A 57,671-nucleotide genomic window follows, 5' to 3' on the forward strand; every position below is an offset into this window, starting at 1 on the left:
CGCCGCCGGGTGGAAGGCGCGAATGCTTTTTCCTCACGCGAAGGCGCGAAGGCGCGAAGAAGAATGGCGGCCTTCCTTGCCGCTGCGCGGCCAGCCACGCCGCCGGTAAAAAGTCGCGAGAGACGGCAGGGGGAGCGGCTAAAATAAGTAGCCGCACGGCATGCCGTGCGGCTACGAGGAGCGCTATGCGAGAACTGTGCGGTTACGGAGCCGTTTATGGCACGGTGCTGGTTGGGTTGAGGATGACCTTTTTGCTCAGGCCTAGGAGGCGGACCATTTCGACATGGCCGTCAACGAAGAGGACATTGACTTGTTCGTTGTGCGACCAGTCAATGCGCTTGCCAACGGTGGTGATAATTGGATCAAGGACGCCTAGGGAGTAGGCCAGGACGTGGAAGCCTTCGGATGCCACCATGCACAGGGTGGGGGAAGGAATATTTGACAGGTGGTACTTGCGGTTGTTGGTGTAGCCGAACATGGGCTCACTATGAATGACGCTGCTGCCGTAGGTGGTTAGCTCGGTGTGGCCGTCGAAATTTTTGAAGTTCCAGAAGTCGTAGGTTTTGGGTGTTGGGTCGCTGGGGCAGATGAAGCTTTTGTAATTGCCGCCGATGTAATCCCAGAACAGCACCTGTGGTGGCTTGTTGAGGGTGTTTGAGCCGGTGAAGCCACCGGCCCAGTCAGCGGGGAGTGAAAAGCATGATGGCATGTGACCATCGGCGTCATCGACATACATGGTGAAGGCGGTGCCGATCTGCTTAAAGTTGCTGGTGCAGGAGATGGCCCGGGCCTTTTCCCGCGCTTTGGCCAGTGCCGGCAGGAGCATGGCTGCAAGGATAGCGATAATCGCAATGACGACCAGGAGTTCAATCAAGGTGAACAGGTTTCTGCTTTTCATTTGCGCCTCGCTTGTTTGAGAATTGGATGTCATGGAAGCCATGCAAACACGTGACGCCATAATTATACAAAAAGGCGTGAGAAAAACAAGGGGCGGGCGAAAATTGGGGGCACGGGAAAAATAAATAGCCGCACAGCATGCCGTGCGGCTACGAGGTGGTGGCGGTTTATGGCGGTTGGGGGGAGGTCGGGTGGCTGAAGCGGCTTATGGCACGGAATTGGTGGGGTGGAGGATGACCTTTTTGCTGATGCCGAGGAGGCGGACCATTTCCACATGGCCGTCAACGAAGAGCACATTGACCTGCTCGTTGTGCGACCAGTCGATGCGCTTGCCGGTGGTGGTGGCTATGGGGTCTAGGACGCCGAGGGTGTAGGCGCCGACGTGGAAGCCCTCGGAAGCCACCATGCACAGGGTTGGCGACGGGGTGCTGGACAGGTGGTATTTGCGGTTGTTGGTCCAGGCAAACATCGGTTCGTTATGGATGACGCTGCTGCCGTTGGTGCTTAATTCGGTGTGGCCGTCAAAATTGCGGAATTCCCAAAAGTCGTAGGTTTTGGGTGTGGGGTCGCTGGGGCAGATAAAGCTCTTGTAGTTGCCGCCGATATAGTCCCAGAACAGGATTTGCGGTGGTTTGTTCATTGACGGCGAGCCGGTGCGGGGCGCGCCGGCCCAGTCGTTGGGCATGGCGAAGCATGATGGCATACTGCCGTCGGCGTCATCGACATACATGGTGAAGGCGGTGCCGATCTGCTTGAAGTTGCTGGTGCAGGAGATGGCCCGGGCCTTTTCGCGCGCTTTGGCCAGTGCGGGGAGGAGCATCGCTGCAAGGATAGCGATAATGGCAATCACGACCAGGAGCTCAATCAAGGTGAAATACACGGTTTTTTTCATCTGTGCCTCAATATGGGTGTTTCGTGGTGGGACGGATGGGGTGGATACGAGGTTGTATAAGTATACGAAAAAACATCGGGGAAAACAAGAGTAAATAGCGAAAAACTGTCAGAATTCTGCAATCTTGGCGCTGGCATGCGAGTTGTGCGGCGTTTTTGGGTGAGGGAATAGTGCCGCGCCAGAGCAGACGCTCGTTGCCGGGGCTGGTTTTTCGAGGACGCGTCGCGGTCGGCCGGTTAGATCAGCGCAGGTGCTCGAGTCGCGACTCGCCTTTTGGGGGGATGACGCAGCGCCAGAGTTGCCAGTTACCGGGCCACTGTTTTTCGAGGAATAGCCATGGCCGGCCATTGGCATGGAGGTCTGCTAGCAGCGAGTGGGCGAGGGGGTAGAAATAACCGTCGGGGGGCGGCACGAGAATGTGTAGCTGTTCGTCTTTGGCCTGGTCGAGGAAAGCTTGTTCCTGGTAATCCAGGCGGGCGATGAAGCGTTTTTCGGCGGGGTCCGAATAGAGCGCCGGTAGTCGCAGGCCGTAGAGGGCGGTGCGTGAGTCGGGCCAGAACTGATCAATGTAGGCGAGGATCTCTTCGCGCGCTGGCGCGCTGTCGGCGCGCGTGTCTGGTGGGAATGCCTGCTTGCTGTGGATGGCATAGACGGCGCAGCAGGCCGCCGCCATGATGGCGCAGCCGCGCGGCACGCGGTGTCCGAAGCCGGCGATGGCTACCAACGTGAAGACCGCCAGCGCCGCGACGGCGCTCAATGGCAGCAATGATGCCGGGTTCGCGCCGAGCGCCGCCGAGATCACGCTGGCCGCCGGTAGGATGAACAGCGTCGGCAATAGACAACGGGCGATGACCCGCAGGTCGGATTTTAGCACGAGTATGAGCATGGGCGCCAGGCAGAAGAGCAGGAGTGGAATGGCGCTGTCAAGGTGTTGTTGGAGTTGCTCGGGGCGGACATTGTCCGCCCGCAGCCAGAGATCGCGCAGGCCGAAGAGCATGTCGTCCATTACCAGCCAGTTCCAGAGGAGCCACAGGGCGATGCAGTAGAGGATGGGCGCCCAGAGCAATGGGGCGATGCCGTCGCGTGCGCTGCTGTCCATGGACGTCGTACTGCGGCGCTGCTCGGCGCTGAGGACGGCGACGACGACCAGGCCGGTGATGAGTGGCCCGGGTCCGCAGAAGGCCAGGAAGCCGCCGTTGACGCCGGCGAGGACGAGGTCGCGCAGGCCTTTGTTGGCGTGCCAGCAGACGAGGTGGAAGAACATTGCGGCGAAAGGCACGGCGGCGATCCAGCCGGGATCAAGGGTGAGGGCGGCGTTGCGCAGCTGGGGGAGGGCAAAGAGCAGCAGCGGCGGGATGAGTGCTGTGAACCAGCTGTGCTGATAGTAGGCCGCGCGGACGAAGTAGCAGAGGGTCCAGGCTAGTACGATGGCCTGCAGGAGTCGGACGCCGTCAAGACGGGCGAAGCTGCCGATGACCGTGCTGATGAGCAGGGCCAAGCTGGGCAGTACGGGGTAGTCGATGCTGCCGATGAGGGCCTGGCGGCCCCAGTTGTTGCTGGCCAGCAGGGCGTCGACGATGCTCTGGTGCACGGTCAGTGCCGTTGATGGCCGCATGGGCAGGTGATAGATGACGAGCGCAAAGACGGCAAAGAGCGCCAGAGCGGCTTTGCTGTTCAGCTGTTGCGGGGTGCTTTGTGGTGAATCCATGGCGGTGTTTTCCGGCGCGGGCCTGGCGTCAGGTGACGCTGGTGTTGGCGAAGTGCTTGGTTTTTTCCCAATGGTGCGGTTTGGTGATGAGCTGTAGGAAGCCCTTCCAGGCGCCGAGGCTCATCATCAGCCAGTACGCCGGCATGATCAGGCCGTATTTGGCCAGATGGCCGACATTTTGCCGGACGCAGGCGATGGCGCTGGTGTAGGCGAAAATGAAATTGCCCGCGAAGAGGCAGAACGCGCCCATGGCGAAGACCAGTGGCGGGAAATACTGGTCGATGCCGGCTGGGCGCACAAAGAGCCACAGGATGGTCATCAACCAGTAGAAGGGATTGATGAGCTGGCTGACGAAGGTGCCGCCGATGAGCAGGTGGAACTGCACGCTGTTCCAGAAGCCCAGTTTGCGATGCAGGCCGACGAAGTCCCGCGTGTGGATCAGGTAGGTTTGGATGTAGCCCTTGACCCAGCGCGAGCGTTGCTTGACCCAGAAGGGCAGGCTCGGGCAGGCCTGCTCCCAGGTCTTGGAGTCCAGCACACGAGTGCGCCAACCGGCGGTGAAGAGGCGCAAGCCGAGATCGCAGTCTTCGGTGACATTGAATTCGTCCCAGCCGCCGACTTGGCGGAGTACGCTCATGCGGAAGTGGTTGGAGGTGCCACCGAGGGGAATGGGCGCCTGCAGGCAGTCCAGCCCGGGCAGACAGAGACCGAACCAGGTCGCGTATTCGGCGGTGAAACAGCGGGTTAGCAGATTCCAGTCCCAGTTGTAATAGGCCAGTTTGGCCTGGATGCAGGCGACATTCGGTGGGCAGCGCGAAAAGGCGACGACGGCCTTCTTGAGCTGGTCTTTCTCGGGCTGGTCTTCGGCGTCGTAGATGACCAGATAGTCGGCTTCGCCGGTTTCGATGGCGACATTGCAGGCTTTGGGCTTGGTGCGCGGGTAGGATTTGGGGATGGGCGTGATGACGAAGGGCGGCTGCAGGTTCATGCTTTTGGCGACGGGCATGGTCTCGTCGTCGTCTTCTTCGATGAGCAGGCGAATTTCGAGGCGGTCCTTCGGGTAGTCGAGCTTGCTGAGGGATTCGATGAGGCCGGGGAGGACTTCCGCTTCGTGGTACATGGGCAGGATGACCATGTAGCGCGGCCACTGTTTGCCGTTGGGCGGTTGCGCCATCTCATCCGGGCTGACCTGGATGTCTCGGGGCTTGCGCAGGGCCAAGTCGATGATCAGCATGCGATAGAGCGTCGACGCCAGGTAGAACACGGTCAGCGCGGTGTTGATGACCAGCAGTTCGTGGTGGATGGCGGTGAAGCCCCAGGCGATGAGCAGGACGATAGCGCCGGCAAGCGCCCATTTCTGCCAGCGGCAGAGGGTGAGTGTGGCTTGGGGAAAACCGCGCGGGCCGAGGGGATCGGTGCTGATGTGGGTGGTGAGATCGCAGATTTTGTCTGGCATGGCTGGTCGCTTAGGGTTGGCCGGGCTGGCGGTCGTCGTCGGCACTGGCGTGGTAGGTGAAGATGGCCGGATAATGTCGCTGCAGCGCATGCGCGCAGGTCATGCTGAGCCACTGTCGGGCTGCGTCGTGCGGCGTCGGCAGGTCAAGGCCAGCGTGCTGGTACCAGGTGGCGGAGTCGACCTGGTTCAGCCGCTGGCGCGAATAGAGATCGGCGACGGCTACGCCTAGCGACAGCCCGAGCTCCTTGGTGAGCAGCGCGGCGTTGCGGCCGATGCCGGAGGGCAGGCCGGGCAATTCGGGCAGTGCGACCAGGATGGGGTCAATGCCGGCAGCCTGGCAGGCCTGCGCCAGAAACAGCAGCGTTTGGCACCAATCAGCTGGCGTCTGGCCGGCACGCAGTGGTGCGGCGCCGACGCTGAGGAGGGCGAAATCCGGCCGGCTGGCGATGAGTTGCGGTAGGGCGCTGATGGCGGCCAGCATGGGTGACGATCCCGTGCGTGGCGCCGCGTTGACCCGGCTGCAGCTCAGTGGTCTCGGGCCGCCGAGCATGGCAGCCAGATCTTGTTCGGGCAATACCGTGGCAGCGTAGGAGTTGGTGTCGGCGATAAGGTCGTCCAAGATGGCCAGGCGCAGGGGCTGGGCCGGCCAGTGACGCAGGGTGAGGCGGCCATCGCCGGGTGGCGGCAGGGCATCGCAGACCATCATCGCGCGCGTGTTTTGGCGGGTGTACAGGGCGTTGCCTTGTGCGACCAGCGGCAGCATGGCGTCCAGCGGGTGGATCAGGCGTAGGGGCAGGGCGGGGAAGAGGTCTTCGCCGGCGAGCGTGCAGCGGATGGTCAGGCTGCGGCTCTCGGCCAGCAAGGTGATGGCGGCGCGACAGTGGTCCTTGCCGGTAAGCGGTAGCGGGTCGCTCTGTAGGACTGTGCCGTCGGCAGAACGTTGTTCGCAGAGCAGGCGGGCGTTTTCGCGCAGTGCTGGGGGAAGGGACTCGGGCCAAGTCACGCGGATGGCCAGCGGCAGAGCCTGGTGCCGGGCTAGCACGGCTGGGAGATCGCTGAAGGACATGCGGCCGTCATGGATCATGCCGGGCAGCCAGAGTGCGAAGGCGGGGATGGTCAGTGTTTGTTCGCCGGTGGTGATGCGGAAGCCGGGGATGCATTCAGCTGCGCTGAATAGCTGGCCGTTGCTGCTGCTGCAGGTGATGGCCTGGCCGTTCAGGTCTAGCCACTGCGGGGCACTTTGCGCTGGAGTATCGCCCGTTGGGGTAGCGTAGTGGGCGACGCGCCGGTCGGTTTGGAGAAAATGGCCGACGTCCGCCAGCTGGAGCAGGGCGGAGGCGTTGCGCTCGGGTTGGTCGGCGAATTCGATGCCCCAGAAGTCTGGTTGTGGGGCGGGTACGAGCCCGGCAGGGGCTGCGCCTGGGCCGTCTTCGCCGGCGGGTCGCACCAGGCAACGGGGAATGATTTCGCCCTGGCGTTGTATGGCGAGCAGCTGCAGGCTGTAGATGCCGGGCTTGAGGGTGATGGCTGGTCCGAAGGCGCCGCCGCCGGGGCGTTTGGCCTCAGAGCTCCAGTCAGCAACGGGCTTGCCATCGAGGAGCACGACCCACGCGGTGTGATTCTGGTCGGCGCCAAAGGCCAGCGTGCGTTCATCGGGGACGATCATGCGCGCGTCCCAGCGGAGCATCGCGTTGGCCAGGCGTTGCGTGTCGGGCGGCTGTTGCCAGGTGTCGCGGTCGGGAATGGCGCCAAGGGCTGGTACGGCTACCACAAAGACCGGGCGCTTTTTTTCCGGCGTATTGAAGAGCCGAAGCATTTCGGCGGCGGAGTGGGCTCGCGTGGTCAGCGGCCTAATGCTGCGTTCGAGGGCGACGACGCGGGCGCTGTCGCCCAGAAAGGGTGTGGTGCCTTCGTGGGGCTCGGCATGGAGATAGACGCTGATGCTGGGCGTCGGTGGTGCCTCGGCGTCGTCGCGCTGGCGGTTGATGCCGCGGCAGTACAGGGCCACGCCGGCCAGGCGACCACCGACCAGCACTGGCGATGCCGGTATGTCGCTGCCATCATCGGCGACCGCACTGACGTGCAGGATATCGGGGGGGAGTTCGAGGGGCACTGGCACGAAAAGCGATGGGTGCCGGCGGGGCTGGACGCTGACGCGCAGGCGCAGGGGCGCGGTCGCGATCTTCCAGGTAACAGCGGGCGCCGGCGGCGCCGCGGTGGCGTCGTCGGCAATGCTGGCGGTGGGGACCAGCAGAAGCATGAGAATGAAGAGGTATTTAAGTATGGTCACGGGTGATTTCTCCGTGGCTAGTTTGGACAACTTTGCCATGGCGGCGGCATTTTCGCCAATGGCCGGGCTGCGCGGGGCGTTACTTTTTCTGTCAAGAGAGCCTGATCTGCGGGCGTTCTGGTGCGGACGCTCCATCGCCGCGCACGGCTCTCAAACGCCTGGAATCATGGGTAAATTGGACTAAGGGAGTAAGAGATGAAGAAACTTCTGCTGGCGATGGCGGTTGCGGCATTGTTGGTCACGGGCTGCGGCCAGTCTGAGAAAAAGAACGCCGATGGCGCGGCGCCGGCGGTACTGACCTTTTGGCATATCATGAATTACGCCGGCCCGCGGGAGATACTGGCAGCTGCGGCGCGGCGTTTTGAGGCTGATCATCCTGGTTTTCGGGTGGACATACAGAGTTTTGAGAATGACGCTTACAAGACCAAATTGGCTGTCGAGATGGCCAGCGGCAATCCCCCGGACATACTCTTTACCTGGGGTGGTGGACCGCTGGCCGATTACGCGAAAGCCGGGAAGGTGCTTGACCTCACGGCCGTCGTGTCTGAGAACGGCTGGCGCGAGCGTTTTATTGACCAGGCGCTGGCCCTCTGCAGCAGCGATGGGCGGGTCTATGCGCTGCCCCTGGACTTATCGGTCGTGCTGTTGTGGTGCAACCGCGAGCTCTTCGCGACGCATGGGCTGGAGTATCCGGAGGACGTTCAGGACATGCTGACGCTGGGCGCGGCTTTCCGCGCTAAGGGCGTTGACGCCTGCGCTCTCGGCAATATGAAACAGTGGCCCGGCGCCTTTTACTACGCCTATTTGGCGAACCGCTGTGGCGGCACCGATCTGTTCATGGCCGCCGCGCAGGACCGCGCGCGTTTTGCGGACCCGGCATTTGTGCGCGCCGGCGAGCTACTCAAGCAGCTGATTGGCGCCGGCGTTTTTCCGGTGGGTTTCAATGGGCTGGACGACGGGCCGGCGCGGGCGCGTTTCTTGCGCGAGAAGTCTGCGATGCTGCTTATGGGCAGTTGGGTGGTCGCCCGGATCATGGACGAACAACCGGAGTTCTTGAACAAGCTTGAAGCGCGGCCCTTTCCGCGGGTGGCCGGCGGTGCGGGCGCTGACGACGTCGTGCTTGGCGGCGTCAACTGCGGCTTCGCGGTGTCGTCGTCTTGCCGGTACCCTGAAGAGGCCATGGCTTTATTGCGTTACTTGACGGATGAGCAGGTGGTCGACGCCTGGTGTCGCATCGGGCGCATCCCGGCCCTGAAGACGACGGCGGCCCAGGAAGAGGCGTTGCCGGGGCCGACGCGGCAGGCGCTGAAAATGCTTGCCGGCGCGTCGTCGTTGCAGCCCTATTACGACCAGTATTTGACGCCGCGCCTGGCGGTCGTCCACAAGAACAGCACGCAGAATCTTTTTGCCGGTACGATGTCCGCGGCGGAGGCCGCGCAGGCCATGGCGGCAGAGGGCCGGTGACGGGCGGTTACACCGCGCTTCAGCGGCAAATAAAAACGCCTTGCCGATGGTTGTCGGCAAGGCGTTTTTGGTATTGGCATCTCCAAGGGGAGTCGAACCCCTGTTGCCGGGATGAAAACCCGGTGTCCTAGGCCACTAGACGATGGAGACCTAAATCTCTTGTTGAGGAAAGCTTGGCATCTCCAAGGGGAGTCGAACCCCTGTTGCCGGGATGAGAACCCGGTGTCCTAGGCCACTAGACGATGGAGACTCGATTCATTCCTTGTTAATGCGACCTTTAAATTACTGCCAAAGGCCCAATCTGCAAGTCGATTTTCGGAAATTTTGTGTTTATTCGGCAATCGGTCACTCATTGATAACCAAAACTGTGGTGCCTCTACGAGGCACTGCCTGTTGGCAGGCTGCGTCCCCAGGCTAAAGCCTGGGGTTAAGCATAGTTAAGCGCCTACGGCGCAAAAACATAGCCGTTGAATGATGGTGGTTTTTGCCCCGGGCCGGACGGATCACGGCGCCAGATCGGCCAAGTTCGGCCCGGAGGGCCGTACCATGAATAGCCCCGGGTGAGGCGCCCGGAGGGCGCCGCAACCCGGGGTATGATAACAAGTTAGAATTGCGCCCGGAGGGCGCCACATTGGCTTGACAAGTCACGTCTCATCGCGCCAGAGTGAGGCAGTCGGCCGACATTGTCAATGACTGACCAATCACGTTTATTCGCGGGGGACTTGTCCGGTTAGACTGGCGTAAATGACGGCAGTGTCATTCTTTGATGAGGATATGGAAAAAGGGCAGGTCGATGCCGGCCTGGATGAGCAGGCAGGCGCTGGTGACGGCGATGCCGGCGATAAGGACGCCGACGACGTTGGCGAGCATGAACTGGCGGCTGTTCATGCCGAGGGTGAAGGCGCCGGCGGCGCCGGTGTAGGCGCCCGTCAGGGGCAGCGGTATGCCGATGAACAGCGCCAGGCCCCAGAAGCCGTATTTCTCGACCTGGGGTTTGAGTTTTTTGCGGGCGCGTTCCAGGTAGCGCACGATCAGCCGTTCGCAGATGGGCAGCCGGCGAAAGAGATTCAACATGGGATTGAGCAGGAAGAAGACACCCCAGCCAATGAGGATGTTCGCGATGACGCAGATGGTCGCCACTAGTGGCCAGGGCAAACCGGCAGATACCCATTCGCCGCCGAAAATGCCTACCGGGATTGACGCGCGCAACTCCAGACCCGGAATCAGGGTCACGAGGAAGAGGATGACGATGGTTCTGAACATGGAAAAGGGGGGCCTTTCGGGCTGTGGTCGGAGGGGGTGGGGAGTGTGGCGCCCTCCGGGCGCAATTCTAAGTTATTGTCATACCCCGGGTTGCGGCGCCCTCCGGGCGCCTCACCCGGGGTTATGCATGGTGCGGCCCTCCGGGCCGAATTTGGCTGATCGGCTGGTGCGTCTTTCTTGTTTTCGCGGGCGGATCGGTCTGGTCTTCTTTCGTTTTGTTTTTCGCGGACTGATCGGACGGATCGGACGGATCGGACCGATCAGGTTGTCGGATCAGTCGGATCGGTCCGATCCGTCTGATTAGTCAGGTGAGTCAGTTCAGTCAGGTGAGTCAGGTGAGTCAGGTGAGTCAGGTCAGTCAGGTCAAATTGGCCCAGCGGAGGAGTTGTGGCCAGGTCATGGTGAGGATGTCGTCGGGGATGGTGTCCGGCAGGGGATTACCGGGGTTGAGCACGAGTACCGCCGGGAAATTGCCGGCGCGGGCGGCTTGCAGGCCGATGCCGGAGTCTTCAAAGATCAGGCAGCGCGCGGGGTCGACGCCGAGGCGTTGTGCCGCGAGGAAGAACATTTGCGGGTTGGGTTTGCGTTCGCGGACGTCTTCGATAGTGACGATGGCGTCAAAGCTCTCCAGGAGGCCGATTTCCTGCAGTGCTTGGTGAACGAAGGGCCGGGGTGAGTTGCTCGCCACGGCCAGGCGTTTGTGGCCGACGTAGCGGCGCACGAACTCACAAGCGCCGGGAAAGGGCTCGGCCTTGAAAATCGCCATGGTGCACTCTGCTTTGCGGGCGGCGACTTGTTGTGGAGTGATGTGGCTGAAGCCCATGCGCGTGATGATTTTGGTGGCCAGGGCGACGCTGGTATCGCCGATGAAATCCTTCGCGTCTTGGGCCGTCATATCGTAATTGGCCAGATCGCGCATTGCCTGGGCGAAGCCGCGCACGTGGTAGGGCTCGGAAGCCATCAGCGTATTGTCCAGATCGAACACGAAGGCGTCAAAGTTGGCGGTGGTTGCGCTGTAGAGAGGGGAGAGATCGGTGCCGGCAGCCATGGCGGGGAGTCCTTCAGAGAAAGAGGTTCTTGGAGGGCACGACTGGATCGTAGGTGTAGCTGCAGCCCAGGCGGCGGAGGCCGGCTTCGTCGCCGGGACTGGGAATGTGGGTGAGGTGCATGTCGCACTGGTGAAGAGCGTTGAGGCAGGCCAGGGCCCGCTGGGCGTAGACATCGCGGCTGGCGCTGACCACCAGTGTGATCAGCGTTTCGCTCACGTCCAGACCAGCATGGCGCGTCGCCCCCAGGCCGTCCTTGAAACTGGCGACCGACTCGAGGATGTCTGGCAGCAGGAGGTGCTGGCTGTCTGGGATTGCCGCCAGAATCTTCACGGCGTTGATGATCATGCTGGATGCCGCATGCATCAGTGACGAGTTCTTGCCGGTGACGATGGTGCCGTCATGGAGCCTTAAGGCGGCGCCGCAGAAGACGCCCAGGTTGCCTTTGCCTTTGGCGCGGCAGTCGGTGGCGGCGCTGCGCGCTGCCATGACGACATCGCGTTCATTGGGATTGACATTGGCCTTGCGGATGATCTCTTCCACGCGCGACATGGTGACGTCGTCGGCGTGGCCGAGCTGGTGTTGGGCGTTGTACTGGAAGTAGCGGCGGGCGATTTCCGTGCGTGCGGCTTCGCAAACGCTGGCGTCGTCGATGATGCCGGCGGCGACGCAGTTGACGCCCATGTCGGTGGGTGACTGGTAGCCGCTGTCGGAGCCGGTAATGCGGGTGAGCATGGCGCGCAGCAGCGGAAATGCCTGCAGATCGCGGTTGTAATTGATGGCGACGCGGCCGTAGGCTTCAAAGTGGAAGGAGTCGATGGCGTTGGCGTCCTGCAGGTCGGCGGTCGCGGCCTCGTAGGCAATGTTCACCGGGTGATTCAAGGGCAGGTTCCATACTGGGAAAGTTTCAAATTTGGCATAGTGCGCGGTGCGGCCCAGTTCGTATTCGTGGTAGATCTGTGACAGACAGGTGCCCATCTTGCCGCTATTGGGACCGGGGCCGGTGACCACCACCAGCGGACGCGTCACCGGAATGTACGGATTCGCGCCAAAGCCGTCCTCGCTGACAATGAAATCAAAATTTTTGGGATAGTCGGTGATTTCGCGGTGTTGGAAGACCTTGATGCCGTATTTTTCGAGGCGCTTCTGGAAGCTGATGGCTTCCGGCTGGCCATTAAAGCGGGTGATGACCACCGCCGTGACCTCGACCTGGCGGCTGCGCAGGTCGTCGATCAGGCGCAGGGCGTCGTTGTCGTAGGTGATACCCAGGTCGGCGCGGACCTTCTTGCGTTCGATATCGCCGGCGTGGATGCAGACAATGATGTCAGCTTGGTCGCTGAGTTCCTGGAGGAGGCGGATTTTGACATTGGGGTCGAAGCCGGGCAGAACTCGGGCCGCATGATAGTCGCCGATGAGTTTGCCACCGAATTCGAGGTAGAGGCGGCGGTTGCTGTCGCCGACGCGCTGGATGATGGCTTTTTTCTGTTCGGCGAGGTACTTGTCATTGTCAAAGGCGGGCATACGGCGTTTTCCTGGCAGTGAATAGCGGTGGGATGGGGAAAAAGAAAACCGGGGTGGGCAGGTCGTGCCGACCCCGGAAATTGCATGGGCGTTAAGATAGTGTCAGATGGGGCGCTGGCAATGGCCCGGCGCGGTATTAGCCGGCGTAATAGAGGAAAAACATCAGGCCGCCGGCAAAGGCGTAGACGGCGAGCCAGAGGTAGCCGGAGCTCAGGACGCGGTTGACCAGGGATTTGCTCAGGGCGTCATTTTCGCCCAGTGGCGAGTCAACTTCGCGACCGATGACTTTCGGGAGCATCACTAGCACGCCGGCCACAAAGCCGGTGACCAGCGCCAGGAACACGAAGACGTTCGCGGGTTTGGGCAGGAGCCGCTCATAGACCGAGCAGAGCACGAAGGCTGCGAGGCTGAGTACGCTGATGGCCAGGCCGGCCAGGAAGCGCGTGCTGCGTAAATCCAGTGCGCCGGGTGACAGCGTCGCCAGAAAACGGTCGACGCGGTTCTGCTGTTTGGCGCTGTTGCGGGTCAGGGCGCTGACCAGGAAGAGGATGGCAAAGCAGGCGGGAAAGATGACAAAGGAACGGTAGGCCGGCCCCATGTGGAGACCCCAGGTGCAGAAGGCATTGACCAGCGTGCCGCCCACCAGCGTGGCGATGGCCGCCTTGTTGGTGATGCTGCGCCAGAAGAGTGCTGCGCAGACCACCACGAAAATCGGCGGCTCGAAGAAGGTCATGATCTCGTAGTTGGCGTTGATGATGCCGCCGAGTTTTTCGACGTTGAGGGCGAAAAACATGGCAATGAGCCCCACCAGGACGGTCACGCCGCGCCCGACCCAGGTGTAGTGCGTGCTGCTGCAGGCGGGCCGGGCCGGGCGGTAGATGTCGTTGGTGAACAGTGTTGCCGAGGCGTTGAGGACCGCTGCGATGGTCGAGTAGCTCGCGGCGATAAGCGCGGCGATGAAGATGCCGCCGAGGCCCGCCGGGATGATGTCCTTGAAGAGCATGGGGAGGATCTGGTCGCTATTGGCCAGGGCCTTGTCGCCGCTGTAGATGATGCGGCCGCACATGCCGGGGAGGATGTAGCAGAGGGTGAGCGGGCCGGTAAGGATGGCCGCCAACGCGAGGCCTTTGCTGGCGTCTTTGATTGAGCGGCCGCCGAAGGTCCGCTGCAGGAGGTACTGGCTGGTGCACCAGAAGGGGAAGCCCGTCAGGGTGAACATGATCAGGTCTTGCCAGTTGATGCCGTTCGTCCCGGCCTTCCAGAAGGTGAACAGCTCTGGTGGTGTTTGCGCGATGAAGGACTCGACGCCGCCGACTTGGCGCATCGCCAGAGGCAGCAGGATGACGCCGCCGATGACCATTAGGAAGGTCTGGATGATGTCCGTGTAGGCGGCGCCGAGGAGGCCCGCCGTACTGCTGTAGATGACGACGACGGGCCCGACCGTCCAGATGAGTCTTTGCACCGGCCAGTCTAACACCGTGCTCAGGCAGAGGCAGAGGGCGTAGAGGTTGTTGCCGGTGAAAAACGCATAGTAGAACAGCCACAGAATCACTGGCAGTAGCCGCACGACGCGGTTGTAGCGCGTCTCCAGGATATCGGGGACGGTGGTGATGTGGAGGCGCCGCAGTCGCGGCACGAATAGCGCGGCGCTGAAAGCGGCGAGCATGTTGCCGGTCCAGGCAATCATCAGCACTGGCACGCCGCTGTTGTAGGCGACGCCGGCTGGGCCGACCAGATAGATCGCCGCCACATTGGTGCCGATCACTGACCCGGCAACCACCCAGTGGTTGAACGCGCGGCCGCCGACAAAATAGTCGTCGGCCTTCTTGACATAGATGCTCATGAAAAGACCGAAGACAACGATCGCGACCAAATACGCGATGATCACCACCAGATTCAAGTCCATGTGCCGAGACCTTTCCTTCGTAATTGGTCAGCCATTGCTATTGGATGCACGACATGCTTCTCGTTGGCGCGGTGGGACGCGACGTACCTCGCCAATGTGGCGCCCTCCGGGCGCAATTATAAGTTTGTGTCACACCCCTGGTTGCGGCGCCCTCCGGGCGCCTCACCAGGGGTTATGCATGGTTCGGCCCTCCGGGCCGAACTTGGCCGATCAGACGACGTACTTTGTCCGATTCGGGCCGAAAACCACCATCATTCAATATCCATGTTTTTGCGCTGTAGGTGCTTAGCCATGCTTATCCCGGCTTTAGCCTGGGGGCGCAGCCTGCCAACAGAAAGTGCCTCATAGAGGCAGCACAGTTTTGGTTATCAATGACTCCTATGAAACCCGCTGCCGCAATGGTCGGCGGAAACCAAGGCCGGATGGCTGGGAGGTGGTTGGCCGTGGGTTTCCTGCAAATTGTCCCCGGTGTTTTCCCCACCGGGGTGGTTACTAACCGATTACTTTCCTTCCGCGTTTGTTTGTCCGGTACCTTGCTGTTTGGCTCGCATACTTTACATTATGCGCCTGCACTTGCCAGCAGCAGCGCGAGCTGAAAATCTACCTGGCGAGGCCCATTCCGGCGGTCGCAGTCTCCCGCCTCAACAAAACAAGGACACGAACATGAATGAATGTCTGTGGCTTGCCATGGCCGTGCTGGATTTTGGCCTGGTGCTCCTGATTTATCGCCTGTATGGCCGTCTCGGCATGTTGCTGTGGGTGCCCATTGGTACCATCCTGGCCAACCTCCAGGTGCTGAAAATCGTCGAGATATTCGGTATGACCGCCACACTGGGCAATATCGCCTACGGCAGCATTTTTCTGGCGACGGACATCCTCTCGGAAAATCACGGCAAACGCGACGCCAGGACTGCCGTCGGCATCGGCTTCATCAGCATGCTGGCGATGCTGGCCATCATGACGCTCGCCGTGCGCTTTGTGCCCACCGAGGACGATTTTGCCCACGAGCATCTCAAGGCACTCTTCGGCTTCATGCCCCGCGTGGTGGCCGGGTCGCTGCTGGCATACGTGGCCAGCCAGTACCACGATATCTGGAGCTATCACGCCTGGCGGCGGCTCCTCCCCGCGACGCGCTATCTGTGGGTGCGCAACAACCTCTCGACGCTGGTCAGCCAGGCCATTGACACACTGATCTTCACGACCGTGGCCTTCGCCGGGGTATTCGACGCCGGCGTCTTCTGGTCCATCGCAATTACCACATATCTGCTCAAGGCCATCGTTGCAATTATCGACACGCCATGCCTGTATGTCGCAAAGCACCTCTTCGACAAGGGGAAAATCCCCGACCGGGTGTAGGGGCGGCTTCAAAGTTGCAGCGGCTTCCAGCCGCTGTGCGCATGACACGTGCGTCGTGAGTGCAGGCAGGAAAACGCGCCGGGAGCTACAGCCGGGATATGAGCTCGGGACGTAATCGGGTACGTTTACGTGTGGCCGTTCGGGTGTCGTGCGAGGACCTGGCCCCATGCGACGGTGGGGGCGAGACGCCCGCACCACGGCCGGGACATACACGTGTCGCGCTGGGACGGGTAACCAAGCTGCTACTCTGGCTGTTCGCGCAACGTCTCTCAGCGTGAAGCGGGTGCTGACACCAGCAGTTTGTGGATGGCGGCTGGTGAGTCGGCGTGGAGGATTTTGTCCAGGCGATTCTTGGTCATGGCGATTTCTGCCAGGTGGGTGAGCAGGGGCAGGTGTGCGGCGGGCGCAGCAGAGGGAATGGCGATGAGGAAGAATACCCGGCAGGGCGCGAGCTGGTCTTCGTCGTACTGGAAGCCTGGTTCGGGGAGGACTGCGACCACGAGAGCGAGTCGTTTGACGACGTGCGAACTGGCGTGTGGGAAAGCGATGCCGCCGTCGGTCTGGGTGGTCATGGCGTCTTCGCGGTTTTCGACGGCGTCGAGGAAGCGCTCTTTGTCCGTCACGGTTCCCTCTTGGACGAGCATTTCGGCCATTACGGAGAGGAATTCGCGGCGGGTTTTGGCGTTAATTGAGCAAAGGACATGTTCTTTGGGTAGGAGCAGTTTTAGATCCATTGGTGTTCCTGACGTTTCGTGAGAACTGACGGCGATCGTTGCGGCTAAGAAGCCGCGTCGGGCCGAAGGATGCCTGGTAGAGCCCGTGTGCCCCAAAAAAGACCCGTGGTGCTTAGTCGCTGCTGCTGCTGAGGAGGAGGAAGCGCCCGCAGTTCGGGCAGATATGCTGCATTTCGTCTTTGCGCATGCGATTGAGGTCGCCGATGGTGATGACCATGCGGCAGCTTTGGCAGACGCCGCCAAACTCGCGCACGACGGCCATGCCGGAACGGCGGAGGCCATCAAAACGCTTGAGGTATTGTTCGGGGAGTTTTGCGCGGAGTTCCTTGATGGAGTCATCAAGGCGATTTAGCTTAACCTGGTGTTTGTCACGGTGTACGATCCGCGATTCTTCGCGGATCAGTTCAAGCTCCTGTAGCTTGAGCATGGTGAGCACGGCGTCGCGCATATCTCTCCTTGGTGAGGTGGGATGTTTTAAGACAGTACAATGACGTTGTTAATGTAAATCCGCGAACGAAAGATGCAAGAACGCGCGCCGGGGCCTGGACGCAGGGGCGGCGTTGTTTTTTGTGCTCAGGAAGGACCAAAAGAGCCGATGTTGCCCACAAAATCGATATGCATTCCCGGGACGCCGCCGGTGGACGTTGGTGCCCTGTTGCCGTTGATTGACCATCCGCATTTTCAGGCGCTTCGGCTGCGCAAGCAGCTCGGGGTGAATTACCTGGTCTTTCCTGGCGCGGTGCACAGTCGTTTTGAGCACGCGGTGGGCGTGCTGGCGCTGACGCAGCGGCTCTGTCGGCTGCACGCCTTCAGTGCTGACGACGCGCGGTTGCTGCAGGTCTTTGCGCTGTTGCACGACATCGGCCACGGGCCTTTCTCGCATCAGATTGAGCCGGTGCTTGCCGGCGAGCATCACGAGCACGGCCAGGCTCTGCTGGTGGACATGGCCGACGCGCTGGCGCAGTGCGGGGTCGCGGCGGCGGCCGTCGCCGCGATGTTGGCTGACGACGCGCAGCCGTTGGCGGCGTGGGTTCGTGATCGCAATCTCGGCACTGACAAACTCGACTATCTGATGCGCGATGCGCTGCACATCGGTTTCCACGGCACGCCAGACATTGAGCGGCTGCAGGTCTTTACGCAAATGACTGCCGATGGCCTGGCCATCGAAGAGAAGTATCTGGAAGACGCCAAACAGCTGCAGAAATTCTATTCCTATCTGCACCAACACGGCTATCTCAACAAGACGGCGCTGGCCGCGCAGCGCATGCTGCAGCGCGCCGTGCAAGAAGAGCTCAGCGATGGCCGCAATAGCGGCGCCGAGCTATGGGCTATGACCGACGACCAGCTTCTGCAATGGGCCGCCAATGCCCGCAATGCGCTGACCCGGCAACTGGTGGCTGATCTCGTCTCGCGACGCCTGTACCGCACGGTGCTGGCCCTCAAACCGGCCGGTTACGCATACGTCGAACGCCAGGCGGACAAGCCGCTGGCGGTCATGGAATGGCCGCGGCCCGAGCTGCGCGCGTTTTGCGACCGCGTCGAGGGCATTGCTGCTCTGCGCGTCCTCGAAAATGCGCTTTGCGAGGCCATGGGGCTGCCGCCGGGCGCCATGCTTTTTGCCGCCATGCCGTACTTCAAAAAGCTCGTGCCAAAAGACCTGCGGGTGTTCTCGGCGCATTCCCAGCGGGGCTTCTGGCTCTTGGAGAATGACGGCGATCACCGTCGCTCGCTGGAAAGCGATTACCTGCGGACCTTCGCCGTGCGGGTGGTCGTCAGGCCGGACTGCCGCGATGCGCTGGCAAAAAAAGCCCCCGCTATCGCCGAATTTCTTCGGGACTGGCGGGGGTAGGGGGAAGAGACGTAACTACGTCATTCTTGGCCGGCACCAATGTGGCGTACTTCGAGAGCTGGTCAATGTTTGCGTGGCCACTCCTCCCGGCCGGCGACTGGCGTTTCACGTGAACACTAGTATCTCGTGCGTGAAGATGACAGGAATCTGTGCGTTTTCCTGCGTAATGGCTGAAAGACAAAAAAGCCCCCATCACCGCTCTGGGACTGCCTTCGCCGGCGAGGGGGGAATAAAACAACTCACGTGTAGATTGACGATACCAGTTCTTCTGGTGGATCAGCCTTCACTGCTGGACTCAGCTTTTTCCCAATTCGGGTTTACATCTACATCCTCAATCTCAAGCTTATATTCATCCGGTGCGTCGCTGCTCATATTGAAATATTTGTTTGTTTCGATCCATGTCGTATCTCCTCCGGGTGGGGGGATGGTCTCCACGTGGCCATCCCCAAAGAGGACGTTACCCATTTTCTTGTGGTTGTCAAACTTGTCACGGACGTAACCGTGATCAGCGCCCAAATCCGTGGCAACAAAGCCAGCGTAGTAGAGATAGCTGGACTTTTCAGAGGCAGTGCCCTGGGGGGTGTCAGAGCTTGTTTCCATCTCTTCATAGTCTTTTGCAGCAGTCATTTTTGTGCTGCGGCAGATAAAAACCCTTGTTGTTTGCAGATATTCATGCTCAACCAGCTTGGCTAGGCCTTTGGTGTCGTGTAACACACTATCGTTGTCTGTGTCATCATCACTTGTATCTTTAAATCCCGGGTATTTACCACGGTAGTCATTGGAGAACATGATCATCGACGTGCCGATTTGTTTGAGTTGGCTGACGCAGTCGGCCTGGTTGGCTTTTTCGCGGGCCTTGCCCAGTGCGGGCATGAGCATGGCGGCAAGGATGGCAATAATGCCAATGACCACCAGGAGTTCGATAAGGGTAAATACGCTGCGATTCTTTTTCATTGCTGTCCTCTGGGTTTCGGGCCGGTGTAAGAAATAAAACCTGGTCGTTTTCCTGATTTGAATTGCTTTGTGACTCGGCAAAATTGGCCTTGTCGCGAGAACTCACCATAGCGCAAGCCGGGGCTAAAAACAAGCCCGCGGGCATTGCGTGTTCGGAGGGAATAACGTAGGGCGCGCAGGTTTTATTTTCGCTGCCGGGAGGAAAAACGGCGAAAGAGCGATTTTTTCGCGCGGATGGCGGGGCGTGGCGGATCTGGGTGGGGCGGACGGATCGTGCGGCTCTGGTCGCGGCATCAGCGTTTATAGTTACCGCAGAGTGTTGGCGCCCCTCGGGTGTTTTGTCAATGTGGCGCCCTCCGGGCGCAGTTCTATATTGTTGTTATACCCCGGGTTGCGGCGCCCTTCGGGCGCCTCACCCGGGGTTATGCATGGTGCGGCCCTCTGGGCCGAACTTGGCGGGCTTTGGTCGCGGACGGACCGTGCGGCTCTGGTCGCGGCATCAGCGTATAATGTTACCGCAGAGTGTTGGCGCCCCTCGGGTGTTTTGTCAATGTGGCGCCCTCCGGGCGCAGTTCTATCTTGTTGTTATACCCCGGGTTGCGGCGCCCTTCGGGCACCTCACCCGGGGTTATGCATGGTGCGGCCCTCCGGGCCGAACTTGGCGGGCTTTGGTCGCGGACGGATCGTGTGGGGCTGGTCGCGGCATCAGCGTATAATGTTACCGCAGAGTGTTGGCGCCCCTCGGGTGTTTTGTCAATGTGGCGCCCTCCGGGCGCAGTTCTATATTGTTGTTATACCCCGGGTTGCGGCGCCCTTCGGGCACCTCACCCGGGGTTATGCATGGTGCGGCCCTCTGGGCCGAACTTGGCGGGCTTTGGTCGCGGACGGATCGTGCGGGTCTGGTCGCGGCATCAGCGTATAATGTTACCGCAGAGTGTTGGCGCCCCTCGGGTGTTTTGTCAATGTGGCGCCCTCCGGGCGCAGTTCTATATTGTTGTTATACCCCGGGTTGCGGCGCCCTTCGGGCACCTCACCCGGGGTTATGCATGGTGCGGCCCTCTGGGCCGAACTTGGCGGGTCGGTCTGAGTGTCTGTCTTTTGTCGCGGACGGATCGGTCTGATCGGTCTGATCGGTCTGATTGGCCAGGCTGATTATCGTTTATTCGGTAGCGGCGTCGGTGGTGCTGGCGTCTTCTTCTTTGTGAGATTTGAGGCGTCGTCCTGGGCAGATGCCGCGTTTGGTGGTTGACACGAAGGCGATGAATTCCTCGACTTCGGGGCACATGGCGACGTTTTGGCGGATTTCATCGATAGCGCTTTGGCGGGCCATGCCGCGGAAGAAGTAGATTTTGATGGCGTTACGGACGGCATTGCGGGCGGCTTCGGTCATGCCAGCGCGGCGGAGACCGACGACGTTCGGGCCCTGCACCTGGTCGAGTTGGAGGAGGCAGAATGGGGGCATATCCTGGGTGATGACGTTGTCGCCGCCGATCATGGCGAGGCGGCCGACGCGGACGAACTGGTGGATTTTGACTTCGGCGCTGATGAAGGCGCGTTCGCCGACTTCGACGCGGCCGCCGAGGAGTGACGCGTTGGCGATGACGACGTGGTTGCCGATGATGCAGTTATGGCCGAGGTGTGAGAAGGCCATCATCAGCACGTTGTCGCCGACGACGGTGCCGCTGCCTTCTTCAGTGCCGCGATGGATGGTGACGTATTCACGGAGGATGCAGTTTTCACCGATGGTGACGAAGCTCTTCTCGTTGTGGTAATGGAGGTCCTGGGGTTCGTCGCCGATCACCGCGCCGGTGTGGATGCTCGTGCCTTTGCCGATGGTCGTGTGCCCGGTGATATGCGCATGGGGGCCGATGCGACAGCCGTCGCCGATGACGACATGCTCGTCAATGACCGCAAAAGGGCCGATTTCGACATCGGCGCCAATCACGGCACCGGAGGCAATCGCTGCAAGGGGGTGGATCTTCATGGTCTAGGCCTGGCGGGGTTGGGGGCTATATCAAGAAAATATGATCACACAAGCTTGATCCGCTTGCGGGCTTTTTTGCCTGCGCGGAGAGTGACAATGCCGGCGTGGAAATGCTCGGGGGAGATGACGAGTTTTTCGTCGCCGACGCGGTCGTCGTCCAGGTAGCAGCCACCGCCTTTGATGAGGCGGCGGGCATCGCTGTTGGAGGCGCAGAGACCGGCTTTGACGAGGAGAGCGAGAATGCCCAGGCCGGCGGTGAGGTCGGCAGCGCTGATTTCGACGGTCGGGATGTCTTCGCTGGCGCTGGTGCAGTCGGCTTCGCGGATGCGGCTGCTGGTTTCGATTTGGCCGTCGGGATCGGCAAAGCCGAATTCGCGGGCGGCGGCGAGGAAGGCCTTGATGGCCTCGTCGTGGCCGTGGGCGAGGGCGGTGGCTTCGTAGCCGAGGATTTCCTTGGCGCGGTTGATGGCCGGGGCGCTGAGGCTGCCCAGGCGGCGCACTTCGTCCATCGGCAGAGTGGTGAAGAACCCTAGGAGTTTGGTGACGTCGGCGTCGTCCACATTGCGCCAGAACTGGTAGTAGTCGAAGACGCTGGTGCGGGCGGTGTCGAGCCACACGGCGCCGCCGGCGGTCTTGCCAAATTTGGTCCCGTCGCTTTTGAGAAGGAGCGGGAAAGTGGCGCCGAAGACTTCCTGGCCGAGCAGGCGGCGGGTGAGTTCGACGCCGGCCACGATGTTGCCCCATTGGTCCTGGCCGCCGAACTGGAATTGGCACTGGCGTTCTTTGCACAAGTAATAAAAATCGAAGGACTGCAGCAGCGGATAGCTGAATTCCAGGAAGGAGATGCCGGTTTCCAGGCGCATGCGTACGGACTCGGCGCTGAGCATGCGTGGCACGCTGAAGAGACTGCCGATGTCGCGCAGAAAGTCGATGAGCCGCAGATCGCGCAGCCAGTCGGCATTATTGACCATGGTGGCTTTGCCGGGGGCGAAATCCAGGAAGCGCCCGAGTTGGCCCTGGATGGCGCGGGCATTGTCGTCGATGATGTCGACGCTCATGATGGGTCGCGCTTCGGTCTTGCCGGATGGGTCGCCGATCATGGCGGTGCCGCCGCCGACGAGGGCGATGGGCTTGTGCCCGCAGTGTTGGAGCCAGCGCATGGCCATGACTGGCAGGAGATGGCCCACGTGCAGGCTGTTGCCAGTGGGGTCGAAGCCGACATAGAAAGTCGCCGGGCCCCCGCTGAGGCGCTGGCGCATGCCCTCTTCATTGGTGTTCTGGTAGAGGAAGCCCCGGTCGCGAAGGATGTCCAGGGCGTTGACGGCTGGCGTGGAGGGTGTTGTCATGGCGTGTGTGGGAAGATGGCTGGCTGAACACTAAAAAAATTGCGCGAGAACCGCCGGTGTTGATCGGCTGTCTCGCGCACATCGCCAAAAAAGGTCAGAGCAGAGGTCAGGAGAGTTTGATGTCGGTCACGACGACTTTGGTCAATTCCTGGCGATGGCCTTTTTTGTTGCGGTAGCGCTTGCGGCGCTTCATCTTAAAGACGATGAGCTTGGGGCCACGGAGGTGTTCTTTGACCTGGAGGCTGACCACGGCGCCGGCGACGGTGGGCGTGCCAACAGTGATCTTGCTGTCGTCGCTGAGCAGCAGAACGCTGTCCTGCAGGGTGATGGTCTCACCGGCTTCGGCGGCAATACGGTCGAGTTCCAAGGTGGTGCCAGTCTCGACTTTATACTGCTTGCCACTGGTTTTAATTATCGCGTACATGATTCACTTTTCTCCCTGATCTCTGGGCATACACTCAGCCCGCCGCCCTATCACCAGGAAATACAAAAGACGGCTTGGCCTGACATTCTGAACATGAAGTGCACTAATTTACTGTCACTCGTCATATCTTCAACTCTTCGGCGAAGATTATGTTGTTTTTGGGGGAGGGGTGGAGAGGAATGGGACGTATGGGACGTATGGGGATGGGACGTATGGGACGTATGGGACGTATGGGACGTATGGGTATGGGACGTATGGGACGTATGGGACGTATGGGACGTATGGGACGGTCGGAGCCGGCTGAGGGCGGACACATAGGTCCGCCCCTACTCACTTTTTTGTTGGCGTTGCCAGTCGAAGATGGATGGGATGGCGGGTTGTGGGCGTGTGGCGAGGTGCTGGTCGCTAAGTGGGAAGAAGGCGTTGTTGCGGGCGTTGAGGATTCGCGTGCTGTTGGGGTCGAGGGTGATGCCGCCGCCGAAGACGCGGTTGTCGAAGAAGTCGATGCCCAGGCAGTCCGGTGTAGCCAGGTGGATGGCTGGCGAGCGGTCGTCTTTGAGGACGAAGACATTACCGGCGATGATGTGGTCGAAGCTCAGGTTGCGGGTGGTGAAGCCGGGGCCTTTGTCCACGGTGAAGCGGTTGTGGAGTACCAGCCAGTTTTCGTTCATACCGCCGAGCCAGAAGCCGGCCTTGGGCGAGAACACATCGCAGTTGTAGACGACATTGCGGGGGCCGTTGGGGCCGTGCGCCTCGTCTTCGGGTGGGGATGCCCACATACCGTAGCCATAGGCGCCGTTGCTGTTGCTGGAGTATACGACACAGTTTTCCATGAGGTTTTCGTTGGTCCAGCCGGAGTGCCACTGGGCGTCGCTGTCATGGAAGATGCCATTGCGGATGACGCAGCCGCTGGCGGACCACTGGAACAGCGGTGCGTGCCGGAAAGCGAAGGTCTCGATGCCGTCGATGAGGCAGTCCCAGCTGTGTTCCCAGCCGGCGTAGGCCGTGCCGCCGCCGCCTTTGAACCACGCGTCGCGAAAAACCACATTGCGCTGTTCGCAGAATTTTGCCTGCGAGCCATAGACGGGAAAGCGGCCGCATTTAATGACTTCGACGTCTTTGGCCCAGCAGTTCCAGGCGTTGTTGAAGAGCACGGCGCTGATCCAGAGGTTTTCGGTCTGCTCGATGGTGAGGGCCTCGACGCCGCCGCGCAGGATGGGGTGGTATTTGCGGATGTAGCTGCCGTCGATGATGGGGAATTCGATGCGCAGAGGTTGTTCCAGGTGAACGGTGTTGCCTGCCACGGCCTTGATGCGCAGGGCGTTTTTGCGGTAGCTGCCCCAGCGGCAGGCGTTTTGGGTGAGGGTCTTCCAGCGTTCGGTGGCTGGCCCTTCGATGATGATGTAATCGCCGGCGGCGAAACCGCTGCCGTCGTTGACGGTGATACTGGTGTCGCCGCGTTTGCCATCGGCGCTGAGTTCGCTGCGCGTGTTGGTGAAGCCGGCGCCCTGGAAGAGAATAGCCGCGCGAATGTTCGGTGGTGGCGTTTCGCCTTCTTGCGGATTCAGGACGATTGGCAGGCTGCAGCGCCGGGTGGTGCCGTCTCTGTAGGTGGCGGTGCCTTCGAGTGTTAGCGGTCCGCCAGCCGGGAAGTGCTTGAGGATGGACCCGCCGCCGACGCCGGTGGCGAAACTGTTGCCGGAGTGGGTGCTGACGGCCCAGCGGGCGAGAGATTTATCGCCGGCGCGGATGGTCATTGTTTCCAGACCTGTAGGTAAGGCATGCATTTCCACGCGGGACTGCGGGCCGACTTGGGCGTTTGCGGTTGGCGAGTAGAATTGGATGCCGTCCTTGCCGATGCCATAGCGGAAAATGATCTTGGTTTTGCCCATACCCTGGCCACGAATGACCACGCCATCGCGACTGATGGTAACCGGGCGGTCAAAATGGTAGGTGCCGGCGTCCAAGATGATTGCCCCGCCGTCGGCGGGCAGGGCGGCGCTGGCGGCGGCAAGCGCCACGCTGTCATCGCGGTCGTCGTCGGCTTTGGCGCCGAAATCGCTCAGCCTGGCGGCAGCGGGGATGTCGGGTATACCGCCTTCGACGCCGCAGCGGCGCCAGTCGGGGTAGACGATACCGTCGGGTCCGACGACGTCGGCGGCGGTGAGGCGATGGGTTTCCAGAGGATTGATTTTGTACTGGGGCGGCCATGGCGGCGTGGTGACGTAGGGCAGGCGTTCCAGGGACAGATCGTCGATATAGACGCTGACGCGGGCGTGGCTGTAGCTGTGGAAGTAGAGCTGGACGGCGCGGGTGGTTTCGTCCAGGAAGACGGTCGTGGTGAACGGCAGCCACTGTTTGGTGTCGCCGCTGAGGCCGCGGATGTGTTCTTCGCCGGGGAGGCGTTGGCCGTCCTGGTCGAGTTGTCGGAGGTACACGCCGAGGCCGCTGCCGGAGACGGGATAATGCCAGCCGTTGATGGCGAGCTTGGCCGGGCCGTCGCAGGGAATCATCGGTCCCATCGCCCAGTTGCCGTTGGCAGTATGGTCATCAACGACTTTCAGCGAGCGCTTGCCGCTACGGGCTTGTTCGTCGCTGATGGTTGACATGCCGCCGTCGTTTTCGTCGATGGTCCAGTGTTCCAGGCCCTGTTCAAAACCGGCATTCGGGAAGTCCAGTACCTGGGCGGCGATAGCCAGCGGCAGCATGGCGGCGAGGAGGAGGCAGTAGAGTTTAGGCATGATCAAATAAGCTTCCTTGTTTGAGAGCGGCTGCCTTGGCTGCTTCCAGTTGGGCGTTGCCGCTGTTGCGTTCCCAGAAGACGCCGTCGGTGTAGCCTTGGATGCGCTTGTCGTTGCGGGCTTGGTCGAGTCGTTTGAGGGCCCAGCAGCAGTATTCGTCATTGAGTTCGATGCCGCAGAAGTGGCGGCCGAGTTTGCGGGCGACGACGGCGGTGGTGCCGCTGCCGAGGAATGGATCGAAGACCATATCGCCGGGATTGGAACTGGCCAAGATCAGTTTCGCCAGCAGTTTCTCGGGCTTCTGCGTGGGGTGGTCGGTATTTTCGGGCATGGACCAGTAGGGCACGGTGAGGTCGTCCCAGAAATTGCTGGGGTGGGTGAGGCGGAAGCGGCCGTCGCTCTGTTCCTGCCAGTCCTTGGGCTTGCCGTTTTCGCGGTAGGGGGCGATGACCTGGCGCTTGACCTTGACGGCGTCGAGGTTGAAGACGTAGTCATCGCTGAGGGTTGCGTACCAGATGTCCTCGCAGGCATTTTTCCAGTTGGTGAGGGCGCCGCGGCCTTTTTCGCGCTGCCAGGTGATGCGGTTGCGCAGGGTGAGGTAGCGGCTCATGACGGTCGATTGCGCCGCGGCGCAGCGCCAGTCGCCGCAGAGGTACACGGTTGCCTGCGGCTTCAGCATGGGGAGAAGTCGCGGGAACCAGCTTTCCAAGTAGGCGAGATAACTGCCTTCGTCGCGCTTGTTGAAGCGCATGCCGGCGAAGTCCTTGTCGAGATTGTAGGGCGGGTCGATAATCAGCAGATCGACCCAGCGCCGGGGAAAACGGTCGAGGACTTGGCTGGTATCCCCGCAGAAAATGCGATCGCGGGCCTGATCGGTGGTCAGCGGTTCGTTGGCGGTGGCCAGTTGGGCGCGGTAGTGTTCGCGTTCGGCATCGGCAAGAACCAAGGTTTTATTGAGGCGAGAGCGTTCAGATGACATGATGGGTGGGACAGTTGGGTTGCAGTTGCGGGGCGAGTTCAGTCCCACCAGATGTCATTGGCCTTGAAGACCGGTCCGTCTGAGCAGGCGCGGGCGTAGGCCCATTTTTCGGGCGTGTTGGCTTTGCGCTTGATGACGCAGGCGAAGCAGGCGCCCATACCGCAGCACATGACGCGGTCGAGACTGATTTCAGCGTTGAGTTTGCGGCTTTCGGCGATCATGCCGACGGCTTTGAGCATAGGCGTTGGGCCGCAGGCGGCGATCCAGCTGTTGGGGGCTTCGTAGAGGACGCGTTCGAGCAGTTCGGTGACCAGGCCTTTGGCACCGGCGCTGCCGTCGTCGGTCGCCACCAGCACCTGGCAGCCCAGGGACTCGTAGGCGTCCTGCAGAAGAATATCACCGGCCGAGCGACCGCCGAGGAGGACGGTGGGTAGCACTCGTGCGCGTTTGGCAAGCAAAAAGGTCGCCGCGCAGCCATAGCCGCCAGCGGCGATGACGGACGGGATGTCGCCGGGCAGTGGCGAAAAGCCACGCCCCAATGGGCCGAGGATGTCCAGCTTGGTGCCGGGCTTCAGCACCGAGATATGTTCGGTGCCTTTGCCGACGACTTTGTAGATGATGCTCAGCCGGCCATCAGTTGGGTTGACGTCGTAGATGCTGAACGGGCGGCGCAGGACGTGATCGGGCATGGCCGGCAGCTGCACATGGATGAACTGTCCAGGCTGGGCGGCACGGGCTATGGCCGGTGCTGTAATATCCAGCTGATAGTAGTCGCCGTGCAGCTGTTGGTTGTGGAGAATGGGCGCGGAAATCTGGTATTGTTCTAGCATGGTCGTGCCCTCCTGGTGACAACGGGCTGTGGGCGAGTAAGCAGAGATCGGTACAAGGGCCGCCGCGAGGCGGCGCAACGGCCTTTGGACACGGCGGTAAGCCTGAGAGTTCAATGACTTGGTGCAGACGCACAAAAACTCTATGCAATGTCACCTTGCGGCAAGGATATACCATACAGCCATTAGCTGTAAAAGTCAGCCCAGGATAGCGCGTCTTCACAGACGCCGGACAAATTACTGCGGCTGTCGGTTTCGGGACAAAAGACCACCAGGCCCTTGAAGTCGCGACTCTTGAGCTCCTCCGCCCAGGCGATCTGCTCGTCGTCAAACAAGGTTTCCCCAAGCAACGGGTTGTAGTGGAAGCAGACCACGTGGAGATGCTCGAAGCAGCTGTTGAGGAGTGGCTTGAGCTCGCCTTGGCCGTGAAAGTCGTCGGGATAGAAATTCATAGCGAGGCCGATGCGCGGGGATTTGGCCTGCCGGCAGATAGCTAGCGCGAAGTCCCATTCGTGGGACTGCGGGTAGGGGCGGGGTTGGCTGACCTGGATGGCCAGCTGGTAGGGCGTGTCCAGCGGCGCGGCCAGTAGTGGTTGCAGTAAGCGGGCATGGCGTTCGATATGCTGCGCTGACTGTTCCGGAGCGATGCGGTCCAGGCGCAGCTGCAGGCTGAAGACCTGCGTGTCGGTTGCGGCGGCGCTGATCATGACGCCGAAGAGATTGCGGCGGAGAACGAGGAGATTATCCTCAGTGGCGCTTTCACTGAGGAAGGCCGCGGTGTCACCGGGGAGGATGTCGCGGGCATGGAGGCAGCGGATGCCGTGCTTGTTGAGCTGGGCTGGGAAATCCGGCGAGGCGAAAAGCCCGGCGTCGCATTCGACGGCGCAGAGGCGCCTGGTGGCGGCGACGGGCTCCAGCCAGTCCTGCCAGGTGTGGTCATTGATGCGAATGGCGCAATTGATCATCGGCGTGCTTGCGGTTGTGGCGTTACCGGCAGGTTATGGCGGCAACGCCTGCTGTCAAGGTGATATCAGGGGGCGACGGGAACGATGCGGATCCAGTCGAGATTCAGGCCGCGGCCATCGGCGTTGACCATGGTCAGACTATGCTCGCCGGCGGCGAGCTCGATGATGGTTGCCTGACCGGCGGCGGCCAACCAGGCGTCGGCCCACTGGTCTTCGCTGCTGCTCCAACCGCCGGTGCCGGGGAAGAGGAAAGGATCGTTGTCCGCGTTGAGTTGTTTGCCGTCGATGGTGACGTGGCGGGCGACGCCGTCGTTAAAGCTGTGGCAGCAGCGCACGAGCAGGGCGTACTTGCCGGTTTGGGGGACCGCGAAGGTCCAGCTGAGGCTGTGGCCTTCGCCGTCCCAGAGCTTGAAGGCCTGCTTGCTGGCGCCGGGCTTGACTTCGATTTTTACCTCGCCCTGTGCCTGTGCAGTAAACGCCTCGGCTTCAATGGTTATGGCTTGATCGCGCTGGGGCTTGAATGTCGCTTCGTCTGGTGCGACGTAGAAACCGGGGAGGCCAATGAGTGAAGTCAGCGGCTGGATGGTGTAGGCGATACTTGCCTGGAGTACTGGCTCACTGAGGTTATAGCCGAGGCGCGTGGGCGAACGGCGATCGGGGTTTTCAATTTCTTCGGGGGCGTAGACGAGTTCACCGCCCTCGGCGCGGGCGGTGACTGCGAAGCCGCCCTGGCCGTCGTAGATGGCCAGAGCGTTGGCATCGCGTTGGTGGACGCGGTCGTAGGTGATCAGCGCGGAGCCGAAGGTCTGTGGGGTGTTGAAGACGACGTCGTCGCGGATGTCCACGCGGGCGTTTTTGCGGTCGAAGGTGAAACTGCGTTCGAGCTTGGCCAGCTCGGGCACGTCGTAGGCGGCCTGGTAGTCGATGACGATGTGGTCGACGTCGTCGCTGAAATCTTCGCGGATGATGGTGCCGGCGGCTTTTCTGCCGGTGCTTTGCAGTTTGCCGGCGACTACGGGCAGCGGATGGCCGTATGAGTTGAGCATATTGCTCACGTAGCGTTCCCGGCTGAAGGTCCGTTTCGTGTAGACTTCGGCACCGGGGTCGATGATGTAGGCGTGGCCATTGAGGGCGACCAGGAAGGACCCGACATCGTTGTGGTTGTGCTGTTCGTTGTTGTGGCCGGCCTTGATGGCGGCGCCGAACTGGCCGTGTTCGGGGTGTTGTGAGCGCATGATCAGAATCCCCGCATCTTGGAAATAACTGCGCGGGGGGAATTGGCCTTCTTGGGCGACCTTTTCGGCGAAGGGCGTTTCATCGCCGAAGGCGGTGAGGGCGAAGGTGTCGAGGTCCATTTTGAATGGGTTGCTGATGGCCACGCGTTGGTGCAGGGTCTGCGGGTAGCGGCGCTGGATGAGCAGCAGCGTGTTTTCCGACGGCTTGGCGTTGGTGCCGCAGTCGGCAAAGGCGGGTACCAGCCCTTCTTCAATTTGGGCATTGCGCGCAAAGGCGCAGATATTTTCGATGATGGGGTCGTTGTAGATGGACAGTTTGCCGTTGGTGGCCGCGAGCACGGCTTCGCCCATGATCATGAAATGGCCGAAGCCGTAGTTCCAGTAGCCCATGCCTTCGCTGCAGTAGCCGTCGGGCGTAAAGCCACTGAGGAAAATCGGGTTGGATATTTCCATGGCGGCCAGCACTTCGGCGCGTTCCTGGGCGGACTCGCGCAGGGTCAGCGCGGTAATGACGACATTGGCGGTGCAGACGGCGTTCCAGTTGTTGCCGCCCACGACCCACCAGTGGCCGGCCAGGTCGCCCGTGTGGATGACGTTGAAGTACGGGTCGAGTATGCGCCGATTGACTTCGGCGCGCAAGCGCTGGCGGACGGTGTCGCTCAGGCGATCTTGCAGCCACCAGTCGGTCAGGGCCAGTAGCTTGCCGCGGGCGGAAGAGCCGAGGTCTGAATACAGGCGCTTGCCGTGGAAATTTTCCAGTGCGCTGTCGTGTGCTGGCATGACCCAGCTGCGTTCATCGCACATGGCGATGATGTCCTGTTCGAGGGTTGGCAGGAATCGTCCCTGGTTTTCGAGGCATTCAGCGCGGAGGAGCGTGCTGATGCGTCCCGTGCGTTGGCCATATGGGCGTTGGTAGCGGGTGCGGTTGCCGTTTTGGGTGAATTCGAGGTAGAGATCGTCCGGCAGTTCGGGTGGAGTGGTGTTGATGAGTGCTTCGGCGCTTTTGATGATGCTGGCGGCTTCGGGGAGTGTGGCGAGGCGGTCCCAGGCGGCGCGGTCGCTGATTGGCCGGCCCAGGCCAGCCGGCGCGGTTGGGAGGAGCAGGGCCAATTCAGCGACGCGCTGATTGTCGATTGGCGGGAAGCGGCGCGAGCTGGCTGCGGCGACGGATGTGCTGGACACGGTCTTTTCCTCCTCGGGGCTGAGTTCACTTAGGGTAAAGTTATCAAAGTCGGTCATGCCGGTAGCGCCGTTGAATGAATGGATCCAAATGCTGGCGGTGACGGCTTCGGCGGGGGCCTTGCCCACGAGGGTGAAGGGCTGCCAGTCTTTGGTGACGGGCACCGGCAGGATGATCTCCGGGTAGCGCCCCGGCGCATTCAGTTGCTTGCCGGCGGCATCGAAAAACTGCAGGTATGCGCCGACGGCGCCGCGATTGCCGCTGTTGCGCGCATGAAAGCGCAGGGCGTAGGCCGTTTCTGGCTTGACCGGCAGGCTTTGCGAGCGGAAGCTGCTACCGGCTTTTTTGTCATCGTCTTTCACGCGCAGGCCGAACTGGCCTTCGTAGGCAGCCTCGGCGGTGACCTGGCTCATGATGGTTTCACCTGACCAGCCTGCGCGTTCCTGCTCAAAGCCGGGGTTCGCGAGAGCTAGTGGCGTTTCGGCGAAAGTCATGCAGGGCGCTGCCAGTATGGCCAGAGCAAAGAGGCAACGTATTTTGGTCAGCATGGACGGGTCCTTTTTGGGGAAGGTGATGCGAGTCAACAAGACGAGCCCATAACCTACCACCTCCTGGCAGGAATGTCATGGCAGGCTGCGGGAAAAATAGCCGGGAGGGGGAATCGGTCACCCATTGAGAACGGACGCCCAGACATGTCGCGACGTCAACCCCGGGTAAGTAAGTGTGGGCCATTGCCTCTTTGGCCCCAGTCAGCTGCGCCGACTGGGGCCAAAGAGGCCGAGGAACACGGACGTAGTCGCCGTTGTACCCAGGGCGGCGCGCGCTTTCAGCGCTGCTTGCCCTGGGCTGGTATGTTTCGCGCTTTCAGCGCTTCTGCCGCTTCGCGGCCATGGAAACAGGCGCGTTTGACTCAGCCAGAAGCTCTGTGGCTTAATTCTCAATGGGTGACCGATTACCGGGAGGGGGAATCGGTCAGTAACCACCCCGGTGGGGAAAACACTGGGGGGTTACTCCTATGAAACATGCTGCCGCAAGGGTCGGCGGGAATCAAGGTCGGATGGCTGGGCGGCGGCGGGTCGTGGGTTTCCGGCAAATTGTCCCAGCGAAGCGCCGGGGTGTACACTGACCGGTTACCGGGGCGTAATGCCTTGTATTCAGTGTTCCAGCAGGCCGTAGAGGGCGCCGAGCAGTGCGGGCACGGCCGTCTCGACCCGCAGGATCCAGGGGCCGATGGTCAAAGCCCGCAGACCGGCGGTGCGCAGGGCCTCATCCTCTTCTAGTGAGAAGCCGCCTTCGGGACCAATCCACAGGCTGACGGTGTGCGGTGATGGCAAGTCGCCGGGCTGGATTGGCTGGTCGTTGTCGCGTGGCACCGCGCCGAAGAAACCCGTTGTGGCGTCGTGGCCGGCAAGGGCATCATGAAAGGCTTGTAGCGGGCTGATGGCGGGTTGGAATGGGTTTCCTGACTGCTTGCAGGCCGCGATCAGGGTTTGTTGCCAGCTGTCCTTGTCATTTTCTGGTTTGGCGACGCCGTAGCGGCAGAGTATTGGTGTGATGCGTATGACGCCCAGCTCGGTCGCCGTCCGCAACACCGCGTCCATGTTCTTGCCGCGAGGCGGGGCGATATACAGATGGAGGGCAATGGCCGGTTCCGGGCAATGCTCGACGGCGATGATGCGGCAATGGGCTTCCTGCTGTCGACGACCGGCGTTGGTTGGGGGCAGAAGTTCGGCTTCGGCGCGGATGCCGGAGCCGTTGAGCAGCTGTAGGCGGTCGCCGGCCTGCAGGCGCAAGACCCGCAGGGCATGGGTTGATTCAGCTGCCGGCAATTCGACCGTGCAGTCAGGCGTCAATGGCTGGTCGGGACAATAAAAATTGCGCATGCGAAACGCTCACCCGATTCGTGTAGTACAAGATTGCTGTCCCGGGCGCTGCTGCGCCTCAGTTAGTGCTGCAGGGTTTTCGCGGGCCGGCCTGCTGCTTTTCAGCGAGGGATGCCGGCCCGGCGAGATAGCACCGTTTGCTTTCGCCTCCCTGCGGTCATGTTGCTGCTGGAAGCTTGTCTGCTTACTCAAAAGGGCATGTCGTCAACGGGGGCTTTTTCGCCGCCGCCGTTGCTGCTGGTACTCTTTTCAGCTGCCGGGGCTGGTGATGCTGGTGTCGCCGCATTTGCCGCAGGTGGAGTGAATGGCTTTGGCTCCGGAGCGGGGGCGGCAGGAGCGGGGGCGGCAGGCGTTGCCGCCTTGGGAGCGCCAGAGCTCGGCGGGAATGCCGGTGCGGCTGCTGGCGGTTGATTCACGGGCTGCTGGAAACTATTCGGGCGCTGCTGTTGGTAGCCGCCGGCTGGGGGTTGCTGGTAGCCGCCGGCTGGGGGTTGCTGGTAGCCGCCGGCTGGGGGTTGCTGGTAGCCGCCGGCTGGGGGTTGCTGGTAGCCGCCGGCTGGGGGTTGCTGGTAGCCGCCGGCTGGGGGTTGCTGGTAGCCGCCGGCTGGGGGTTGCTGGTAGCCGCCGGCTGGGGGTTGTTGGTAGCCGCCGGCTGGGGGTTGTTGGTAGCCGCCGCGTGGCTGTTGCTGGTAACCGCCGCGTGGCTGCTGCTGGTAACCGCCTCCTCGTGGTTGTTGCTGATAGCTGCCTTGCTGCTGATAACCGCCGTCGGGCTGCTGATAGCTGCCTTGCTGCTGATAACCGCCGTCGGGCTGTTGGTAACCACCGTCGGGCTGTTGGTAGCCGTTGTCATCGAAGGAGGCATCGGGTCCCTGGCCGGCTTCTTTGCGGTCAAGGAATTGAATGCTATCCACGTGCACTTTCAATTTGCTGCGGTTTTGGCCGGTGGCTTTGTCCTGCCATTGGTCCAGGCGTAGTCTGCCATCAACGAAGACGAGGGAGCCTTTATGTAGGAAGCGGCCGCAGTTTTCGGCTGTGCGGCCGAATGCTTCGAGATCGACGAAGCACACGTCTTCGCGATCTTCGCCTTGGGCGGAGCGCCAGCGGCGGTTGATTGCCATGCCGATTTCGCAGATTTGCAGGCCGCCTTCGGTAGCGCGGGTGATTGGGTCGCGGGTCAGATTACCCATCAAGAGGACTCTATTCAAGCTTGTCATGGATTGTGTTCCTTCACTCTGAGAGCTGTCGTTCTGGCTGTGAGGTGATACCTGTTAGCAGTGGTAACATACCCTTTACTTGCTGGTTTTGCTCGTGAGGCACCTCCTTCTTTTTCCTTGCTCTGGCGAGTCGTATGACAGGTTTGGCGCGACCGGATTCTGCATTTAATGATATAATATGAAAATAAAAATGCAAATAAAATGCAAAAATATATTTGCATTTAATGAATGGCAGTGCAATTTAATGGTTGTGAAGGACGGTTTTACTTCAGGATGCCGGTTCACCGACTTTCACCAAATGCAATAAAAAGCAATCGGCGAAGAAAGAAGGAGGCAGGAGCGATGAAGACGTTGAAACAACTCGGTTGTGCGGGCCTGGCGGCGTTGCTGATGTCGGTATCACTGCCGTCGTGGGCGCAGGCGGCGGACGGCGTGGCAGCTGGTGCTGCTGATGGCGCTGCGGTGGTAACCAAGGCGGAGAAGAATCCCGTTGCCAAGTTGCGTGGGAAGCTTCTCTACAAGAAGAACCAGATTCGGAAGCTTGAGCGTTCTGCCACGGGTAGCAACGAGGCGCTTCGCGCGCGTGCGGGTGAGCTGGAGAAGGAGCGCCGGGGGCAGTACGTCGCCGTTGAGCCCAAGCTGGCTGAGCTGTATTCCGAGCAGGATGCTCTTGCTGCGGAAATTGATCGCTTGGCACCGCCCAAGAAGTGACGCCGTCCGCTGTTCTGCCGTGTGGGTGTAAGCTACGCGGCAGTGGCGGGCCCCTCGCTGGCGGCATGATCTTGTCAGTCGCCAAGGGCAAGGCCGGCGCTATCCATGATCGGATAGCGCCGGCCTTGTATTTCAACCTGTTGGCGTTGTCAGCCTGTGCAGTCGTTTCAGCCGACGCTGGCGCCGGAGGGTATGGGGCCGTCGGTGGTAATCAGTCGGAGGACGCCCTGGTGTTCGGCGGCCAGCAGCATGCCGTTGGATTCGACGCCGCGCAGTACGGCCGGTTTGAGGTTGGTGATGACGATGACATGCTTGCCAATCAGGCTGTCGGGACTGTAGAATTTAGCGATGCCTGAGACGATTTGCCGCAGATCCTGGTCGATGCGGACCTGCAGCTTGAGCAGTTTGTCCGAATTGGCGACGGGTTCAGCGGCGATGATTTCGGCCGTCTGCAGTTTGACCTTGCCGACCTCGGCGATGCTGATAACGCCGGGGACGGCGTCGCCCTTTTTGCTGGCCTTTTCTTTTGGCGTGGGGGCCATGGCTGGTGGCGCAGCTGCGGGGGCGTCTTCCTTGTATTCAGCGCGGGGGAAGAGCGCCTCGTCGAGGGCGACTTTGGCGCCTTCGCTGAGGACATTCCACTGGCTGAGTCGGGGCATATGTGGGGTGATGGCGTCTTCGCTGATGCCCAGCGCCCGGCGCAGGATGGTCATTTTTTCAGGCATGCAGGGATAGAGCAGGCCCGAAGCGATGCGCAGGCATTCCATGGTGTGGCGCAAGACCCGGCCGAGGGTGGCGAGGTCGCCGGACTTGGCGAGGACCCAGGGTTTCATCTTGTCAAAATAGCGGTTGGCTTCGCGGACGGTGGCCAGGACGGTGGCCAGGCCATTGTCGAGTTGCATGTTCTTGACGGCTTCGGCCATGCTGCCGGCGGCGGCGAGGCAGAGAGTGGCCAGTTCGCGCTCGTCGTCGCCGATCTCGGCGCAAGGCGGCATCAGGCCGGCAAAATTGCGCTCAATCATCTTGATGGCACGGCTGGCTAGATTGCCCAAGTCGTTGGCTAAATCGGCATTGTAGCGTTCGACAAAAATTTTCTCGGTGAAACTGGCGTCCTGTCCGAGGCTCATACCGGCCATGAGGAAGTAGCGGAAGGCATCGACGCCGTACTGGTCGATCATGGCCATGGGGTTGACGACATTGTTGAGGGACTTGCTCATTTTGGTGTCGCCGACCAGCCACCAGCCGTGCGCGAAGACGGTTTTGGGCAGTTCCACGCCCATGGCCATGAGCATGGTGGGCCAGTAGACGGTATGGGTGGTGAGGATGTCCTTGCCGATGAGGTGATAGGATGCGGGCCACCACTGGCTAAACAGGGCGTTGTTTGTGCGATAGCCTACCGCGCTGATGTAGTTGACCAGCGCGTCAAACCAGACGTAGGTGACGTAGTCGTGATCAAAGGGCAGTTCGATGCCCCAACTGAGGCGGGCCTTGGGGCGACTAATGCACAGGTCGCCAAGCGGCTGCTTCTTGAGGAAGCCCAGCGTTTCCTGGCGGCGGTGTGCGGGTTGGATGAATTCCGGATGGCTCTCGATGTAGTCAATGAGCCGATCCTGATACTGGCTCATTTTGAAGAAGTAGCTGCGTTCTTCGAGCTCTTCGGTGTTGCGGTGGCACTCGGGGCACTCGCCGTCGACCAGGTCTTTTTCGGTGTAGAAACGTTCGCATGGCACGCAGTACCAGCCTTTGTAGCTGGCGGAGTAGATGAGACCGCGCTCGTGGAGATCGCTGAGGATGGCCTGGACGATTTGGGTGTGGCGGGGCTCGGTGGTGCGGATAAAGTCGTCGTGGGTGATGCCGAGGCGTTGCCAGAGTTCCTGAAAGCGAACCACGGTGTTGTTGCAGTGTTCCAGTGGGCTGACATTGTTGGCTTTGGCGGCCTGTTGCACTTTTTGGCCATGTTCGTCGGTGCCGGTCAGGAAATGCGTCGGTTCGTCCATCAGGCGGTGGTAGCGCGCGAGGACGTCGGCGAGGATGGTGGTATAGGCGTGGCCGATGTGCGGTTTGTCATTGACATAATAGATCGGCGTGGTGACGTAAAAGCTGTTATGGCCCATTCATATCTCCCTTATGTGACGGCGAAAAGCCGGCATGGCGCCGGCTTGGTTGCGTGCTGTGTTCGGGGTGTCCGGTAATCAGGTGATGATCTGCTTGCCGACTTCGCGTTCCCAGAACAGGGCTACTGCGAGCAGCATCAGCAGTGCATTCATGACGACGACGTAGGCGGCGCCATAGACAACGTAGGCGGCGGGTATTTTTTTCTGCGCGGCCAGGGCGTCGGCCATCCAGAACAGCTGCCAGTTAGGAATACAGGCGTACAACGCGGTTGCCAGGTAGCTGCCGCCATCGGGCAGGGGATTGGCGTAGTTGCCGCCGACTGGCACGCGCGGGTGGTTGTTGCTGCGGCGGAAGGCGTAGGCGTCGTAAGCGGCGTCAAGGCCGGTGGCGCCTGGCGGTACGCTTTGGCGTTCCTGGGCGATGCGCATGAGCTGCCAACTCTGGCTGTCCACATCATAGCGGGCCATGTGTTGGGCTCTGCCGTCGAGATCGTTAAGTTCGTTCTTCCAGCCTTGGCCGTCTTTCCACAGACCGTCCGGCGTTTTGCCGAGGGTGGGGAGGACAGCGGGGCGTTCTTGGTCGCTCCAGACTACGAAGGCCTCGCCGGCGTCGACGATTTCTGGGCGTTGCCATTTGCCGACGTTGGCGATTTCGGTGGGGGCGAAGCGGTAACTTGTCAGCCACAGAGTTTCCTTGCCTTTTGGCGCGCTGTCTAACCAGGGTTCGCGGGCCTGGCGGCCGAGGAGGTAGTCCGACATCAGCCCGACCATGAAGAGAACCGAGCAGACTAGCAGGTTGCTCACCAGGTTCAGGCGTGTTGACAAGGCAGTGGCGAGGCTGGCCATGGCCCACACGGAATACAGGATAAGGATTAGCGCGGGGATGACATAGAGGGCCAAGCCCGGCTGTTCTTCGTTGTAAGGCTTGAAGTGGGCGAAGATCGCCAGCAGGGGGAAAAGGACCAGCAGGCTAAGGACCGTGGTCATTGGGAAGGACGAGCGGGTCACGTAGTTGTGAATGCCGGCGATCACGAAGCCGAGGATAATTGCCCCGAAATAGAGGGCCATGATGGTGAAATCAATGCGGAACTGATCCGAGGCGATGCGCAGGCTCACCAGTGTGGCCAGGGCGCAGAGGAACCAGAATACCGTCACGGCACTCAGGATGCCGAGAATCTTGGCAATGATGAACACCGGCCGTTGCACGGGTTTTGACAGCAGCAGCAGGGCGGTGCCGTTGTCAATCTCGCGCGAGATGGCGTAGCTGGCAATGAGCACTGATATCACCCAGCCGAAGATCATCGTCGTTGCCATGCCGCTGTCAATCACCAGCTTGTCCTGGGCGCGGAAAACAAACATGGTGAACAAAGGGAAGAGTCCGATCATGCTCAAGGCGCTAAGCAGCACCAGGAGGAAAATCGGCTCGCGCAGACTCTCGCGGAAGGTGTTTTTGGCTATTTGAAAGAGCGCAGTGAACATGGGTGTCGGACCTGTCTCGGGCTATATGGGGGTGAAAATGACTTGTCAGCGCTTATTTGCCGGCGCCGGCCTGGGAAATCTTGTCGCTGTATTCGCGGTATTGTTTGAGCAGGCTGCGGTGGTCGAGCCACTCGCCCAGGACCTGGGCGTTCTTTTCCCAGTCGGTGCTGTCAAGAATGATGACGGAGTAGTCAGCGCGGAGCAAGTCAACGAACTGTTTGGGTACGTAGTCCGTGCCACCGAGAATGACAATGCGCTTGGGGTTGATAAAGGCCACGGTTTCCAGGAAATTGCCTTCGCCGATATCGACGGCTTTATTGCCATCAATCATGTAAAAGACGCGTTGGGTGCCGTCCACATCGGGGGAAAAGAGGACAATGGGCTGCTTGGTGCGCACCTGCGCGAGTTCGGCCAGCAGGCGCGAATTGAGAACATTGGCCGTAATCATCAGCGTTTCGGCCCGGGCTCGCGAGTTGCGCCGGAAAGGATTGAGGCTCACGGCGTAACTGCTTGCAGTAACAGCAATCAGCACGAAAAGAACAATGACCGACATCCCACGAATTTTCATTGACTGGACTCCCTTGGTTGTGGCAGAGCGCGAAACTCCCGAAAGGCCGACGCTGGACAGCAGTCCGGCGTCATGTCGAAATAAACAAAGACAATACTATGCTGGGAAAGCGGAAACTTTCAACTAATGCACATGGCATAATTGGTGTTGTCGGTGCCTCGTTGTGGCTTCAGACGAGTCCGGCGATGAATTCTTTAGCGCGCATGGTTGGCCACCATTCCTGGTCGAGCCCAGGGGTGATGAAGCCGCAGTGGCCGCCGCTTTCGGGCATTTCCAGGTAGAGGTATTGGCTTTTGGCGGCCTTGTCTTCCGGGAAGCAGTTCCCGGCCAGGAAAGGATCATTGCGGGGGTTGACCATCAAGGTTGGCACGGCGATATCGTCGAGCCAGTTGAATGCGGATGCCTGGCGCCAGTAGTCTTCGGGGCTGGCGAAGCCCATAAGGGGAACCGTGTAGTATTTGTCGAAATCGCCAAAGGTTTCGATTTTGCCGATGTGGCTCAGGTCGATTTTATCGGGATAGTACGCCTGTTTTTGCGTGATCATGCGGCACATTTGACTGAGGAAGTGTTTGGCGTAGAGGCGGCCCACGGGTGTTTCCATGACTTCGGCGCTGGCTTTGAGGTCGATGGCGGCGCAGAAGACGGCGGCGCCGGCGACTTCGGCCGGCAGGTTCTTCGCTTCGCGGCCCAGGTAGAGCAGGCAGAGATTACCGCCCATGCTGTAGCCAGTGAAGGCTACTTTGCGATAGTGGCCGCTGGTGATGGCGTGGCGGGTCACCCAGTCGAGTTCTTCGGTGGAGTTGTTGGTGGTGAATTTGAGGAGTCGGCTGTCGTAGATACTGGTGCCGCGGTAGTTCCAGGCCAGGCAGTCCCAGCCGATGTCGTTGAAGGCCTTGACCATGCTGAGGATATAGTGTCGGCGGCTGTGACCGCAGAGGCCGTGGTTGAGGATCAGCAGGCAGTCGGAACCGCAGCGGGACCAGTCCAGGTAGAGGAAATCGCCATCGGGGGTGTTGAAGCATTCCCGTTGGTAGTCGACATTTTCCCGCTTGCGCATGTAGCTGGGCAGAATGGTTTGGACATGCGGGTTGGTGAGAAAGCGTGGTGGATGGTAGCTGGATTGGGCGATGACTGGCATGGTCGTGTTTCTGTTGCTGCGGGGAGGCTATTGGCAAAGAGACAAAGATACAGGGAACGGCCGGCTTTCCGGGGGGGCGTTGCCTAGCGTGCCAGCGTCATGGTGTGTCAGCGCGGTGCTGTCGGTTGGCGTTTTGGCCGGGCAGCAGAGCTGGCATACTATAGTCGGTGCGGGGGTTGGCGCGAGGCATTGCGGGTCATTTCCGTTTCATCAGGAGGGTGCGTGATGACGGGTGGCTGAGCAGCCGGCTCATGTCCAGCAGTTCGGGGTAGGCGTCCGGTGGCACCAGCGTTGCGGGCAGGTCGCCGCGGGCGCGGAAGCGGAACTGATTGCCGGCGAGGCGTTCCGAGCTGAAGCTGAGTACGCCAGAACTGTTCGGGAAGTGCCAGGTGTATTCCTGGGGCGACAGCAGCAGGTTGGGAAAGGACGCTGGGAAGCTGACGGCGACACTAATGTCCAGGCCGCGGTAGTCCTGCCAGAGAATGGGGTGCAGCCGGCGGTCGGTGTTCTGGCGCAGAATGCCGGCCAGGGACATGGGCAGGCGCAGATAGAGGAAGGGCTCCTGCACGATTGCGTAGTCGGTGATTTGCGCGGAAAACTGGCGCTGCCCGGGGTAGGTGCTGAAATCCGTCAGCAGTTCGCTGGCTGCGACTGCGGATTGCGAGATGCCCGCCAGCAATTCTTGGTAGTGGCGCCGGCGTTCCTCGGGCGTGAGCTCAGCGTAGAATTTTTTTTGTTCGGCGTGGTCGGTGCCGTGGTAGATGGTCAGCTGTGTTAACGTGGCGCTGCCGTCGTCGTTGACCGTCACGTGGAAATGGTCTTCACGGCTGTTTTGGAAGGCTGCTTGCACGGTGACGACCAAGGGCTCGCCTTTGAGGGTGATGCCGCAGGCGCCCTCGACGGCGCTGGTGCCCAATTCGGCGTGTTCGTCGGTGTCGTTCAGCCAGATCGTCCGTCCTTCGTGCTCAACGCGCAGGAGCAGCTGTGGGAAGGCGTACACATGGGGGAAGGCGAGGTGGTGTTCGGATACAGCGCGGGGGCTGGGCCCCGTCGCCGCAACGACGAATTCGGGGTTGAAGCCCAGGCGCTTGAGCAGGGCGGCTGTCGCGATCGCGCGGTCGGCGTTGTGCCCATAGCCCTCGGCCAAGGTCTGTTCGGCGTCGCTGAGGCTGCTCAGGGGCAGTTCGGTGAAATTCGGCCCAACCTGGCGGATGTTGCGTGCGATGGTGTCGCGGACTGCGCGCAGCTGTTCGAACGGGGGGAGGGAAGCCAGGCTGGTTGCCAGGGCTTCGACGCGGGGGCCGGCGGCGGCGCAGTGGGCAGTCAATGCCGCCGCCAGTTCGCGGCCGTAGTGCGACCACGCGCCGCTGGACACGCAGACTGATGGCGTGAATGACGCGCGGGGTGGCAGCTGCGTTTCACGGCGGAGGGCTCCGAGGTTGCTGATTGACCAGCTGCGGACCTCGCGGTCATTGCTGATCTCTTTGGAGATAGCGATGGGCTTGGCGCTCGCGTCGTCGCCGTTACTGAAGGCGTAGCCGCGGGGGAAGGAGGCCAGCACCATGGCCATGCCGACCGGCGTGTCAATGGTCAAGCGGGCCTCTTTGCAGGGATCAAAGCTTTGGAAGCTGTGATTGAGGGCGAAAAAGGGCGCGTTGCGGCAGGTCCGGCGCACTTCGTATTCGATGATGCTGCCGACTTCCACGCCGGGGAGGCTCGCCACCAGGGTTTTGGCCGCCGGGTAGCGCGGCGCGCTGCCCACCCATTCTGCGTCCATGATGTTGGTTTCCTCGGGGCTGATTGGCGTGGTGTTGTCACCGTTGCGGACTCGTGCGTAGTTTAGGGTGAGTTCTTCCCAGACCGGATTGTAGCTCAGCTTCAGTTCGGCATGTTCTTTTTTACCCTTGTAGCTCATGATCTGCTTGCGGACGCGGTGCAGGTGCTGCCATTCGCTGGCGGAGATGAGTCGGTATTCGTCTTCTTGGGACAGAATCACCGCCTCGTCGCTCGCTGTGGTTTCGCCGTTGCCGGCGGTTTGCAGGCGATTGAACAGGGCCATCTTGCGGGCGTTGACCTCAAAGACCTTCAGTTTTTCCTTAAGGTCAAGGTATTGCACCGGGGCGAATTCGACGGTTTTGATGGCGAACTCGCTGTCCAGCGTCAGGGTGCGGTTTTGCCAGTTCAGGCGGCGTTGCCAGGTCAACGTATCGGTATCGACCAGCGGGTAGTCGGGGAGGGTTTCGGCCTCACCCCAGGCCGGGTCAAGGTTGAGCACCACGCGTTCCTTGACGCCGCAGGCGATTTCGGTGACGAAGGGAAAGCGTCGCTGGGTCAGGCCGGCTTGGCCGAGGATGAAGTTGACCATGCCTACGCTGTGCGAAAAGCGCGGCACGTCGAGCATGGCGCAGCTGTCGTTGGCGATCAGCACGTCTTCGGCGGCGAAGCCCACTGTGAGGGCGACTGGCTCGCTGGTGTTCATCATATCGGCGGGACTGAGCTCGAAGCTGGTCAGGCGCGCGCCGGGAGCGACCCGTTTGACCACGCCCTCGAAGAATTGTCGGCGCTGTTCTGGACTGCGGCGGGCGAGCGCGCCGCGGTAGGCGTTGTCGTTGATGCCGTCGAAGCGGAAGCTACTTTGGCCGACGAGATTGCCGCGGTCGTCGATGCTGGCGCGGGTGTCGATGATCATCATGTTCACGCTGGCGGGACTGATCGGCGAGCTACGCAGGGTGTCGCCCTCCGGCCGGGCCACCAGGTAGCTTTTGTGGCAGAGGTAGGCGGGGAAGAGCTCTTTGGTATTTTCGTCGGTCGAATCCATGAGCAGGTAGCTGCCGTCGTCATTGAGGACGGCAGTGATGGCGTGGTTGAAAAAGGGCTGCGGCACTTCGGGGTCCTTGAGGGGACCGTTGTGAATCAGCACTGGGAAGGCCTGGAAGCCGGCGAGGCGCAGCATGACGACGAGCAATGCCGCCTTGTCCCGGCAGACACCGTGGCGCTTGTCAAAAGTCAGCTGGACATCGTGGGGCTCGTATCCTGGTGCCTCGGTTTCCACGGTGATGCCCATGTAGCGGATTTCCTGGGAGACGAAGCGGAAGATCGCGCGGATTTTGTCTTCGCGGTCTTCCAGTCCGGCGCAGAGTTCGGTCACTTTTTCCTGCATGGCGGGGCTGTGGGCGTAATGGGGTTCGCTGACCTGCCAGTACCAGCGGGAGATGTCTTCCCAGCTGGGCACGGTGCTGATGAGCAGGCGCTGGACGACGGTGTGCAGCGGGGGCATGTCGGGTTCGGGGAACATGCGGGGGATGTTGCGGCCCTGCCAGCGGTAGAAGACGCGGTCGCCGTCCTCGCGTTCCGTGAATGCCACCGTGTCCTTGACCTGGTCCTTGAGGACGATTCGGCGCAGCGGCAACTCTTTGGGCGCCTGCACTTCATAGACGAAATTGACGATGGGGCTGGTGTATTCCAGCACTTCGTAGTCGCTGAAGGTGTTGGGAACGCGTGGTTTGACGATTTCGGTGCAGACCACGTAGCGAATCAGATCGCCGACCTGCAGTTCGGGCAGGGTTACCTGCAAAATCTTGCTGTTAGGGTCGTAGATGTTTGAGCGCATCTGTGAGGGATCGACCATGATCTGCGACTGCTTGGCGAGGTCGACGGGGAGAATCTGGCCATCTGGGCGGATGACCTGCACTAGGCTGTAATGGACTCGGTTGTAACTTTCCGTGAAATACCGGCTCAGGACCCGGTTGTCATTCTTGCCCTTTTCGCTGAGCACTTTCATTACAGTGTCGTCCCAGGTCACGGCGCGGCCGTCGGTTTCGTAGCGCACCACAATGCGGTCGTCAATCATCACGTCGTCGGCATCGGGATAGCGCTCGCTGGTGACTTCCCGCGCCTGCTGCAGCACGACTTCGAGGTCAAGAAACCCCTCGGGAGCGCCGTTGGTACGGGCCGTAACGATCAGCAGAACGATGGGGAGAAGGGATGCCTTGAGCAAATCCCGAAGACGAAGAGGGTGACAGAGCATATGGTGTGGATCCTTCCTGCTGAATGGTGACGATGGTCGTCTGGCGACATGCCGTCCGGCATGGGGGCGGCATGGCTTCAGACCGGTGCCAAGGCGTGGCGTTTCCCAAGCTGGCATGCGGCCCGGCCGCGCGGCGCCAGCAAAAGCTAATATACCCCCCTGAGCTCGCTTGCCAAAAGACAAAAAGCGGGGGCGGTCGGTGATGGTATACGGCAGCCAGTTCCCAATGGCTGTCTCCCCCTGGCATGGCTGTTGCGGCGGTGAAATATCGCCTGCAAGTTGAGTTGTCTGAGCAAGGCAGTATTTTATGTTTTTTCACGGTTACGCAGTTGCCGTGCAGCCCAATTGATGGTGTTTTCAGGCGTTGTTTTAGAGATCAGGCGTGTCAGTGAGTGGCCTGACGGCCGGTGTACGGAGTGCGACGGGTGTTTTGCGTCGACTGGACGATATCTCCAGTCAGCGTGTACATAAGAGGTTGACATGGCAACAGGTATGGCAAAAGAGCCGCGACAATTGATGGCGGGTACCGTCATCAATGGCTATCGCGTTGAGCGGGAGCTTGGTCGCGGCGCCATGGCCGTGGTCTATCTTGCCACCCAGTTGGACCTGGAGCGGCCGGTGGCCCTGAAAGTGTTGTCGGCGGAGCTGGCCGCCGACGCCGAGTTTGTTGCCCGTTTTTTTAATGAAGCCCGCGCGGCGGCGTCGATGTCGCATCCGCATATTGTGCAGGCCTATGATGCGGGCATTGCCGAGGGGGGCATATACTATTTCTGCATGGAGTTCGTCGATGGCGAAACGCTGTTGCAGCGATTGAATCGCCAGACGCGTTTGGATGCGCAGACCTGCGTGGCGATGGCGCTGGACATTGCCGACGCGTTGAATTTCGGCTGGCAGCGGCAGAAGTTCACGCATGGCGACATCAAGCCTGAGAATATCATGATCAACTCCCACGAGCAGGCCAAGTTGGCGGATTTTGGTCTGGCGAAAGTGGAGGGGCATGATTATGACGGTACGGACATCATGCTGACGCCGCTATATGCCCCGCCGGAGTTGATTCGGGGCGAGCGCGGTCGCAAGGACTGCCGCAGTGACATTTACGCCTTTGGGGCGACTTTGTACCACGCGCTGGCGGGCACGCCGCCCTATCCGGGGGATAATGCGCAAGTGGTGCTGCAACGGCATTTGAAGGAGCCTTTGGAGCCATTGCGCCAGCGTTATCCCAAGGCGCCGCAGTGGTTTTCCGACCTGATAGGGCGGATGTTGGAGAAGGACCCGGCGAAGCGTCCACAGAGTTGGGGCGAGGTGATTGAGGGTCTGAAGAAAGTCCAGAGCGGCCTGTTGCTGCTCAAGACCGATGATGGCTCCGCTGACGGGCCGGTGTTGAAAAAGGCCAAGGTGGTGCGTGTCGTCGACGGCAAAGGGGGCGCTCTGCCGCGGATTGCCACGCCGCAGGAGCGCAAGGCCGCCAAGCGCACCAGTCAAGGCGTAGTGACCATGTTCATCCTGGCGCTGGCTTTGAGCATCGGTACGGTATTTCTCAAACGCCACGTCGAGCAACGAAAAACGGGCGGCGTTCCGGGTGTATCAGGCGCGGCGGGGGCAGTATCGGAAGCCGTCCCGCCGAAACAGGCTCTGGTGCCAGTGAAGCCGGGCGGCAGTGTGGCGGCAGCACAGCCGGAAACGGGCGTGACGGGGGGAGCAGATGCGCAACCGGGCGCTGCGGGAACGACAGCGGTTGCGCCAACGCCAGGCGTGGCTGATACCGGTGTGGATCCTGGGCCGGCACCCGGCGCTGAGGCTGGCGCTGGCGTGGTGCCGGGAACGGCAACGCCTGATGCTCCCGGGGCAGTGGCGGCAGCGCCGGCGGCAAGCGTCTTTACGCTGCGGGTGCCGGAAGTGTCCATCCCCATAGACATGACTGCGAGTCAGCAGCAGGCAGACGCGATGATTGATGCTGCCTGGTGTCTGAACTCCATGCGCTATGATTTTACGTCGGCGACGCCGGTTGAGCCGTTACTGAAAGTGGTGAACGAGTGGCTGAGCAGCCATCCGCAGCCCAATGATGTCACTCCACTCATGGTGTATCTGCGCGACATGGCCTTGCCGGCATTGGCGGATGGCAAGGCCCAGCTGGTGACCAATAAGGCGAAAGTGCTTGGCCGCACGCTCACCGGTAAGCGCGAACGCCAGTTCATGCTCCAGGATATCACCTACGAGAAAATCGAGGTGCAGGAATTGATGCCCAACGGTCATATTGTGCGGGCTTTGAGCTGGCAGGAGTTTTTTGCCGAAGGACTGGTTGACGAGCTGTTCAAAGAGGCCTTCTATGCTCGCGAAAGAGATCCGCAGCAGTGGCGGCCCTATTTGACGTATCTGGCGTTTACCAATCAGCCGCGGGCATTGACGGCGCTGGTTCCAGCCAACCCTCGGAACGAAGAAGAGCGACATTGGAAAATGGTGCTGTTCTTGTTTGAGATGGCCAGCGGCCGGAAACTCGATGTACTCAAAGGCTGGCAGGATTTGCGCCAGTCCTGTCGCCTGGGTTTGAGCTTCAATGCCTATCGCTTGGCCAGTGAGTTGCGTGGCAGTCGCAACAACAGTGTGACTACGGCATTTGCGGATGTTCTTGACGCGCTGATCTTGCGTTGTGGCGAGGCGGTGCCGGAGGTGCAGGCTGCCGCCCTAGTGCAGAGAGCACAACAGCAGTTGCGCCTCGATCCCCTTGCGGCTTTGGATCTGTGTCTGCTGGCCAAGGCGCGCGGCGGCGCCGGCAATTTTCCGGAAAAGAGCAAGTTGGAGGACATTCAGAACGAAGCCTTGGTGGCTCTAGCGTCAGCAATGGACAGCAATGAGCTAGATGAGTGGGATGCGGTTCCTTTTGTGCTGGGTGGGCGCTCAAAGCCGGTGCCGCACCGTAGGTATGCCGCCAATCTGCTGATGACGCAAAGCGAGGGGCCCAAGTCCATGCTGCGTGTCGCTCTGCCGGGGCTGCGGACGGTGAGTCTGCTGGAGATGGGCGATTGGGTGCAAGCGAGCAAGTTGATTGAGGACAAGCAGGTGACGGCGTTGCTGGAGCGTCCAGCCATGTTCAGCTACCCAGTTCTTTTTGGTCGAGCCTTGTTGGCCATGCGATATGGCCTTGATCCAGTGGCAACCGACAATGCGGCGGTGGCCCTGACGCAGTTGCCGCTTGGTTTCGAATCGCTGGCTTCGATGTACACGTATGCGCCGAAATACGCCCTGTTGAGTCGTCGCGCCGACCGCGAATTTCTCTACCGCTTCCGGACCTTGCGACCGGGATTGGATCTCAAGGGGGCGGACGTGACTCGGCGGCGTTTGCAGTACCTGGACCTTAGTCTATGCCTGGAAAGCTCTCGGCGCAAAGATGCGATGGACGCCCTCTACGCCATTGCCGAGGGTGACGCTGGGGCCGCTGCCGGCTTTAACAGCGAAATACTCCGAGCAGATGCTCATCGCATGCACGAGATGATCCGTTTGGGAACTGGTGCCTTTTATCCTCCCATGGCCGACACCGCCTTGCCGCACTATCAGTTACGCCTGGCGTTGGCCTGCGTTGGCGAGCAGACCTTAACGGGTGAGAATGACGAAACCTTCATGCAGGTCGTCGAGTCTGAAGGGATGCGCTGGTCGTTGACTGGTGGCGATACGATCTATGAGTGGTTGCTGAGGCGTTGCGCGGCGGATATTGAGTCCGGTGATCTGGCGGCAGCGGTAGGCCGGGTGCGCTGGGCTTTGGGTTTGCCTCACAGTTGTTTGTTTTCCTACTATGGACGTCTGCACTTATTGATGGCTGGACTACACAATCTGGCCGGCCAGAGCTGCGGACACATTAATGCCCACGCCACTTTACAATCCGCGACGGTGGCATCCGAGACGGAAAAGCGGCTGATTCGGTTGGTGTATTATGAGCGTGATGGTGGTCGCAGTCTGCAGGCCCAGTTGGGCTATGGCCATTACGGGCATTTTTGTGTTCCCTGGCTTGAGGTGAGCCATCGTCTGGGACGTGGTGAGAAGGTCGATGATCTTGAACAGCGTTTCAGCAGATTGCCCCTGCCGATGGCCGAGCGCAGGCTGGTCGCCAGCTTGAGCGTGTTCCAACGTGAAAGACAGGCACAGCTTGCCGCTGAGAAATAATCCACCGCAGCCCGGTAATATGCCAGCTGGTGGTGATAACAGTAAGGGATGATGATCATGTTGTGCGATCGCTGCCATAAACGAGAAGCTTGCGTGCACATTCAGGAAGTGCGTGCTGATGGCAAACGGTCCCTCAATCTCTGCGCCGCTTGTGCACTGGAGCAATACAGTGATAAAGACCGCAAGCTGCAGGATTTTTTGGGGGTGCTGACGGCTATTTCCCGGCAGCTTGGGGCCGCCGACGCCGAACCCGGCGTTGCCCAGCCGGAGCTGAGCTGCACGAAGTGCGGTAAGGGCCTGGCAGAACTCAAAAAGAGCTGGGTGCTTGGCTGTGACCATTGTGTGACGGCCTTCCGGGAGCAGTTGCGGGAGCAGATTGCCAAGCTGCAGCATTTGTCCCTGAGCTGCGGGGAAAGCGGCGTGCCGGGCAATGCTGACGGCGACGACAGCCGGCCAGCGCCGCCGTCGGCACCATCGGCGACGCTGTCATGCCTGCGCCGAGATCTGCAAGTGGCCGTGCAGCGCGAGAACTACGAGGAAGCGGCCCGCCTGCGCGATCGCATTGAGACACTGCTGCAGCATGCCAGCGACAAGGAGTCTGGCAGCTGATGGGCACAAGCATCTTTCGCGAATGGGCAGCCCGGCAGCCGTGGTGGCTGCCGGAGACAGCTGAGCACCCCCGCGTCATCTTGGCCAGCAAGGTCACTCTGGCCCGCAATTTGCGCGGACTGCGTTTCCCCCCTTTTGGTGGTGACGCCGCCACGGCGGAGCGTGCCTGTTATCTGGTCAAGGATCTGTTGTCGCAGTCGGAAGTCCTGCTTGACACCCTGGAGCTGGAACCGCGGGCGATGCCGCCGGAGCAGCGCCTTTTTCTGGTCGAGCGGGGACTTCTGCGGCATGAGTTTGTGCATGGTGCCAGCGATAGCCTGGCCTTTGTGGCGCTGGACGAGCGCCGCAGTTTTGTGATCAACGACACCGACCATCTCCGGGCCAGTATCATGGCTGATGGTTTGGCGGTGCTGCCCTTGCAGGAGCAGGTCGCGGCGCTGGCAGCGCGGCTGGCCTTGCGCGCTGATTTCAGCATGGACAAGGAGTTCGGGCACGTCACGGCCCAGGCCAGCGAGTTGGGCACCGGCGTGGTGTTCAGCGTCTTGATGCATCTGCCGGCGATGAAAATGCGTGGGTATCTGCCGGCGGCGGCCCAGGCTGCGGAGATGATGGGCATCAAACTCATGCCGGTCTTTGAAAAGCAGGATGAACAAGTCGCGGCGCTGTACCAGCTGCGGAACCTTCGCACCATGGGGTGGTCGGAGAGGCTGGCCGCCGAACGCGTGCAGCAGTTTGCCACGCGTTTGTGCTGGCATGAAGACAACGCGCGCGACACATTGCTCAGCGGTGGCAGCCTGAAGCTCTGTGATAGCGTCGGTCGCGCGCGTGGCGTCCTCAAGGGCGCTTTTATGCTTAGTGCGCCGGAGGCTCGCGAATTGCTTTCGCGCCTGTGGCTTGGGGCCGAAGGCGGTCTGCTCAAGCAGTTTAGTACTGCCGATCGTATCTGCCGGGCGTTGGCCCTATCAGGGGACAGCAGCTTGGGGTATTTGCTTGGGCCGGGCGCGTCGGAAACCGATAAGGCCATGCTGCGTGCCCGCTGGCTGAAGCAGATTCTCGACTGGGAATGATGTCAGACAAGTGCTCGTTGGGTAGTTATAGTAATAGCATGGAAACACGCCGGCGCCCGAAGCGCGGCAATAGCAGAGACTCGTTGACAGGGCCCAGCGGCAGGTCAGCGTGGTTTGGTGTTTTGGCAGATGACTGGAGCAAGCGCCGGAATGTATTCCGGCGATACAGACTGGATTGGTGACGACAATGGCAGATCAGAATGATTTAACCAAGCGGTTTACGCCGCGGGCTCTGCAGGTGCTGGGTCTGGCTGAGAAGGAGGCCCGGCGTTTAGGGCACAACTATCTCGGCACTGAGCACATCCTGCTGGGCATTATCCAGCTGGGGCAGGGCGCTGGCATCTCGACCTTGCTGGCTAAGGGTTTGACCTTGGACAGCGTGCGCAAGGAAGTGTCCCTGCTCAGCAGCAATCCCGCCAGCGACACTCAGGCGTTGGACAAGGACATGCCCTACACGGCTGGCGTCAAGCGGGTCTTTGAACTGGCCCTGCACGAGGCCAAGGCCCTGAATTACCACTATGTAGGCATTGAGCATTTGCTGCTCGGGCTGCTTAGCGACGACCAGGGTGTCGCCTCAAAAGTACTTCGCTCGCTGGATATCGATGCCGACGGCCTGCGGCGGGACATTCTTAAGGAACTCGACCCCAATTATCTCCCCGCTAGCGCGCAGGCCGATGGCGGCGAAGAGGGCGGCGATATCCCGGGAACGCCGCCGATGGATCGTGCCGAGGCCGAGACGCCGGTGGAGAAGATGGCCGCCTTGAAGGCTTTTGGCCGCAACCTGACCGACATGGCCGCCGCCGGTGGTCTGGATCCGGTTATCGGGCGGGCGAAGGAGATTGAGCGGGTCATTCAGATCTTGTGTCGGCGCACGAAGAACAACCCGGTGTTGATCGGTGAAGCTGGCGTGGGCAAGACGGCGATTGTCGAGGGCCTGGCGCAGGCGATCAGCACGGGCGAAGTGCCGGATCTGTTGCGCAACCGCATGGTTATCGCCTTAGACCTCACGCTGCTGGTCGCCGGCACCAAATACCGTGGTCAGTTCGAGGAGCGCCTCAAGGCAGTGATGGAAGAAGTGCGGCGTTCCGGCCGGGTCATTCTCTTCCTGGACGAGCTGCACACCATTGTCGGCGCTGGCGGCGCCGAGGGCGCAATGGACGCCTCAAATATCCTTAAGCCGGCGCTGTCGCGCGGGGAGATCCAGTGCATTGGCGCGACGACGATGAACGAGTACCGCAAGAGCATAGAGAAAGACTCGGCGCTGGAACGGCGCTTCCAGTCCGTGATTGTCCAGCCGCCGACGGTTGCTGAGACGGAGCAAATCTTGCAGGGCTTGGCGCCGCGTTACGAAGCGCATCACCACGTCAGCTATAGTCCTGAGGCCCTACACAGCGCGGTAATGCTTGCTGAACGCTACATCCCAGCGCGATATCAGCCGGACAAAGCGATTGACGTCATTGACGAAGCCGGCTCGCGTCTGCGTTTGCGCACCATGGTGCGACCGCCGGATTTGAGCGCGTTGGAAGCCGAGAGCAAGACCTTGACGGACGCGAAGATAGCGGCGGTGGAGTCGCAGCAGTTCGAAACGGCCGCGAAGTTGCGCGACCAGGAACGGACCCTGAATCGGCGTCTTGAGGAGCTCAAGGCGGACTGGGAGAAGGAACGTGATAAGCACGTCGTGGTGGTAACTCCCGAGGACATGCGCGTCGTGGTGTCCAGCATGACGGGCGTGCCCCTGACGCGCATGGCTGAAGAGGAATCTGCCAAGTTGCTGAAGATGGAAGAGACGCTTGGCGGGATCGTCGTCGGCCAGAGTGAGGCCGTGCGGCGGATCAGCCTGGCTTTGCGTCGTTCGCGGGCAGAGCTGAAGGATCCGCGGCGGCCGATCGGATCTTTTATTTTTCTGGGCCCGACGGGCGTGGGCAAGACCTTCCTGGCCAAGGCATTGGCGGAGTTCATGTTCGGTGATGCGGAGGCGCTGATCCGCATGGACATGTCGGAGTACATGGAGAAATTCAACGTCAGCCGGATGGTCGGTTCCCCCCCGGGCTATGTCGGTTACGAAGAGGGCGGCCAGCTCACCGAGCGGGTGCGACGCCGGCCGTACTCCGTGGTCCTCTTTGATGAAATTGAGAAGGCCCATCCCGATGTGAGCAACATGCTTCTGCAGATCCTTGAGGAAGGCGAGCTGACGGACAGCCTCGGCCACCGCATCAGCTTTCGCAATACCATCATTGTGATGACCTCGAATCTGGGTGCGGAAACCCTGGGCAAGCCCCAGTCGCTGGGCTTCGGCAGTGGCGGTACCGAGGATGAGAGCGCGCGCCAGGCGGCGGACTTCGAAAAAATGAAGGAACGCCTGGTTGAGAGCGCCAAGAAGCATTTCCGGCCGGAGTTCATGAACCGCGTGGATGACGTGATTGTGTTCCGGACGCTGGGTCCGGTGGATCTGGCGCAGATCATCGGGCTTGAGGTCGGCAAGATAGCTGAGCGTCTACGCCAGCGTGGTGGCGAGCTGGTGCTGAATGACGAGGCGACGCAGCGGCTGGTGGCCAAGGGTTACAAGCCCGAATATGGCGCGCGGCAGCTCCGGCGGACGGTCGAGCAGTACGTCGAAGACCCGCTGGCGGAATTGCTGTTGCGCGATAAACCCGACGGGCCTTTTGTGATTGACGTGAGCGCCGCCAGCGACGGCGATCACCTGGATTTCGCTTTGCGGCGGGACAAGTAACGGGCGCGATGCCATTTGTCGCTGATTGTCATTTATTCTGGCTGCCGTGACGTCGAGACGTTGCGGCGCCAAGTTTTTCCAGCTGACAGCAGATAGCTGTGTTGTGAAGAAATGAACTGTGGCCTATCAACTAACCATACGAAAGCAAGACGCCCAGACTGGCAACGCGGTACTGCGTCGTCGCCGGGTGGTGACTTGCGACCAGCCTTGTCTGCGTTTGGGCGGCATTGGCTGCGATGTCGAGCTCGAAAATGAAGACGGCGAGCTCCTGCGCTTGGAAACCGCTGCGGACGGCGTGACGCGATTGCTCTCCGATCGTTTGCGGGAGCTGCGGATTGGTCATGAGCAACGGCTCATACCAGTAACCTTGACCAGCGGTGACGACATTGGGGCGGGTTCCTGGTCATTGCGCTACTACGTGAGCAAGCCGGCGCCGGGCTTGTCCTGGCAGGGCACGGCCCTGGCCCGGTTTTCGTTGCTGGCAGTGCTGTTGGTCCTTTTGGCGCAGCTTTTTACGGTGGCGGTGCTGCCCCAGCTGGTGGTCCGCGCGGATCCCAGCGGTAGCGCAGTGGCTCGCCAGCGGGTCGCCGAGATGCTTGACACGCTGCGTCGGCGCGCCGGTGCAGTTGCGACCGACGATCCTTTGCAGATGTACCTGGCGGCAGCGATCCGCGATGAGCTTGACGCCCGGGCCCGATACCTCCGGCAGTACGACGACGACATGAGCCGCAGCCAGCGCCGGGAGATGCTGGCTGACTTGCAGCGCCTGTCCTATCTGCTGGAACGCGTGGAGGCTGGCGCGGTGCTGACGCCGCTGCCGCTGCCGGCCGTGAACTCGGGCGTGGAGCATTTATTGCGACGATAAGGTGGCGGTAGCACGCCGAAAATGGACGATTGGGAACAGACAACAACTATGTCACACCGTGAACTGAGTCATTATGTCAGCGATTTTTCCCGTTATCGGGTGGCGGTTCTGGGCGATCTGATGATTGATCGCTATGTGTGGGGGCGCGCATCGCGCATATCCCAGGAAGCGCCGGTGCCGGTGGTTGCCGTGCAGCATGAGAACGCGGTGCCGGGCGGGGCGGCGAATGTCGCCCGGAACGTGGTGTCGCTGGGGGCCAAGGCGGAAGTGCTTGGCGTTGTCGGCGATGATCATGACGGTCGCGAGTTGTGCCGTCTGCTGGGCGAGTGCCAGGTCGATACCAGCCAGGTGCTGGTCGTTCCCGGCCGACGTACGACGGTGAAGACGCGAGTGCTGGCCGCGAATCAGCAAGTCGTGCGCATCGATTACGAAGACACGGAGGCGCTGCCGGCGGCGGCGTATCGGCAGCTGCTAGGCCGTTTGGAGCGCCGTCTGCAGAGTGGTGAGATTGACGCCTTGATCCTTGAGGATTATGCCAAAGGGGTCTTTACGCGGTCTTTCATCAAGGCGGCGATTGCCTTGGCCAATCGCTATCAGGTGCTGGTGACGCTGGATCCCCATCCCAGCCACGGCTTCAATGTGAGCGGCTTGGCTCTGATGACACCCAATCGCGCGGAGGCCTTTGTGCTGGCGGGCATCGGCTACCAGCCTGGCATCAATGATCCTTGCCGGGACCGGCCTTTGCGGCGGGTTGGCGCGGCCCTGCAGCGCAAATGGCGGGTGTCCCAGCTGTTATTGACGTTGGGTGCCGAGGGCATGGCGCTGTTTGGCGCTGCTGGTGAAGACCCCGTGCACATTCCTACTCGGGCGCAGCAGGTCTTTGATGTGTCCGGCGCGGGCGATACTGTCATGGCCACGATGGTCCTGGCTTTGCTGGCTGGCGCACCGGCGTCCGCTGCGGCCACGATCGCCAATTACGCCGCGGGCGTCGTGGTCGGCATTGTCGGCACGGCGGCCATCGAAGCGGCCGTCCTGCGGCAACGCCTGCAGGAAGAAGAATAAGTGTTTTTCCGGGTGACGATTCACAGCGACAAGAACAAGGAACCAAGAGTATGACCGAGCGATGCGTAGCCGTCATTCCTGCCCGCTATGGCAGCAGCCGTTTTCCAGGCAAGCCCCTGGCGCTGATAGCGGGCAAGCCGATGATCCAGTGGTGTTATGAATCCACTCGCGCCTGCAAGGACTTCGCTGAGGTCATTGTGGCGACGGATGACGAACGCATCAGCGCGGCGGTCAGCGCCTTTGGCGGGCGGGCAGTGATGACGTCGCCGACGCACCAGACCGGCACGGATCGTATCGCCGAAGCCGTGGCCAAAATTGACGCCGATCTGATCGTCAATGTTCAGGGCGACGAGCCGCTGATGTCGGCGCGAGTGCTCTCGCAGCTCATCGCGCTGATGCGCCAGTCATCGGCGGAGATGGGTACGGCTGCGGTGCCCTTCACGGCGACGGACCGCGATCCGGCCGACGTCAATGCGGTGAAGGTGGTGGTGGATCGCCGCGGCCACGCGCTGTATTTCAGCCGCTCGCTCATACCCTATCCGCGGCAGGGCGGCACGGCGGTGACGCCGCTGTTGCACTGGGGCCTCTATGCCTACCGCCGCGATTTCCTCTACGATTTTGTGACGTGGGAGCGCGGCAGCCTGGAGGGCTGCGAGATGCTGGAGCAGCTGCGGGCGTTGGAGAACGGCGCGCGCATATTGGTCCTGCAGACGACGGAGCGCAGCGTCGGCGTGGACGTGCCCGGCGATATCGCCGAGGTCGAAAAGCTGCTGCGGGAACGCAGTCGCTGAGCCCCCGAGCGCGTGAATGCCGGCTGCGCCGGCCGGTGCCGGTGAGAACAACGAGTGAGAGTGAATGTAAAGGACACGACATGCAAAAAGTATTTGAGCTGAGCAAGGGGATGATGATCGGCCCCGGCCAGCCCCTGGTAGTGATTGCCGGCCCCTGCGTAGTGGAGGCGCTGGACATCTGTCGGCGCATTGCGGAGACCGTGCAGGCCGCGTGCGCGGAGCTGGGTCTGTCTTACATCTTCAAGGCGTCGTTTGACAAGGCCAACCGCACGAGTATCGACTCCTATCGCGGCCAGGGCATGGACGAGGGCCTGGCGCTGCTAGCGCGCATCCGCGAGGAATTCGGTTGTCCGGTGCTGACCGACGTGCACGAGCCCGACCAGTGCGCGCTCGCTGCCGAGGTCGTTGATGTGCTGCAGATACCGGCCTTTCTGTGTCGCCAGACCGACCTGCTGGTCGCCGCGGCGGCTACGGGCCAGCCGGTGAATGTCAAGAAGGGCCAATTTCTGGCGCCGGAAGACATGGCGTCAGTGATCAAAAAACTGGCCAGCACGGGCAATGAGCGCATCGCTTTGACGGAGCGCGGTGCGAGCTTCGGTTATCACAATCTGGTGGTGGACATGCGTTCGCTGGTGATCATGCGCGAGCTGGGCTGCCCGGTGATCTTCGATGCCACCCACGCCGTGCAGCTGCCTGGCGGCCGCGGCACGAGCTCCGGCGGCAACCGCGAATTTGTGGCGCCTTTGGCGCGCGCGGCGGCGGCGACCGGCATTGATGGACTGTTTTTGGAGACCCATCCCGAGCCGGAGAAGGCCCTGTCCGACGGCGCCAATTCCCTGCGCCTGGACGACGTGCAGACACTTCTGGCCAAGATCAAGGAGATTCATGGACTGGTCAGCTAAAGCGCAAGATATCCGCGCCGTCGTGCTGGATGTGGACGGCGTCTTGACCGACGGCCGCATTGGCTATGGCGGTGGTTCGGATGACGAGATCAAGTTTTTCCACGTTCGTGACGGCGTGGGCATCGCGCTGCTGCGGCAGGGCGGCATCAAGGTCGGCATTATCACGGGGCGTTGCAGCAAGGCGAACCGCCGGCGGGCCGAAGAACTCAAGCTGGATTTTATTGTTGAAGGTCAGTTGCGCAAGAGCGACGCGCTGCTGGCGCTCTGCGAGCAGCTGGGGCTGCAGCCTGCGCACTGCCTGTACGTGGGCGACGACGTGATCGACATCGGCCCGATGCGCCTGGCAGGCGTCGCCGTGGCCGTGGGAGACGCGGCGGCGGAGGCCAAGGCGGCCGCGAGTTGGGTCGCCTCAGCGCCTGGTGGTCGCGGCGCGGTGCGCGAGGTCGCCGAATGGCTGCTCAAAGCACAGGGGCGTTGGGATCAGTTGATCGCCGAGAGGTATGGGTGCTGATTATGCGCGCAGGGAATGATGTTCTGGCAATGACACTGCGGCTGCGTGGCGGACTGCAGGCATGGCCGCGCATTCGGCGCGTGCCGTGTTTGGCACTGCTGGCCCTGGTGGCATTGACGACGGTGCCACGTGGGGGCGCCGAAAATCTTTTTGGCGTCGGTGGCAATCTGCAAGTCGCGGGCTTTGTGTCCCGGGGGTTGGACAGCGCTGGCCGCACGGAGTGGGAACTGCGGGGGGAAAAGGCGCAGATTCGCGGTCAGAGCACCGAACTTAGTGATTATAAGATTGTCTTCAAAGGCAAGGACGGTGACGACTTCACGCTGAGCTCGCCCCGCTGCCGTTATCTTCACAGCGCGGCGGAGGTCAAGAGCGACGCCCCGGTATTTGTCGAGGGCCGTGGCGTGCAGATTAGCGGCATCGGCTATGACGTGTATCTTGATGCGAAAGTGGTGATGATCCGTTCGACGGTGACCATGAAGATCAAGCAACGCCAGGGCAGTCTGCGGAAAAGCCTGCAACGGGTGACCACAGACGAGAAAAAACCGGCAGCGACCAGCGATGAAAAATGATCGGCGCTGCCATGAAAAAAGGAAAGGGACGGCCATGAACAGGATGACATCACTGATTGGACGACGCGGCTGGAGCGAGGCTCTCTGCTTGCTGTGCCTGCTTGCGGTCACCTGCAGCGCCGCTGACGAGGCGGGTAATACCGTCGCCACGCCGGCGCCGCCGCCGCCTGTCGCGTCTGCGGAAACAGTAGCGCCGGCAGATGTCGTCGCCGCAGAAACTGACGAGATCAGTATTTCCGCCGACCGCATGGAGAT

43 protein-coding genes and 2 tRNA genes (1 of these 45 only partly in view) are annotated in these 57,671 nt (G+C 61.1%); 15 read left to right on the forward strand and 30 right to left on the reverse strand.

The window, feature by feature from the left end:
- Positions 1–214 precede the first annotated feature (214 nt).
- From J3R75_RS13610 to J3R75_RS13630, 5 genes are all read right to left on the reverse strand, one after another.
- Positions 215–898, reverse strand: coding sequence for a DUF1559 family PulG-like putative transporter (locus tag J3R75_RS13610; protein ID WP_307262442.1), 684 nt, complete (start codon positions 896–898; stop codon positions 215–217).
- 204 nt (positions 899–1,102) lie between these two features.
- Positions 1,103–1,789 (reverse strand): DUF1559 family PulG-like putative transporter, encoded by a 687-nt coding sequence (locus tag J3R75_RS13615; RefSeq protein ID WP_307262445.1) that lies wholly within the window; start codon positions 1,787–1,789, stop codon positions 1,103–1,105.
- 241 nt (positions 1,790–2,030) lie between these two features.
- The gene (locus J3R75_RS13620) at positions 2,031–3,497 is read right to left on the reverse strand and encodes a hypothetical protein (RefSeq protein WP_307262448.1); all 1,467 of its coding nucleotides are present in this window, start codon (positions 3,495–3,497) and stop codon (positions 2,031–2,033) included.
- Positions 3,498–3,525: 28 nt separating this feature from the next.
- Positions 3,526–4,953: a glycosyltransferase family 2 protein gene (locus J3R75_RS13625; protein ID WP_307262452.1), complete on the reverse strand. Its 1,428-nt coding sequence runs from the start codon at positions 4,951–4,953 to the stop codon at positions 3,526–3,528.
- A gap of 10 nt (positions 4,954–4,963) precedes the next feature.
- A complete protein-coding gene (locus J3R75_RS13630; protein WP_307262454.1) occupies positions 4,964–7,243 on the reverse strand; it encodes a hypothetical protein in 2,280 nt (759 codons plus the stop codon).
- Between the two features lie 195 nt (positions 7,244–7,438).
- On the opposite strand from J3R75_RS13630, the gene J3R75_RS13635 reads away from it, so the two are divergent.
- Positions 7,439–8,707, forward strand: coding sequence for an ABC transporter substrate-binding protein (locus J3R75_RS13635; protein WP_307262457.1), 1,269 nt, complete (start codon positions 7,439–7,441; stop codon positions 8,705–8,707).
- A gap of 74 nt (positions 8,708–8,781) precedes the next feature.
- On the opposite strand, the gene J3R75_RS13640 is transcribed toward J3R75_RS13635, so the two are convergent.
- The 6 genes from J3R75_RS13640 to J3R75_RS13665 form a co-directional block, all read right to left on the reverse strand.
- A tRNA-Glu gene (locus tag J3R75_RS13640) sits at positions 8,782–8,857 on the reverse strand.
- A 24-nt stretch (positions 8,858–8,881) separates the two neighbouring features.
- Positions 8,882–8,957 (reverse strand) — tRNA-Glu (locus tag J3R75_RS13645).
- 506 nt (positions 8,958–9,463) lie between these two features.
- Positions 9,464–9,970, reverse strand: a complete 507-nt coding sequence (locus tag J3R75_RS13650; RefSeq protein ID WP_307262460.1) for a COG2426 family protein — start codon at positions 9,968–9,970, stop codon at positions 9,464–9,466.
- Positions 9,971–10,328: 358 nt separating this feature from the next.
- The gene (locus J3R75_RS13655) at positions 10,329–11,018 is read right to left on the reverse strand and encodes an HAD family hydrolase (protein ID WP_307262462.1); all 690 of its coding nucleotides are present in this window, start codon (positions 11,016–11,018) and stop codon (positions 10,329–10,331) included.
- Positions 11,019–11,031: 13 nt separating this feature from the next.
- The gene (locus tag J3R75_RS13660) at positions 11,032–12,537 is read right to left on the reverse strand and encodes a DUF1846 domain-containing protein (protein ID WP_307262464.1); all 1,506 of its coding nucleotides are present in this window, start codon (positions 12,535–12,537) and stop codon (positions 11,032–11,034) included.
- Positions 12,538–12,673: 136 nt separating this feature from the next.
- Positions 12,674–14,443 carry a sodium:solute symporter family protein gene (locus J3R75_RS13665; RefSeq protein ID WP_307262467.1) on the reverse strand — a complete coding sequence of 590 codons (1,770 nt, stop codon included), beginning with the start codon at positions 14,441–14,443 and terminating at the stop codon, positions 12,674–12,676.
- A 663-nt stretch (positions 14,444–15,106) separates the two neighbouring features.
- Between J3R75_RS13665 and J3R75_RS13670 the strand changes: the two genes are divergently transcribed.
- Entirely contained in the window at positions 15,107–15,799 is a 693-nt protein-coding gene (locus tag J3R75_RS13670) for a queuosine precursor transporter (protein ID WP_307262470.1), read from the forward strand.
- A 269-nt stretch (positions 15,800–16,068) separates the two neighbouring features.
- On the opposite strand, the gene J3R75_RS13675 is transcribed toward J3R75_RS13670, so the two are convergent.
- Together J3R75_RS13675 and J3R75_RS13680 are read right to left on the reverse strand one after the other, a co-directional pair.
- Positions 16,069–16,533, reverse strand: a complete 465-nt coding sequence (locus J3R75_RS13675) for a PTS sugar transporter subunit IIA (protein ID WP_307262473.1) — start codon at positions 16,531–16,533, stop codon at positions 16,069–16,071.
- A gap of 112 nt (positions 16,534–16,645) precedes the next feature.
- The gene (locus J3R75_RS13680; protein WP_307262476.1) at positions 16,646–16,981 is read right to left on the reverse strand and encodes a C4-type zinc ribbon domain-containing protein; all 336 of its coding nucleotides are present in this window, start codon (positions 16,979–16,981) and stop codon (positions 16,646–16,648) included.
- A gap of 147 nt (positions 16,982–17,128) precedes the next feature.
- Between J3R75_RS13680 and J3R75_RS13685 the strand changes: the two genes are divergently transcribed.
- Positions 17,129–18,382, forward strand: a complete 1,254-nt coding sequence (locus J3R75_RS13685) for an HD domain-containing protein (protein ID WP_307262479.1) — start codon at positions 17,129–17,131, stop codon at positions 18,380–18,382.
- A 276-nt stretch (positions 18,383–18,658) separates the two neighbouring features.
- Here J3R75_RS13685 and J3R75_RS13690 read toward each other — a convergent pair whose 3' ends face one another.
- From J3R75_RS13690 to J3R75_RS13750, 12 genes are all read right to left on the reverse strand, one after another.
- A complete protein-coding gene (locus tag J3R75_RS13690; protein WP_370882371.1) occupies positions 18,659–19,336 on the reverse strand; it encodes a type II secretion system protein in 678 nt (225 codons plus the stop codon).
- A gap of 1,159 nt (positions 19,337–20,495) precedes the next feature.
- Entirely contained in the window at positions 20,496–21,320 is an 825-nt protein-coding gene (gene lpxA / locus J3R75_RS13700) for an acyl-ACP--UDP-N-acetylglucosamine O-acyltransferase (protein WP_307262481.1), read from the reverse strand.
- 44 nt (positions 21,321–21,364) lie between these two features.
- Positions 21,365–22,666 (reverse strand): tyrosine--tRNA ligase, encoded by a 1,302-nt coding sequence (tyrS, locus tag J3R75_RS13705; RefSeq protein ID WP_307262483.1) that lies wholly within the window; start codon positions 22,664–22,666, stop codon positions 21,365–21,367.
- A gap of 106 nt (positions 22,667–22,772) precedes the next feature.
- Positions 22,773–23,090 (reverse strand): 50S ribosomal protein L21, encoded by a 318-nt coding sequence (gene rplU / locus J3R75_RS13710; protein ID WP_307262487.1) that lies wholly within the window; start codon positions 23,088–23,090, stop codon positions 22,773–22,775.
- Positions 23,091–23,416: 326 nt separating this feature from the next.
- Positions 23,417–25,831: a glycosyl hydrolase family 28-related protein gene (locus J3R75_RS13715; protein WP_307262490.1), complete on the reverse strand. Its 2,415-nt coding sequence runs from the start codon at positions 25,829–25,831 to the stop codon at positions 23,417–23,419.
- Positions 25,824–26,810 (reverse strand): DNA-methyltransferase, encoded by a 987-nt coding sequence (locus tag J3R75_RS13720; protein WP_307262494.1) that lies wholly within the window; start codon positions 26,808–26,810, stop codon positions 25,824–25,826. Before J3R75_RS13720 ends, J3R75_RS13715 begins: the two co-directional genes overlap by 8 nt.
- 38 nt (positions 26,811–26,848) lie before the next feature.
- Positions 26,849–27,640 (reverse strand): dihydroorotate dehydrogenase electron transfer subunit, encoded by a 792-nt coding sequence (locus tag J3R75_RS13725; protein WP_307262496.1) that lies wholly within the window; start codon positions 27,638–27,640, stop codon positions 26,849–26,851.
- A 182-nt stretch (positions 27,641–27,822) separates the two neighbouring features.
- Positions 27,823–28,602: a hypothetical protein gene (locus tag J3R75_RS13730; RefSeq protein WP_307262498.1), complete on the reverse strand. Its 780-nt coding sequence runs from the start codon at positions 28,600–28,602 to the stop codon at positions 27,823–27,825.
- A gap of 65 nt (positions 28,603–28,667) precedes the next feature.
- The gene (locus J3R75_RS13735) at positions 28,668–31,565 is read right to left on the reverse strand and encodes a heparinase II/III domain-containing protein (RefSeq protein ID WP_307262500.1); all 2,898 of its coding nucleotides are present in this window, start codon (positions 31,563–31,565) and stop codon (positions 28,668–28,670) included.
- Positions 31,566–31,969: 404 nt separating this feature from the next.
- Positions 31,970–32,140 (reverse strand): hypothetical protein, encoded by a 171-nt coding sequence (locus J3R75_RS13740; RefSeq protein WP_307262503.1) that lies wholly within the window; start codon positions 32,138–32,140, stop codon positions 31,970–31,972.
- 31 nt (positions 32,141–32,171) lie between these two features.
- Complete coding sequence (locus J3R75_RS13745) at positions 32,172–32,900, reverse strand: RsmE family RNA methyltransferase (RefSeq protein WP_307262506.1); 729 nt, start codon at positions 32,898–32,900, stop codon at positions 32,172–32,174.
- A gap of 188 nt (positions 32,901–33,088) precedes the next feature.
- Positions 33,089–34,117, reverse strand: coding sequence for a single-stranded DNA-binding protein (locus tag J3R75_RS13750; RefSeq protein ID WP_307262508.1), 1,029 nt, complete (start codon positions 34,115–34,117; stop codon positions 33,089–33,091).
- Positions 34,118–34,459: 342 nt separating this feature from the next.
- Here J3R75_RS13750 and J3R75_RS13755 point away from each other — a divergent pair, with 342 nt between their 5' ends.
- Positions 34,460–34,828, forward strand: coding sequence for a hypothetical protein (locus J3R75_RS13755; RefSeq protein WP_307262510.1), 369 nt, complete (start codon positions 34,460–34,462; stop codon positions 34,826–34,828).
- A 167-nt stretch (positions 34,829–34,995) separates the two neighbouring features.
- Here the strand turns inward: J3R75_RS13755 and metG are convergent, their stop codons facing one another.
- The 5 genes from metG to J3R75_RS13780 form a co-directional block, all read right to left on the reverse strand.
- Complete coding sequence (gene metG / locus J3R75_RS13760) at positions 34,996–36,942, reverse strand: methionine--tRNA ligase (RefSeq protein ID WP_307262513.1); 1,947 nt, start codon at positions 36,940–36,942, stop codon at positions 34,996–34,998.
- A 78-nt stretch (positions 36,943–37,020) separates the two neighbouring features.
- Positions 37,021–38,421 (reverse strand): ABC transporter permease, encoded by a 1,401-nt coding sequence (locus tag J3R75_RS13765; RefSeq protein WP_307262515.1) that lies wholly within the window; start codon positions 38,419–38,421, stop codon positions 37,021–37,023.
- Positions 38,422–38,473: 52 nt separating this feature from the next.
- Complete coding sequence (locus J3R75_RS13770; RefSeq protein WP_307262519.1) at positions 38,474–38,989, reverse strand: hypothetical protein; 516 nt, start codon at positions 38,987–38,989, stop codon at positions 38,474–38,476.
- Between the two features lie 169 nt (positions 38,990–39,158).
- Positions 39,159–40,127: a YheT family hydrolase gene (locus J3R75_RS13775; RefSeq protein WP_307262522.1), complete on the reverse strand. Its 969-nt coding sequence runs from the start codon at positions 40,125–40,127 to the stop codon at positions 39,159–39,161.
- A gap of 196 nt (positions 40,128–40,323) precedes the next feature.
- On the reverse strand, positions 40,324–44,154 hold the full coding sequence (locus J3R75_RS13780) for a DUF3857 domain-containing protein (RefSeq protein WP_307262525.1): 3,831 nt from the start codon (positions 44,152–44,154) through the stop codon (positions 40,324–40,326).
- Between the two features lie 492 nt (positions 44,155–44,646).
- On the opposite strand from J3R75_RS13780, the gene J3R75_RS13785 reads away from it, so the two are divergent.
- The 11 genes from J3R75_RS13785 to J3R75_RS13835 all read left to right on the forward strand — a co-directional run.
- Positions 44,647–48,309 (forward strand): serine/threonine protein kinase, encoded by a 3,663-nt coding sequence (locus J3R75_RS13785; protein ID WP_307262527.1) that lies wholly within the window; start codon positions 44,647–44,649, stop codon positions 48,307–48,309.
- Between the two features lie 93 nt (positions 48,310–48,402).
- The gene (locus J3R75_RS13790; RefSeq protein WP_307262529.1) at positions 48,403–48,918 is read left to right on the forward strand and encodes a UvrB/UvrC motif-containing protein; all 516 of its coding nucleotides are present in this window, start codon (positions 48,403–48,405) and stop codon (positions 48,916–48,918) included.
- Complete coding sequence (locus tag J3R75_RS13795) at positions 48,918–49,985, forward strand: hypothetical protein (RefSeq protein ID WP_307262532.1); 1,068 nt, start codon at positions 48,918–48,920, stop codon at positions 49,983–49,985. The genes J3R75_RS13790 and J3R75_RS13795 overlap by 1 nt, the downstream gene beginning before the upstream one ends.
- A gap of 187 nt (positions 49,986–50,172) precedes the next feature.
- Positions 50,173–52,716 carry an ATP-dependent Clp protease ATP-binding subunit gene (locus tag J3R75_RS13800; protein ID WP_307262535.1) on the forward strand — a complete coding sequence of 848 codons (2,544 nt, stop codon included), beginning with the start codon at positions 50,173–50,175 and terminating at the stop codon, positions 52,714–52,716.
- Positions 52,717–52,834: 118 nt separating this feature from the next.
- Complete coding sequence (locus J3R75_RS13805; RefSeq protein WP_307262537.1) at positions 52,835–53,581, forward strand: hypothetical protein; 747 nt, start codon at positions 52,835–52,837, stop codon at positions 53,579–53,581.
- Between the two features lie 48 nt (positions 53,582–53,629).
- A complete protein-coding gene (locus J3R75_RS13810; RefSeq protein ID WP_307262539.1) occupies positions 53,630–54,643 on the forward strand; it encodes a bifunctional heptose 7-phosphate kinase/heptose 1-phosphate adenyltransferase in 1,014 nt (337 codons plus the stop codon).
- Positions 54,644–54,693: 50 nt separating this feature from the next.
- Positions 54,694–55,434 carry a 3-deoxy-manno-octulosonate cytidylyltransferase gene (kdsB, locus tag J3R75_RS13815; RefSeq protein WP_307262543.1) on the forward strand — a complete coding sequence of 247 codons (741 nt, stop codon included), beginning with the start codon at positions 54,694–54,696 and terminating at the stop codon, positions 55,432–55,434.
- Between the two features lie 80 nt (positions 55,435–55,514).
- Positions 55,515–56,336 (forward strand): 3-deoxy-8-phosphooctulonate synthase, encoded by an 822-nt coding sequence (gene kdsA, locus J3R75_RS13820; protein WP_307262546.1) that lies wholly within the window; start codon positions 55,515–55,517, stop codon positions 56,334–56,336.
- Positions 56,320–56,847, forward strand: coding sequence for a KdsC family phosphatase (locus J3R75_RS13825; RefSeq protein ID WP_307262548.1), 528 nt, complete (start codon positions 56,320–56,322; stop codon positions 56,845–56,847). The genes kdsA and J3R75_RS13825 overlap by 17 nt, the downstream gene beginning before the upstream one ends.
- A 29-nt stretch (positions 56,848–56,876) precedes the next feature.
- The gene (gene lptC, locus J3R75_RS13830) at positions 56,877–57,416 is read left to right on the forward strand and encodes an LPS export ABC transporter periplasmic protein LptC (protein WP_307262550.1); all 540 of its coding nucleotides are present in this window, start codon (positions 56,877–56,879) and stop codon (positions 57,414–57,416) included.
- 34 nt (positions 57,417–57,450) lie between these two features.
- Positions 57,451–57,671 carry the 5' end (the start) of an LptA/OstA family protein gene (locus J3R75_RS13835; RefSeq protein ID WP_307262552.1) on the forward strand. The gene runs 484 nt beyond the window's last position, so only the first 221 of its 705 coding nucleotides appear in the window; the start codon lies at positions 57,451–57,453; its stop codon lies beyond the right edge, outside the window.

Source organism: Oligosphaera ethanolica, from assembly GCF_030814695.1.
GTDB classification, from domain to species: Bacteria; Verrucomicrobiota; Lentisphaeria; order Oligosphaerales; family Oligosphaeraceae; genus Oligosphaera; species Oligosphaera ethanolica.

Coding starts and splice junctions, on each gene's coding strand:
- metG (WP_307262513.1), bottom strand. CDS start 36,942: ATGGGCCATAACAGCTTTTACGTCACCACGCCGATCTATTATGTCAAT.
- lptC (WP_307262550.1), top strand. CDS start 56,877: ATGACACTGCGGCTGCGTGGCGGACTGCAGGCATGGCCGCGCATTCGG.
- J3R75_RS13825 (WP_307262548.1), top strand. CDS start 56,320: ATGGACTGGTCAGCTAAAGCGCAAGATATCCGCGCCGTCGTGCTGGAT.
- J3R75_RS13620 (WP_307262448.1), bottom strand. CDS start 3,497: ATGGATTCACCACAAAGCACCCCGCAACAGCTGAACAGCAAAGCCGCT.
- lpxA (WP_307262481.1), bottom strand. CDS start 21,320: ATGAAGATCCACCCCCTTGCAGCGATTGCCTCCGGTGCCGTGATTGGC.
- J3R75_RS13660 (WP_307262464.1), bottom strand. CDS start 12,537: ATGCCCGCCTTTGACAATGACAAGTACCTCGCCGAACAGAAAAAAGCC.
- J3R75_RS13715 (WP_307262490.1), bottom strand. CDS start 25,831: ATGCCTAAACTCTACTGCCTCCTCCTCGCCGCCATGCTGCCGCTGGCT.
- J3R75_RS13775 (WP_307262522.1), bottom strand. CDS start 40,127: ATGCCAGTCATCGCCCAATCCAGCTACCATCCACCACGCTTTCTCACC.
- J3R75_RS13725 (WP_307262496.1), bottom strand. CDS start 27,640: ATGCTAGAACAATACCAGATTTCCGCGCCCATTCTCCACAACCAACAG.
- J3R75_RS13735 (WP_307262500.1), bottom strand. CDS start 31,565: ATGCTGACCAAAATACGTTGCCTCTTTGCTCTGGCCATACTGGCAGCG.
- J3R75_RS13625 (WP_307262452.1), bottom strand. CDS start 4,953: ATGCCAGACAAAATCTGCGATCTCACCACCCACATCAGCACCGATCCC.
- J3R75_RS13635 (WP_307262457.1), top strand. CDS start 7,439: ATGAAGAAACTTCTGCTGGCGATGGCGGTTGCGGCATTGTTGGTCACG.
- J3R75_RS13650 (WP_307262460.1), bottom strand. CDS start 9,970: ATGTTCAGAACCATCGTCATCCTCTTCCTCGTGACCCTGATTCCGGGT.
- J3R75_RS13680 (WP_307262476.1), bottom strand. CDS start 16,981: ATGCGCGACGCCGTGCTCACCATGCTCAAGCTACAGGAGCTTGAACTG.
- J3R75_RS13670 (WP_307262470.1), top strand. CDS start 15,107: ATGAATGAATGTCTGTGGCTTGCCATGGCCGTGCTGGATTTTGGCCTG.
- J3R75_RS13610 (WP_307262442.1), bottom strand. CDS start 898: ATGAAAAGCAGAAACCTGTTCACCTTGATTGAACTCCTGGTCGTCATT.
- J3R75_RS13780 (WP_307262525.1), bottom strand. CDS start 44,154: ATGCTCTGTCACCCTCTTCGTCTTCGGGATTTGCTCAAGGCATCCCTT.
- J3R75_RS13665 (WP_307262467.1), bottom strand. CDS start 14,443: ATGGACTTGAATCTGGTGGTGATCATCGCGTATTTGGTCGCGATCGTT.
- J3R75_RS13730 (WP_307262498.1), bottom strand. CDS start 28,602: ATGATCAATTGCGCCATTCGCATCAATGACCACACCTGGCAGGACTGG.
- J3R75_RS13615 (WP_307262445.1), bottom strand. CDS start 1,789: ATGAAAAAAACCGTGTATTTCACCTTGATTGAGCTCCTGGTCGTGATT.
- J3R75_RS13655 (WP_307262462.1), bottom strand. CDS start 11,018: ATGGCTGCCGGCACCGATCTCTCCCCTCTCTACAGCGCAACCACCGCC.
- J3R75_RS13810 (WP_307262539.1), top strand. CDS start 53,630: ATGTCACACCGTGAACTGAGTCATTATGTCAGCGATTTTTCCCGTTAT.
- J3R75_RS13745 (WP_307262506.1), bottom strand. CDS start 32,900: ATGCGCAATTTTTATTGTCCCGACCAGCCATTGACGCCTGACTGCACG.
- J3R75_RS13675 (WP_307262473.1), bottom strand. CDS start 16,533: ATGGATCTAAAACTGCTCCTACCCAAAGAACATGTCCTTTGCTCAATT.
- J3R75_RS13750 (WP_307262508.1), bottom strand. CDS start 34,117: ATGACAAGCTTGAATAGAGTCCTCTTGATGGGTAATCTGACCCGCGAC.
- J3R75_RS13690 (WP_370882371.1), bottom strand. CDS start 19,336: ATGAAAAAGAATCGCAGCGTATTTACCCTTATCGAACTCCTGGTGGTC.
- J3R75_RS13770 (WP_307262519.1), bottom strand. CDS start 38,989: ATGAAAATTCGTGGGATGTCGGTCATTGTTCTTTTCGTGCTGATTGCT.
- tyrS (WP_307262483.1), bottom strand. CDS start 22,666: ATGACAACACCCTCCACGCCAGCCGTCAACGCCCTGGACATCCTTCGC.
- kdsB (WP_307262543.1), top strand. CDS start 54,694: ATGACCGAGCGATGCGTAGCCGTCATTCCTGCCCGCTATGGCAGCAGC.
- J3R75_RS13720 (WP_307262494.1), bottom strand. CDS start 26,810: ATGTCATCTGAACGCTCTCGCCTCAATAAAACCTTGGTTCTTGCCGAT.
- J3R75_RS13755 (WP_307262510.1), top strand. CDS start 34,460: ATGAAGACGTTGAAACAACTCGGTTGTGCGGGCCTGGCGGCGTTGCTG.
- J3R75_RS13765 (WP_307262515.1), bottom strand. CDS start 38,421: ATGTTCACTGCGCTCTTTCAAATAGCCAAAAACACCTTCCGCGAGAGT.
- rplU (WP_307262487.1), bottom strand. CDS start 23,090: ATGTACGCGATAATTAAAACCAGTGGCAAGCAGTATAAAGTCGAGACT.
- kdsA (WP_307262546.1), top strand. CDS start 55,515: ATGCAAAAAGTATTTGAGCTGAGCAAGGGGATGATGATCGGCCCCGGC.
- J3R75_RS13685 (WP_307262479.1), top strand. CDS start 17,129: ATGTTGCCCACAAAATCGATATGCATTCCCGGGACGCCGCCGGTGGAC.
- J3R75_RS13795 (WP_307262532.1), top strand. CDS start 48,918: ATGGGCACAAGCATCTTTCGCGAATGGGCAGCCCGGCAGCCGTGGTGG.
- J3R75_RS13800 (WP_307262535.1), top strand. CDS start 50,173: ATGGCAGATCAGAATGATTTAACCAAGCGGTTTACGCCGCGGGCTCTG.
- J3R75_RS13785 (WP_307262527.1), top strand. CDS start 44,647: ATGGCAAAAGAGCCGCGACAATTGATGGCGGGTACCGTCATCAATGGC.